This window comes from Achromobacter sp. MYb9 (genome assembly GCF_002975275.1).
Lineage (GTDB): Bacteria > Pseudomonadota > Gammaproteobacteria > Burkholderiales > Burkholderiaceae_B > Achromobacter.
The window spans coordinates 1-55,168 of sequence record NZ_PCOQ01000021.1; the positions used below are offsets into that span (position 1 = coordinate 1).

The window sequence follows — 55,168 nt, forward strand, 5'->3', positions numbered from 1 at the left end:
CTCCTCCTCCCAGGCCCGAACCCGAGGTTCAGCCCAAGACCGAGGAAGTGGATCCCGAGATCGCGATCCAGGAAGCGAAGAAGAAGCGCGAGCAGGAAGAGAAGGCACGTCAGGCCGCTGAAGCGGCCAAGGAAAAGGCGCGCCTGGAAGAAGAACGCAAGCAGGCTGAATTGAAGGAAAAGAAGCGCCTGGAGCAGGAACGCCAGGCTGCCGAGAAGGCGGCCGCCGAAAAAGCCGCGGCTGACAAGGCCGCCGCCGACAAGGCTGCCGAGAAAGCCGCTGCCGACAAGGCCGCTGCCGAGAAGAAGGCCAAGGACGACGCTGCCAAGAAGGCCGCCGCGGAAAAGGCCGCTGCCGACAAGGCGGCCGCCGAGAAAGCGGCCGCTGACAAGGCCGCGGCTGAAAAGGCCGCTGCCGAGAAGGCCGCCGCCGCCAAGAAAGCCGCTGCCGACAAGGCCTTGAAGGATGCGTTCCGTAATGACGCGCTGGGCGCCGCAGGCATCCCCGGCGGCACGGCAGACCGCAACCAGGCTGGCGGTGGACGCGATAACGGCTATGCCGCCAAGGTGCGCGCCTGCATCCTTCCGGGCGTGGCTTACCAGCCTCCGCCACGCAGCGGATCCGGAAATCCGACCGCACAATACCGGGTACAGTTAGGTACTGACGGGAAGGTTAACGGCGTATCGCTGACCCAATCCTCCGGCAATCCGGCGTTCGACCGCGCGGTCGAGACCGGCATCCGCCGCTGCAACCCATTCCCGAAGCCCTCCACGGGCGGCTACGACAAGTTCATTGACGTAGTGCACAAAATGTATGATTGACAGGAGATTGATGAATATGACTCCCGCTTATAGCCGACGAGGTTCCCTCCTCGCTCTCTGGCGATCGTATGGGCTCGGTTTGCTGATGCTTACACTGGCCTGCCTGATGGCGATGAAACCGGTCCACGCCCAATTGCGCGTTGATATTTCCGGCACGGGCGCGACGCAGTATCCGGTCGCCATTGCCGATTTCGCGGTGGACGACACCCACGGCCGCGCCCTGGCTGAAGTGATCCGCGCCGACCTGACCCGCACGGGCCAGTTCCGCCTGATCAATGCCGCCGGTTCCGGCCTGAACGTCGATTCGCCCATCGCCCATGACGACTGGCGCGGCAAAGGCGCCGACTTCCTGGCTTATGGCAGCATCACCCGTGGGGCCGATGGCCGCTACGACGTGCGCTACCGCCTGGCCGACACGGTGAAGAAGGGGCAATTGGACGGCGTGGCTTTCTCGGGCACCGAGCAGGAACTGCGCCGTGTGGCCCACCAGATCGCTGATCGCATCTACGAAAAGATCACCGGCGTTCGCGGCGTGTTCTCGACCCGTATCGCATATGTGCTGAAGAAGGGCGCCACCTACGAACTGCAAGTGGCCGACGCCGACGGGCAGAACCCGCAAGTGGCGCTGCGTTCGCGCGAGCCCATCATTTCGCCGTCCTGGTCGCCCGATGGCGCCAAGCTGGCGTACGTGAGCTTCGAGTCCGGCAAGCCGGTCGTGTACGTGCACACCCTGGCCACCAGCGCCCGCGTGCCCGTCGCCAACTTCAAGGGCAACAACAGCGCCCCCGCCTGGTCGCCCGACGGCTCCAAGCTGGCCGTGGCGTTGACGCGTGACGGTTTGTCGCAAATTTACATCGTTGGCGCGTCCGACGGGTCGAATCCCACCCGAGTTACGCGTTCTCCCGGGATTGACACCGAACCGACCTTTACGCCAGACGGTGCTTCCATTATCTTTACGAGTGACCGCAGCGGCGGGCCGCAAATCTATCAGACCGGCTCGACAGGTGGCGAAGCACGCCGCCTCACGTTTAATGGTGGTTACAACATATCACCCCGAATTTCCCCCGATGGATCGACGCTGCTGTACGTTGCAAGACGCGACGGCGCGTTTCGAATCGCGTCGTTGAACCTGTCCTCAGGCTCCGAATCCTTGATCACTGATGGTCGTGACGATCAGTCGCCAAGTTTCGCGCCGAATGGCATGCAAGTCCTTTACGCCGCCATCCAAAATGGACGTAGCGTACTTGCGGGTGTTTCGAGCGATGGCCGCGTACGGCAGACGCTTTCGGTACTGAACGGGGAAATACGTGAACCGACTTGGGGCCCATTTACCCGATAACACGTGTGACTCTCTTTGCAAAGGAACTATCATGAAGTCGCGCATTGCCAAAAGCCTGACCATTGCCGCTCTGGCTGCCACTCTGGCAGCTTGCAGCTCCGTCCCTCTCGACGATAAAGCGGGTCAGGGCGGAGGCGCTGGCCAAGGATCTTCGGCCTCTGGCCAAATCCTTGATCCCTTTAACCCCCAAAGCATCCTGGCGCAACAGCGCTCGGTGTACTTTGATTTCGACAGCTACACCGTGTCGGACCAGTACCGTGGCTTGGTCGAAACCCATGCCCGCTACCTGGCTTCGCACCAGCAGCAGAAGGTCAAGATCGAAGGCAACACCGACGAACGCGGCGGTGCTGAGTACAACCTGGCCCTGGGCCAGCGTCGTGCAGACGCCGTGCGTCGCATGATGACCCTGCTGGGCGTCAGCGACAACCAGATCGAAACCATCAGCTTCGGCAAAGAAAAGCCGAAGTCGACGGGAACGTCGGAAGCCGACTTTGCTGAAAACCGCCGCGCCGATATCAACTATCTGCGTTAAGCTTTTCGTATAGTCCAAGAGCCCTACCACGCGTCGGGACGGTCAGCCGGCCGTCCCGACGTTTGTTTTTATACCCGGGAATATTCATGCGCGATAACGTTCTGTCCCTGCGTCCTCTGATTGTGGCCACTGGCCTGGTGCTTGCGGCCCTGACGGCGCCCGCTCACGCTTTTTCCGATGATGAAGCCCGTAAGGCCATTCTGGATTTGCGCCAGCAGGTGCAGCAGCAGAACGAGCAGAGCCAACGCGCCAAGCTGCAATTGGCCGACCAGATTCAATCCCTGCAGCAGGAAGTGGCGCAACTGCGCGACCAGCTGGAACTGGTGTCTCGCCAGCAGCCCAGCGCCAAGCCGGGCGCGCCCAACGGCACGAATCCCCCGGGCACCGCGGCTGGCGATCCGCAAGAGCAAGCCGCCTATGACGGCGCGATGGACCTGTTCCGCAAAGGCCAGTACAAGGACGCCGCGGAATCGCTGGCCGCCTTCACCGCGCTCTACCCGAACAGCCAGCTGGCCCCCAGCGCGCAGTTCTACCTGGGCAGCAGCCGCTACGGCATGAAAGACTTCAAGGGCGCTATCGAGCAGCTGACCAGCATGGTCCAGAAGTCGCCCGACAACGCCCGCGCGCCGGACGCCCTGCTGATCATCGCCGGCGGCCAGATCGAACTGAACAACCGCGCCGGCGCCAAAGCCACGCTGCAGCGCATTGTTCGCGATTATCCGAACGCGCCGGCTGCCGGCACGGCCAAGAGCCGCCTGCAACTGCTGCAGTAATGCTGCCCGCCGCAAGCGCGGTCAGCGCCTACCGGCACATCCTGCGCCGCCGCGCAGGGCTTATCGCCCTGCTGCTGGCGGCGATTTTCATTGCGCTGCTGATCGACTTCACGGTGGGGCCGTCCGGCCTGCCGTGGCGCGACCTGTGGCGGACCCTGACCTCGCCCGCCTCGGCCGATGCGACCTACCGCGTGATCGTGTGGGACATCCGGCTGCCCTCCGCGCTGATGGCCGCGCTAGTCGGCATGGCGCTGGGCCTGGCGGGCGCCGAAATGCAGACCATCCTGAACAATCCGCTGGCCAGCCCCTTTACGTTGGGGGTTTCGTCCGCCGCCGCGTTCGGGGCGTCGCTGGCGATCGTGCTGCAACTTGGGCTGCCCGGGGTATCCAGCAGTTGGCTGATCGCCGGCAACGCGTTCCTGTTCGCCGTGCTGGCGGCCTTGATGCTGGACGCCGTGGCCCGCTGGAGCGGCATGAATACGTCGGGCGTCGTGCTGTTTGGCATCGCCATGGTGTTCACCTTCAATTCGCTGGTGTCGCTGGTGCAATTCCTGGCCAGTGCCGAAGCGCTGCAAAACCTGGTGTTCTGGACGATGGGCAGCCTGTCGCGGTCCAGCTGGACCACGGTGAGCGTGCTGGCGCTGGCCGTTGCGCTGGCCTTGCCGCTGGCGATGCGCCAGTCCTGGAAGCTGACGGCGCTGCGCCTGGGCGAAGAACGCGCCGCCAGCTTCGGCGTGGACGTGCGCCGGGTGCGCGTCGCGGCGCTGGCGCGGGTCAGCCTGCTATCGGCGCTGGCCGTTGCGTTTGTCGGCACCATCGGATTCATCGGGCTGGTGGCGCCGCACATCGCGCGCAGGCTGTTCGGCGAGGACCATCGCTTTTACTTGCCTGGCAGCGCGCTGGTGGGCGCGCTGATCCTGTCGCTGGCGTCCGTCGTTTCCAAGAACCTGCTGCCCGGCGTCGTCGTGCCCGTTGGCATCGTGACGGCACTGGTGGGCATCCCCTTCTTCGTATCCGTGCTGTTGCGCCGGCAATTGCCATGACACGCGACGCCGTATTGGACATCCACGGACTCACCGCCGGCTATGGCCGGAGCGACGTGCTGCACGCGCTGTCGATCCCGGCGCTTGCCGCAGGCCAGGTGACCGCCCTGCTGGGCCCCAACGGCAGCGGCAAGTCCACGTTGCTGAAGGCGCTGGCCGGACTGGTCCGCGCGCGCGACGGCAGCGTCTTGCTGGAGGGGCATGACATGACCCGGCTGGGCGTGGGTGAACGCGCCCGACATATGGTCTACCTGCCGCAGAGCCTGCCTGCCGCCGTGCATCTGCGGGTATTCGAATCGGTGCTGGTTGCCGCGAACGCCAGCCGCGACGGGCTGCCGGCCGGTGCGGGAATGGCCGACATCGAACGCCTTCTGGACCGATTGGGCATCGGGCATCTGGCGCTGCATTACCTGGATGCCTTGTCGGGTGGGCAGAAACAGCTGGTGGGCCTGGCGCAGGCGCTGATCCGCCATCCCCGGGTGCTGCTGCTGGACGAACCCTTATCCGCCCTGGACCTGAATTATCAGTTCCATGTGATGCGGTTGCTGAAGCAGGAGACGCGCGAGCACGGCCTGATCAGCGTCATCGTGCTGCACGACCTGAACGTGGCGTTGCAGCACGCGGATCGCGCCGTGATGATCCAGGCTGGCCGGCTGCATGCCGAAGGCGCGCCGGCAGACGTGATCACGCCCGCATCGCTGGCCGCAGTCTATGGGGTGCAGGGGCGTGTGGAAGCGTGCTCGCGCGGGCGGCGGCAGGTGCTGATCGACGGGCTGGACGAACATCCGCGCTGAACGGCGCCGACGCCTCGGATGCCGAGCGCCAGATTCGGAATTCTGAGTCTTGAATGCGACCGATCAGGCGCGCAAGGCCACATCGACCACCGGCGCACCGGTCATGTCCGCCAGCTGCCGGGGCGTCAGGTTGAACACGGCATGCGGGTGGCCGGCGGCCGCCCACAGGCTGTCGTAGTTGAACAAGTCCGCGTCCAGCAACATGACCGGCTTGACGGCGTGACCGATGGGGCAGACGCCGCCGATGGCGTAGCCCGTCATGTCGCGCACGAACCTGGCGTCGGCCTTGGCCAAGGCGCCGACCTGCTCGGCCACCTTGGATTCGTCGACCCGATTCGCGCCGCTGGCGATGACCAGCACGGGCGCATCGTCGGACACCCGGCGAAAGATGATCGACTTGGCAATCTGCGCCACTTCGCACCCCAGACCCGCCGCCGCTTCGGCCGACGTCTTGCCCGATTGCGGCAGGACGACGACGGGCTTGTCATGCCCGATCTCGAGCAGCAGGCGGGCGACGCGTTGGGCGGATTCGGGCAAAGCAGCAAGGGACTCGGGGGACATCGTGGCGGGCTCCGTGAAAGATTGCGAACGAGTTTATCAGCGGTGGCCGGTGATGCCCGGCCTTGGCGGCGGGCTAGAATGCGGACCTGGCTTTCCCCTTCCCGACCTCCATGCGTTCCGAACCCGTACTGCCCCTGCAAACCGCATTGATCAACGGCTACGCCATGTCCTACACCGAGTACGGCAGCGGCACGCCGCTGGTGCTGGTGCACGGATCTTTATCGGACTGCCGTTACTGGAAGTCGCAGATGGCGCCGCTGGGCAAGTCGTTCCGGGTGCTGGCCGTTTGCCTGCGCCGGTACTGGCCCGAGACCTGGGACGGCGAAGGCGATGGGTTTTCCATCGAGCAGCATGCCAGCGACGTGCTGGCGTTCATTGAAACCGTCGCTGGCGGCCCTGCCCATCTGGTCGGTCATTCCCGCGGCGGCCGCGTGGCGCTGGAAGCCGCGCTACGCCAGCCCGACGCGTTGCGCAGCCTGACGCTGGCCGATCCGGGCCTGCCGCTGCCCGGCGGCGACGATTCGCGTGGAGGTTTCCGCCAGCGCGCCTTGGCGCTGATCCGCCAGGGCGACGTCGAGGAAGGCCTAGCGCTGTTCGTGGACACGGTGACGGGCCCGGACACCTGGCAACGCATGGTGCCGTGGTTCAAGGAGATGGTGCGTGACAACGTCGGCACGCTTTTCGGCCAGGCGGACGAAAAGCCCGAAGCCCTGACGCCGCAGCAGATCGGCACGCTGAAGCTGCCGACCCTGTTGATCGGTGGCGCGTTGAGCCCCGCCCCCTACCCCGCCGTGCTGGATGCCCTGTCGCAATGGGTGCCGCACGCGCATCGCGTGACGGTCGTGGGTTCGTCGCACGGCATGAACCTGGGCAATCCGCGCGCCTTCAACGGCGCCATCGACGCCTTCATCGGGGGCTAGGCCGGGCCTGGCTTCTCTTAAGGCTAGGGCTCCACCGAAGGCGTGTGCTTGAGCCGCCGCAGGACGAAGGTGGAACGGCTGTGGCGCACGCCGCGCAGCTTATACAAGCGTTTGCGCAGGAATTCCTCGTAGCCCTCGGTGCCCGCCACGGCGACCTTGATCAGATAGTCGTATTCGCCCGTGACCAGAAAGGCTTCAACTACTTCCGGCAGCCGCGTGATCTCTTCTCCAAAACGCGCCAGGGACTCATCGTCGTGGTGTTCCAGCGTCACCTCGATCATGACGGTATCCGGCAGGCCCAACGCCTTTTGATTCAGCAAGGCCGCGTAACCCTCGATCACCCCCGCCTCTTCCAGCGCCTTGACCCGATTCCAGCAAGGAGTGGGCGACAGGCCGACGTGTTCGGCCAGTTTCAGGTTGGTCAGGCGGCCGTCGGCGCGCAATGCGCGAAGGATCTTGCGGTCGGTTTCGTCGATTTTCGGGGTGGCGGACATGGCTGGCGGACCCATAAAGAGAATATCCCTGCGAATACGAATTCTACAAGGTAGATATTCTTCTTTAAACGCTAAATGGGCGTGAATCAGGAAACCTATTTTGTTTCCCCAGCCGTAGACTTTCCAGCAAGACGAGCCCTATCCCGCCCGTCGGATTTCGACGCCTGCGCCGCGGCACAACCCGGCGTGCGCGTCGGTAGTTCCCACGCAGCAACCCGCGCGCCGATCCGCGCGGCTGGAAATCATGTCACACGCAGCAGCAGTATCCGCAAGAACCGGTCTGGGCCTGTCCGGCACCGCCATGCTCCTGACCGCCCCGGCGTTATTCGCGTCGAACATGGTCGCGGCCCGCTGGGCCCACGATGCCAGCCTTCCCCCCGTTTTCCTGGCCTTTGGCCGCTGGCTGCTGGCCTTGCTGATCTTGCTACCGCTGGCGGCCCCCGCCCTGCGAGCGCATCGCCGCGCGTTGTGGCGCAGCCTGCCCACCCTGCTGCCGCTGGCCGTGCTGGGCATGGGCGTGGCCGTGGCGCCGCAGTACATTGGCGCGCAAACCACCAGCGCCACCAACATCGCCCTGATCTTTTCATGCAGCCCCATCCTGGTGGCGCTGCTGGAAGCGCTGATCTGGCGCAAGCCGCTGTCGGCGCTTCGGGCGGCCGGCCTGGGCCTGGCCCTGGGCGGCGTGCTGGTGGTGCTGTCGCGCGGCGACCTTCAGACGCTGGCCCGGCTGGCGTTCGGCCAGGGCGACCTATGGGTGTTGCTGGCCGCGACGGGCTGGGCGTTCTATACCGTGCTGCAGAAGCGCCTGACCTTGCCCGCCGTGCCGGACCACGCACGGCTGGCAACGATGATGCTGGGCGGCGTGCTGGCGCTGGCGCCCTTTGCCGGCATCGAAGCCGCGGCCGGCGCCACGCCCCCCTGGACCGATCCGCGCCTGGCGGCCGTGCTGCTGTTTCTGGCGATCGTGCCCAGTCTGGGCGCCTATTACGTCTATGGCCGCCTGATCAGCCAGGCCGGTCCCGCCACGGCGGGGCTGTCGATGTTCCTGGTGCCGGTGTATGCCGCGCTGCTGGCCTGGCCCCTGTTGGGCGAAACCCCGCAGCTGTTCCACGCCTATGGCTTCGTGATGATTCTGATGGGCGTGAAGATGGCGTCTATGCGCCTGCGAACCGGGGCCGCCACTGTGGCCGCCCCGGCCTGACCACGCAACGCGAGGTCAGCGGCCCGCGCCTTGGGCCGCGATGACTTCCTGTGCCACCTGGCGCGGCGCTTCGGCGTAGTGCTTGAACTCCATCGTGTAGGTCGCGCGCCCTTGGGTCAGCGACCGCAGCGACGTCGAATAGCCGAACATCTCGGCCAGTGGCACTTCCGCGCGCACCACCTTGCCGCCGCCACCCGCGATGTCTTCCATGCCCTGCACCATGCCTCGCCGCGACGACAGGTCGCCCATCACGTTGCCGGTGAAGTCCTCGGGCGTCTCGACTTCGACTTGCATCATCGGTTCCAGCAAGACCGGATCGGCGCGCCGCATGCCTTCCTTGAACGCCATCGAGCCCGCCATCTTGAACGCGTTCTCGTTCGAGTCCACGTCGTGATATGACCCGAAGAACAAGGTCGCCTTCACGTCCACGACGGGGTAGCCCGCCAGCACGCCGGCGTTCAGCGATTCGCGGATGCCCTTGTCGACCGCCGGGATGAATTCGCGCGGTACCACGCCGCCCTTGATGGCGTCGACGAATTCGTAGCCCTTGCCTGGCTCTTGCGGTTCCAGCTTCAGCACCACATGGCCATACTGGCCGCGCCCGCCCGACTGCTTGACGAACTTGCCTTCGACTTCGTTGCAGGCCTTGCGAATGGTTTCGCGGTAGGCCACTTGCGGCTTGCCAACCGTGGCCTCGACGTTGAACTCGCGCTTCATGCGGTCGACCAGGATCTCCAGATGCAGCTCGCCCATGCCAGAGATGATGGTCTGGCCCGATTCCTCGTCGGTGCGCACGCGGAAGGACGGGTCCTCTTGCGCCAGCCGGTTCAGCGCGATGCCCATCTTTTCCTGGTCGGCCTTGGTCTTCGGTTCCACGGCCTGCGAAATCACGGGCTCGGGGAAGACCATCCGTTCAAGGATGATGACGTGCGCGGGATCCGATAGCGTGTCGCCGGTGGTGACGTCCTTGATGCCGACCGCCGCGGCGATATCGCCCGCATACACCTCGGTGATTTCCCGACGTTCGTTCGCGTGCATCTGCAGGATGCGGCCCAGCCGTTCCTTCTTGCCCTTGATCGGGTTGAAGACGGAATCGCCCGATTTCACCACGCCGGAATACACACGGAAGAACACGAGTTGCCCGACGAACGGATCCGTCATGATCTTGAAGGCCAGCGCCGAGAACGGTTCGTTGTCGGCAGGATGGCGCTCGATTTCGCGGTCGCGCTCGTCGTGTCCCTTGATGGCCGGCACGTCGAGCGGCGACGGCATGTAGTCGATGACGGCGTCCAGCATCGCCTGCACGCCCTTGTTCTTGAAAGCGCTGCCGCACAACATGGGCACGATCTCGTTGGCGACGGTGCGCGCGCGCAAGCCCTGCTTGATTTCGTCTTCCGTCAGGGGTTCGCCCGACAGGTACTTTTCAAGCAGCGTCTCGTTGGCCTCGGCGGCCTTTTCCACCATCTTGTCGTGCCATTCCTGCGCCTGCTCAAGCATGGACGCGGGGATGTCTTCATACTTGAACTTCACGCCCTGGCTGGCGTCGTCCCAGATGATGGCCTTCATTTTGACCAGGTCGATCACGCCTTCGAAATGGTCTTCGGCGCCTACCGGAAGCTGGATCGGCACGGCGTCGCCCTTCAGGCGTTCGGCGATCTGGCGCTGCACGCGTAGGAAGTCCGCGCCCACGCGGTCCATTTTGTTGACGAAGGCCAGGCGCGGCACCTTGTATTTGTTGGCCTGCCGCCAGACGGTCTCGGACTGCGGCTGCACGCCGCCCACCGCGTCATAGACCATGACCGCGCCGTCCAGCACGCGCATGGAGCGTTCGACTTCGATGGTGAAGTCGACGTGCCCCGGGGTGTCAATGATGTTGATGCGGTGTTCAGGGTAATTGCCCGCCATGCCTTTCCAGAAGGCGGTGGTGGCTGCCGACGTGATGGTGATGCCGCGTTCCTGCTCTTGCTCCATCCAGTCCATCACGGCGGCGCCGTCATGGACTTCGCCGATCTTGTGGGTGATGCCGGTGTAGAAGAGGATGCGCTCGGTGGTCGTCGTTTTGCCCGCGTCGATATGGGCGCTGATGCCGATATTGCGGTAAAGCTCGATACGCGTCTTGCGAGTCATGGCCTCTTCCTTGCAGTGAACCACTATGCATATACGGCAAGCCCGACCGGGCGCTGCCGCGGCGGGCGCCATGCCGCGTGTGGTACCTGAGGAATGCGGAACCGCGCCCGCGCTGATGCGTAAATATTACGCGCCGCGCGGCAAGATACAAGGACCAATCGGCCGCGTGCGGTGAAAAATATCTTCATGGCCGCGATAGGGAAAACAAGCCCCCACGCCGCGCACGTGGCACGTGCTTGCTGGCCCGGGCGGCGTTTTTGTCTTGATAGGGCCCAAGACAAAAAAAGCCCCTCGCGATGGAGGGGCTTTGCGGCGCATGCGCCGGCCTGGCGCGGGGCCGGGTGCTTACTTCTTTTCTTCCTTGACGCGGTAGACCAGCACGGCGGTGCTGGCCAGCGACAGCACCTTGGCCGTGACGCTGCCCAGCAGCAGGCGCGACAGGCCGCTGCGGCCGTGGCTGCCGATGAAGATGAGGTCGCAGCCGGCATCGGTGGCGGCCTGCACGATGCCGTCGGCCACGTTGAAGTTGGACACGGCGCGCGACTCGGACTTGACGCCAGCGGTGTCGGCGCGGTCGGTGATCTGCTTCAGGTATTTGTCGGCTTGTTCGGCCGAGGCCTTTTCGTAGTCCTCGTCGGTGATGGCGTAGGCGGCGGCCATGCCGTCAAAGCCGATCGTGGCCGCAAAGGGTTGCGTCACGTACAGGGCGACAACTTCGGCGCCAACCGAACGCGCGAAGGAAATGCCCGCGTTGGCGGCTTGGGCCGACAGCGGCGAACCGTCGGTGGGAATCAGGATCTTCTTGAACATCTTGCCTGCTCCTGTTTGAGAGGAATCTTTATGCTACCGGAAAGCCGCCAGGTTCACATCAAGGGAACCGGGCGGTATTGACCTGCGTCAAGCGCCGTGTCAGCCCAGTTGCTGAGCGGCGGCGAAGAGATTGGTGCAGCGGGTGCCGGTGCGGCAATAAGCCAGCACGGGGCCCGGCAGGGTCTTGAGCAGTTCGGCGAAGCGCACCACGTCGGACACGGTCATGGCGCTGCCCACCACGGGCTGGTATTCCACCGCCAGGCCGGCGGCGGCGGCGGCCTTGGACACGTCGGCGGCGGTGGGCTGGTCGGGGCCGCCTTCAAAGTCGGGGCGGTTGATGATGACGCTCTTGTAGCCGGCGGCGGCAACATCGGCCATGTCGTCGGGACCCAATTGAGGCGCGACGGCAAAGCTTTCGGTCAGGGGCTTGATGGGTGCGGACATGGCGGTTCCTTCAGATAGATAGCTGCATATTATTGATTGTAGGAGCCGTTTTGCGCGAAGAGTTTTTCCAATTCTGTCCAGACGCCGCGATCATCCGCGATGGAAACCGAGAACCGCAGCATGGTCGAAGGCGCCTGCGACGGTGAAAACAGCGTGCCTGGCGCCAGCAGCATGCCCCGGTCGGCGGCTTCGCGCGCCAGCACTTCGGTGTCGCGCCCGCAGTCAGCCCACACGAACATCCCTGCGTTGGGCTCGTGGGGCACCGTCAGCCCCAGCTTCAGCAGCCCCCGCATGCACCGCTGGCGGGCGTCGTCCACCCGCGCGCGCACGCGCTCGATGTGCCGCCGGTATTGCCCTTCCATCAGTACGCGATGCACCACGCGTTCGCCCAGCTCGGGCGAGGTCAGCCCGGCCAGCATTTTCAGGTCGGCCAGCTTTTGGAGAATGTCGGGGTTGGCCGCCACATAGCCCACGCGCAGGCTCGCGGCCAGCATCTTGGAATAACCGCCGACGAGAATCACACGGTTCAAGCGGTCCAGCACCGCCAGCTTCATGGCGCCGCCGGGGTGCAGCTCGCCGTAGGTGTCGTCTTCGACCACCATGAAATCGTGGCGCTCGGCGATCCGCAGGATGTCGTAGGCCACGCCGGCCGACAAGGTGTGGCCGGTCGGGTTATGCACGGCGCTGTTGATGATGAAGAGTTTCGGTTTGTGCTCGGCCGCCAACTGCTCCAGCATGGCGATGTCCGGGCCGTCCGGCCCGCGCGGCACGCCGATCAGCCGCGCGCCAAACGCCACCAGCCGGCCGAAGATGACGAACCATGCCGGGTCTTCGACCAGTACGGTGTCGCCCGGCTTGACCAGGTGGCGCGCGATCAGGTCCAGCCCATGGGTGACGCCATTGGTGGTCAGGAGGTTCAGCTCCGGGTGCGCCGGCACCCCGTCGTTCTGTAGAGACGCGGCAATTTGCTGGCGCAAGGGCGCAAAACCCTGTGGATGGCCATAGCTGACCAGATTGGCGCGCACCGACCGCCCCACCGCGCGCACCGCCCCTGCCACCATATCCGGGTCCAGCCACTCGGCCGGCAACAGGCCGGCCCCGCCGGGCATGCCCGGGGCATTGGTTTCGCGAAACATGCTGCGCAGCAGCCAGGCGATGTCCACCCGTGCCGGCGGCGCCAGCGTCGTGGCGGGCGCCGTGGCCACCGCCGCCAGCGGGCCGCTGCGCGCACGGACGAAAAAACCCGCGCCGCGACGCGATTGGACCAGGCCACGGGCCACCAGCCGGTCGTAGGCTTCGACGACGGTAAAGCGGCTGACGCCGGACTGTTCGGCCATTTTGCGGATGGATGGAAGGCGAGTACCGGGCCGCAGCCCCTGTTCGTCGATGCGGCGGGCCAGGCCATCGGCCAATTGCGTCACCAGGGAAGCATCGGCCTGGCGCACGGGCAGCCACGGCATGGAGGGTGCGGAAGCAGGAGCAACTGTCATGGGGATTCGACCAGGCCAGTGATTAAAGTGATATGCCTAAGTGTACCGGTACTGTACCGATAACTATGCGTAGAGTGACAGCAATACGGAAAGCTCGCAACTGCGGGCACCCCGATTCCCCGGCCCACCCATCGCCCCCTCGCGTTCCCTGGCAACTGTCATGACCCGATCCACGCTCTATCCGTCCCCCCAGACGGCACCCATCGCGCCTCCTTCCGTCTGGGAAGGTTATGGCTACGGTTTCCTGGGCGTGCTGGTCTTTTCGTTGACGCTGCCGATGACGCGGCTGGCGGTATCCGAACTGACGCCGTTGCTGGTGGGGCTGGGGCGCGCCCTGGTCGCCGCGGTGCCGGCGATCGCCCTGCTATGGCTGACGCGCAGCCGGCGGCCGAACCGCCACGAGTGGCCTGGCGTCATCCTGGCCGCGCTGGGCATCGTCGTGGGCTGGCCGCTGGCCTCGACCCTGGCGATGCAAAGCGTGTCGTCTTCGCACGGCGCGGTGTTCAACGGCTTGTTGCCGCTGTCGACGGCCGCTTTTGCGGCGTTGCGCAGCGGTGAACGCCCGTCGGCTTCGTTCTGGGGCTGGGCGGTGGTGGGCGCCGCGCTGGTCACGACTTTTGCCTTGCGCCAAGGCCACGGCACGCTGTCCACCGGCGACCTGTGGCTGCTGGTGGCCGTGGTGCTGGGCGGCATGGGTTATGCCGAAGGCGCCCGCGCGGCACGCACGCTGGGCGGTTGGCGCACAATATGCTGGGCGCTGGCAATCAGTGCGCCCGTCGTGCTGGCGCCGGTTGGCTGGATGGCCACGCAAGCCCAGTGGCCCAGCGCCACGGTAGTTTCCGCCTGCGCCTACCTGGCGTTCGGCTCGATGTTCCTGGGATTCTTCGCCTGGTACCGCGGCCTGGCCGTGGGCGGAATCGCCAGGGTGGGTCAAGTGCAGTTGTTGCAACCGTTCCTAACGGTCGTGGCGGCGGCATGGTTGTTTGGCGAATCCGTGGAGCCGTCGACATTTTTGTTCGCCGCCGCCGTGATCGCCGTTATCGCCGGCGGACGCCGTGCCATTGTCAGGACCAAAAAATGAATCTGCTTCCCACCAACTGGGCCGACGTGCCCTTGGCTTCCGCATCCTTGCTGGGTCCGCTGGCGCTATTTGCGCTGGTCAGCTCGATTACGCCGGGGCCCAACAACGTCATGCTGGCGTCGTCCGGCCTGAACTTCGGCTTCCGCCGCAGCATGCCGCATCTGCTGGGCGTGAACCTGGGCTTCACGCTGATGATCTTCCTGGTGGGCATCGGCCTGGGTTCGGTGTTCCAGCAAGTGCCCGCGCTATACACCATCCTGAAGTACGCCGGCGCCGCGTACCTGCTCTACCTGGCCTGGAAGATCGCCAATTCCGGCGGCATGGAGGACGGTGAAGCGCGCGGCAAGCCGTTCACCTTCCTGCAAGCCGCGGCGTTCCAGTGGGTCAATCCGAAAGCGTGGGTCATGGCGGTGGGCGTGGTGGCGACCTACACGCCGCAAAACGGCTTCTTCGCCAATCTCGTCATCGCCACGCTGGTGTGCGGCATCGTCAACCTGCCCAGCATCGGCGTCTGGGTGACGTTCGGCACCGCGCTGCGCCGGGTGCTGCACAAACCCTGGGCCGTCCGCGCATTCAATGTGGGCATGGCGCTGCTGCTGGTGGCATCGCTGTACCCGGTGGCGCTGGAGCTGATGCACTGACGCATCGCGTCAGGCCAGCAGGCCGACGACGACGGCGGGGGTGATCAACACGTTGAACAGTCCCGCCATCACCATCACCAGGCCCGCGACGGCGCCCTCTTCGGCCGCCAGTTCGCGGGCCTTCGCCGTTCCGGCGCCGTGCGCGCCCATGCCGAACAGCGCGCCCCGCGCCAACGCGGAGCGCAGCGGCAGCCAGCGACGCATCAGTTGGCCGATGGCCGCGCCGAACACGCCGGTCACGATCACGAACACCGCGGTCAGGTCCGGCACGCCGCCCACATGGGACGAGACCGCCACTGCGAAGGGCGTGGCGACCGAGCGCGGCAGCAGGCTCAGTCGCAGATCCGGCGGCAGGTCGAGCAGGCTGCCCAGCATCCAGGCGCTGACGCCGGCGATCAGGCTGCCCACCGCCACGCCGGCCACCAGCACGGGCCAGTAGCGCCGGATCAGCACGCGCTGCTCGTACAACGGCAAGGCGAAGGCCACGATGACCGGCCCCAGCATCGCCATCAACCAATGCGAGCCGGACATGTAGTCCCGATACCCGGTGTGCAGGACGATCGCCAAGGCCAGCAGCAGCGCGGGCGCCACGACCAGGGTCGATGTCCACCAGTACGCATGGCGGCGGTAGAACAGGCGCGCACAGACGTAGGCCGCGACCGTGGCCGCCGGCCAGAAGAGCTGGTTGAATTCAAGCGGCATGGCGGTTCATCCAGCGATAGCAAAGGTCGATGGTCAGGGCAGTGCCGGCCATGACCAGCGCGGTGCCCAGCAGGATGACAACCAGCAGCTTCACGCCCAGCATCCCCAGGAACTCGCGGTGGTCCAGCAGCGACATCACGGCGGGCACGAAGAACAGCAGCATTTCACCCAGCAGCCAGCTCGCCCCGCGATGGACGTTGCGCACATGCAGCCGTCGCGTTGCCAGCAACGCCAGCACCAGCGCCATGCCGATGACGCCGCCCGGCACGGGCAGGCCGAAGGCATTGGCCAGGACTTGGCCCAGCAAGGAGAACAGGACGATCAGGGCGATTTGCAACAAGCGGCTGCGGCGCAGTGCAAGGCGCAATACGAGGGCGGTACGAGGGCGAGACATCAGACGGTTCCAGCAACAAGCTGGTGTTTTACGCCTGCTCACCCCATAGATAAAATGAATTCGAAGAATCCAACTTATTCCATATAGGCATACCCATGGACCTGCGCCCCTTGCGCGCCTTGGTGGAAGTCGTCCGCCAAGGCGGCTTTTCCCAGGCAGCCAAGACCATCTACGCCACGCAGCCCACGGTCAGCAAGGCCGTGCGCCAGTTGGAAGACGAGCTTGGCCTGCCGTTGCTGGACCGCCAGGCGCAGCCCGTCCGCCTGACGGAGGCGGGCGAAATCGTCTACCGGCGCGCCGTGGCGATGTTGGCCGAACGCGACGACCTGTACGCCGAACTGGACGACCTGAAGGGGCTCAAGCGCGGCGTACTGCGCCTGGGATTGCCGCCGCTGGGCAGCAGTTCGCTGTTCGCGCCGATGTTCGCGCGCTTTCGCAGCCGCTATCCGCAGATCGAGATCAGCCTGGTCGAGCATGGCAGCCGCCGGCTGGAGGAAATGGTGATGACGGGCGAGATCGAACTGGCGGCATCGCTGCAGCCCGTGCCCGACAACGTGGAATGGCAGCCGGTGGCGCGCGAACCCTTGATCGCGTTGCTGCCGGCCGACCACCCGAGCGCGCGCGCCGCCTCGGTCGGCCTGCATGACCTGCGCGCGTCTCCGTTCATCCTGTTCGAGACGGGCTTTGCCCTGAACCGCATCATCCACGACGCCTGCCAACGCGCGGGCTTCACGCCCGCCATCGCGGCGCGTAGCGGCCAGATCGATTTCATCGTGGCGCTGGTAGCGGCCGGGCTGGGCGTGGCCTTTCTGCCGCGGCTGAAGGCCGACGATGCCTTGCCTGCCGGCGTCTGCCGCGTGCCCTTGCGCGACCCGGGCACCGATTGGGAAATGGTGCTGGTGTGGCGGCGCGGCGGTTACCTGTCGCATGCCGCGCAAGCGTGGCTGGCACTGACGCGAGAGGCGCATCCCGGAGTATCCTGATGCCGGAACCCAACCGGCCCGACAGGGTCATAGCTTTCATGCCCGCCCTGCCCCGATTCTCCATCCGCCGGCTTTTCGTCGCCGCCCTGCTTGCCGCTGCCGGCGTGGTGGGGTGCTCGCACCTGGACTCCTGGCAGCGCCAGACGATCTTTTCCCCTCAGTCCGAACCGCAGACGTGGTGGCGCGAACCCGCCGCCGGCACCGAGGTCTACGACCTGGCGCTGGCCAATGGCGACAAGGTGCGCGCCTGGTATTGGCAAAGCCCCAAGACGGGTGCGCCCACGGTGCTGTACCTGCATGGCGCGCGCTGGAATCTCAACGGCAGCGCCTTCCGCATCGACGGCTGGACCCGCATGGGATATTCCGTCCTGGCCATCGACTACCGCGGCTTCGGCGCCTCCACGCCGCGCCTGCCCTCCGAGGAAAGCGCGTTGGAAGACGCGATGGCCGGGCTGAAAGAACTGGCACGGCTTCAGCCTGACGCCGCCCGCCGCTTCGTGTATGGGCACAGCCTGGGCGGCGCCATCGCCATCGATCTGGCCGCCCGCCCCGAACAGCCTGATTTCGCCGGCCTGATCGTGGAATCCAGCTTCACCAGCATCGGGGCCATGCTGGGCACCCTGCGCTGGGGCAAGGTGCCGGGCGCGGGCCTCTTGGTGACGCAGCCTTTCGATTCGGTGGACAAGCTGGCCCGCATGCACACGCCCATGCTGTTCATGCACGGCACTGCCGACCGCGTGGTGCCCCACACGATGAGCGATGAGCTCTTCGCCGCCGCGCGCAACGTGGCGCCAGACCTCAAGCGGCTGGTGAAGATTGAAGGCGCGTCGCACTCGGGCGCCTTCCGCAGCGGTCCGCAGTACGACGCCGCGGTCAAGACGTTCATGCAGGACGCGACCCGGGCCTACAAGCGCAAAGCCGGCTGACGGTCCAGCGCCGCCTTGCCGCCCCGCCGCCGCGCGGGGCTTTTTCTTGCCTTCCGTTCATCGTGCCTGCCGGGAAAACCCGATCTCGGGAAACTCCCATATAAAAATATCTATTAAATATATTTAACGAATATTAGACTTTACTTCAGCTCGCCGCTCCGCCATTGAAGCGTCGGCATCCTGAGGAGAAGCCAGTTGAGTAACGTGCGTTGGCAGGGCGTATTTCCTGCCGTAACCAGTAAGTTCCATGCCGACGAATCCCTCGACTTCGACGCAATGCGCAAGCATTTCGGCTTTCTGATCGACAACGGGGTCCACGGCCTGGTCACCTGCGGCTCGCTGGGTGAAGCCAGCACTTTGACGCTGGAAGAAAAGCTCGACGTCACGCGGTGCGCCGTGGAAGTCAGCGCCGGCCGCATCCCCGTGCTGGCCAATGTGTCGGAAACCAGCACCCGCGAAGCCCTGCGCTTCATCAAGGCCGCCGTCGAACTTGGCGTGGACGGCTTCATGCTGATGCCGTCGCTGATCTACGTGGCGGATGCGCGCGAAGCGATGCAAAGCGTCCGCACCATGGCGGAAGCGGCGCAAAAGCCCTGCATGATCTACAACAATCCGGTCGCCTACCGTGTCGACCTGAAGACCGAGCACATGGCCGAACTGGCCGATTGCCCCTGGCTGGTCGCCATCAAGGAAAGCAGCGACGACATCCGCCGCCTGACCGACCTGCGCAACGCGTTGGGCACGCGCTACCAGCTGTTCATCGGCGTGGACGACCTGTCGTTCGAAGCGCTGGCGCTGGGCGCGGACGGGCTGCTGGCCGGGCTGGTCACCGCCTTCCCGCGTGAAACCGTGGCGCTGTACGACCTGATGAAGGCCGGCCAGTGGCAAGACGCGCTGGCGCTGTATCAATGGTTCACGCCGCTGCTGCATCTGGACGTGTCCACCAAGCTGGTGCAGAACATCAAGCTGGCCGAGACCCTGGCCGGCGTCGGCAACGAACATGTGCGCCGGCCCCGCCTGCCGCTGGTCGGCGCGGAACGCGAACGCTGCACCGCCATCATCCAGGCCGCGATGGCCAAACGCCCCAAGCAATACCAGTCGACGTAAGCGCCCGTTCCCGGACGCGACTCGCCGCAGCACGAACCCTCCGCCGGGCGCGGGGGGCCTGTCCCCCTGCACGCCTAACGGACACCATGCACAGCGACATCATCCTTCAGACCCGGGGCTTGACCAAGGAATTCCGCGGATTCGTGGCGGTCAACAACGTCGACCTGAACGTGCGGCGTGGCGCCATCCACGCGCTGATCGGCCCGAATGGCGCAGGCAAGACGACGTTCTTCAATCTGCTGACCAAGTTCCACATTCCGACGCGCGGTCAGATCGTGTACGACGGCGTGGACATCACGCAGGAACGGCCCGCGCAGACCGCGCGGCGCGGCATCGTGCGTTCGTTCCAGATATCGGCCGTGTTCCCGCAGTTGTCGGTGCGCGAGAACGTGCGCGTGGCCCTGCAACGCAAACTGGGCGTGGACTATTGCTTCTGGCGGTCGGAAAGCACGCTGGAAAGCCTGCACCACCGCGTCGAGGAACTCCTGGACCAGGTTGGCTTGCGCACGCATCTGGACGTGGCAGCGGGCGACCTGCCCTATGGCCGCAAGCGCACGCTGGAAATCGCGACCACGCTGGCCCTGGAGCCCGAGTTGCTGCTGCTGGACGAACCCACGCAGGGCATGGGCCACGAGGACGTGGACCGGGTCAAGCACCTGATCAAGCAGGTGTCCGCCGGACGCACGATCCTGATGGTCGAACACAACATGAAAGTGGTGGCGGACATCTCCGACACCATCACCGTTCTGCAACGGGGCGAGATCCTGGCCGAAGGCCCCTACGCGACGGTGTCGGAAGACCCCGCCGTGCGCGAAGCCTACATGGGAGCCGAAGATGAATGAAGCCGTGGCCGGCGCCGCCGCGAACATGCTGGAAATCCGCGACCTGCACGCCTGGTACGGCGAATCGCACATCCTGCACGGCATCGACCTGGACGTGAAACCCGGCGAATGCGTGACGCTGCTGGGCCGCAACGGCGCAGGCCGCAGTTCGACGCTGAAAGCCATCCTGGGCCTGGTGGGCCGTCGCAGTGGTTCGATCAAAGTCCAAGGGCAGGAAACGGTGGCGATGCCCACCCACAATATCGCGCGCCGGGGCATCGGCTATTGCCCCGAAGAACGGGGCATCTACGCGTCGTTGACCGCCGAGGAAAACCTCATGCTGCTGCCCTCGGTCGGGCCGGGCGGGATGTCGGTGGAAGAGATCTACGCGATGTTCCCCAACCTGAAAGAACGCGCGCACAGCCCCGGCACCCGGCTGTCGGGCGGCGAACAGCAGATGCTGGCGATGGCGCGCATTCTGCGCACCGGGGCCCGCTTGCTGCTGCTGGACGAAATCACCGAAGGCCTGGCTCCCGTCATCGTGCAATCGCTGGGCCGCGTGATCCGGCAATTGAAAGCGCGCGGCTACACCACCGTGCTGGTCGAACAGAATTTTCGCTTCGCCCAGCATCTGGCCGATCGCCATTACGTCATCGAGCACGGCCAGGTGGTTGCCGTGATCGACCGCGCCGAAGTCCAGCAATCGCAAGACAAGCTGAACGCCTTGCTTGGCATTTGATGTCCCGCTGTATTCCTTCCGACCGCAGTCCCCCATTCCTACACGGAGCGTAGTCAGATGAAATTGAATCGAATCGCAGCAGCGCTGCTTACCCTCGGCGCGGCCGGCGCGGTCCACGCGCAAGCCAAGATCAGCGACGACGTCGTCAAGGTTGGCGTGCTGACCGACCTGTCGGGCGTCTATTCCGATCTGGCGGGCAATGGCTCGGTGATCGCCGCCCGGCTGGCTGCCGAAGAGATGGGCAACAAGGTGCTGGGCAAACCCGTGGAGGTGGTTGCCGCCGATCACCAGAACAAGCCCGACGTGGCCGCCAACCTGGCCCGCGAATGGTTCGACCAGGGCAAGGTCGACATGATCACGGACTTTCCCACCGCGTCCACCGCGCTGGCCGTGATGGAAATCGCCAAGCAGAAGAACCGCGTGACGATGCCGTCGGCAGGCCTGTCCACGGCGATCCTGGGCGAAAAGTGTTCGCCGCTGAATGCGCAATGGACCACCAACACCTACGCGCTGGCGGCCGGCACGGCGCGCGCGCTGGTCCAGGAAGGCAAGAAAACCTGGTACTTCATCACCGCCGACTACACCTTCGGCCACTCGCTGGAAAAGGACGCCACCGAAGTCATCAAGGAAAACGGCGGCACCGTCGTCGGCGTGTCGCGCCACCCGTTCCCGGGCAACGACTTCTCGTCGTTCCTGCTGAAGGCGCAAGCCTCGAAGGCCGATGTGATTGCGCTGGCCAACGCCGGCAACGACACGGTCAACGCCGTCAAGCAGGCCAACGAATTCGGCATCAACAAGAAGCAGATCGTGGCGCCGCTGCTGACGTATATCTCGGACGTGCACAGCATGGGCCTGGCCAAGGCGCAGGGCATGTATCTGACCGAAGCGTTCTACTGGGACTACGACGACGCCTCGCGGGCCTGGGCCAAGAAGTTCTTCGAGAAGGCCAAGAAGATGCCGACGGCGTCGCAGGCCGGCGTGTATTCCGCCACGCTGTCGTACCTGAAGGCGATCGAAGCCGCGGGCACGGACGACGCGCCGGCCGTGATGGCCAAGCTGCGTGAAATGACCATCAATGACGCCGTGATCCGAAACGGCAAGCTGCGCGCGGACGGCGCCCTGGTGCATGACATGCTGCTGTTGCAGGTGAAGACGCCGGCGCAGTCCAAGGCCCCGTGGGACTACTACAACGTGAAGTCGGTGCTGAAGGGCGAGGACGTGTTCCCCAAGCCGCAGGCCGCCTGCCCGTTGAACAAGTCGTAACGCCACCCACGCCGCCCGCTACCCGCCATGTTCGACATCTCCCTTCCCGCCCTGCTCGCCCAACTGCTGGTGGGGCTGATCAACGGCTGCTTCTACGCCATCCTGAGCATGGGGCTGGCCATCATCTTCGGCCTGCTCAATATCGTCAATTTCACGCACGGCGCCCAGTTCATGATGGCGGCGTTCCTGGCGTGGATCGGTTTCACGCAGCTGCCGCAGTTGCTGGGGCCCGGGGTGCAGATCAATTTCTGGGCCGCATTGATCCTGGCGCCGCTATTGGTGGGCGCGGTCGGCGTCGTCATCGAAAAGACGCTGCTTAAACGGCTGTATCACCTGGACCACCTGTACGGGCTGCTGCTGACCTTTGGCATCGCGCTGATGATGGAGGGCGGGTTCCGCTACTTCTACGGCATCTCGGGCGTGGGCTACGAGCCGCCCGAGATCCTGCAGGGTGGCTTCGACCTGGGCTTCATGTTCCTGCCTGCGTACCGGGGATTCGTGGTGGTGGCGTCGCTGACGCTATGCATCGCAACCTGGTACCTGTTCGAACGCACCCGGCTGGGGGCCATGCTGCGCGCCGGCACCGAGAACCCGAAGCTGCTGCAGGCCTTCGGCGTGAACGTGCCGGTGATGATCACGCTGACCTACGGTTTCGGCGTGGCGCTGGCCGGCGTGGCGGGCGTGCTGGCGGCGCCCGTCATGCAGATCAACCCGCTGATGGGCTCCAACTTGCTGAACATCGTGTTTGCCGTGGTGGTGATCGGCGGCCTGGGCTCCATCATGGGCGCCATCGTCACCGGCCTGGCGCTGGGCCTGCTGGAAGGCCTGACCAAAGTGTTCTATCCCGAAGCGTCCACCGTGGTCGTGTTCATCGTGATGGCCGTCGTGCTGCTGATGCGCCCCGCCGGCCTGTTCGGCAAGGAGAAATAAGGTGCCGCGCATTCCCCTTTCGATCCGCATCCTGGCGCTGCTGCTGGTGCCCGCGATGCTGGTGCCCTTCTTTCCCCAGATCGTCTACCCCGTGTTCGTCATGAAAGTGCTGTGCTTTGCGCTGTTCGCGCTGGCCTTCAACCTGCTGACGGGGTTTACCGGCCTGGTGTCGTTCGGACATGCGGCGTTCTTCGGCTGGGCCGGCTACGCCGCCGGTGAAATGATGATTCTCTTCGGCGCGCGCGGCTTGCCGCCCGAAATCGCCATGCTGTGCGGCGTGGCGATGGCCGCGGCCATCGGCTATGCGATCGGGTGGCTGGCCATCCGGCGCACCGGCATCTATTTCGCGATGATCACGCTGGCGCTGTCGCAGGTCGCCTATTTCATGGCGGTGCAGGTGGGCTGGACGCGCGGCGAGGACGGCATGCAGGGCATCCCCCGCGGCAAGTTCCTGGGCCTGGTGGACCTGAGCGTCGATACGAACATGTATTACTTCGCGCTGGCGGTGTTCGTGCTGGGCTTCCTGTTCGTCTACCGGGTGATCCATTCACCGTTCGGCCAGGTGCTAAAGACCATCCGGGACAACGCGCCGCGCGCCATTTCGCTAGGTTACGATACGGATCGGTGCAAGCTGCTGGCCTTCGTGCTGTCCGCGGCGGTGGCCGGCCTGGCCGGGTCGCTCAAGGCGCTGGTGCTTCAATTGGTGGCGTTGAACGACGTGTCGCTGTCCACCTCCACCGAGGTCCTGCTGATGACGCTGCTGGGCGGTATCGGCACGGTATGGGGCCCGGTGGTCGGCGCAACGCTGGTCGTCAGCTTGCAGAACTACCTTGCCACCCTGGGCGATGTCGTCACGATCGTCATCGGGCTGATTTTCGTGTTGTGCGTGTCGTTCTTCCGACGCGGGTTCGTCGGCGAATGGCTGGCCTACACGCAGTGGCGCAAAACGAAGGAAAACAATAATTGATGGCAGGAGCAGAACCCAAACGGCGCGCCGCGGATGTCGCCTACGACCAGATCGAGAGCATGATCGCCACGCTGCAGTTGCAGCCTGGCCGCGCGGTCGTGGAAGCGGATCTGGTGGAAAAGACCGGCCTGGGGCGCACGCCGCTCCGCGAGGCGCTGCTGCGCATGGTGGCGGCCGGGCTGATTCGCCAGGAGCCCCGGCGCGGCCTGCGCGTGTCGATGATCCAGCTGGCGGAACACATGGACCTGATCCAGACCCGCCGCGCCCTGGAACAGTTGATCGCCGCCAGCGCGGCGCGGCGCGCCACGCCCGCGCAACGCACCCAGATCGTGGACTGCGCGGCGCAGATGATCCGCGCCTCGGAAGGCGGCAACCTGGACGACTACATGCACGCCGACCAGTTGCTGGACTACGTTTGCCACGAAGCCTGCCGCAACCTGTCCGCCGTGAACGCCGTGGAACCGCTGATCATCCAGTGCCGGCGCTTCTGGTACGCCTATCAGCACGAGGGCGATATCGCCGAGGGCGCCCGCCGCCACATGCTGATGGCCCAGGGCATTGCCACGGGCAACGAAGCCGCGGCCATCAAGGGCGCGGATTCCTTGATGGACTACCTGGAGATGTTCACGCGCAAGGTCATTGACGCGTAGCGGCCGGCACCGCAACCGGGGACACGGCGCCCGCCTTGCCCCGGTTCAGCCATTGCATGACGCGCGGACGCGACCGGTCGTAGGCCAGGTTGTACAGAAACGCATAGGGCAAATAGAACAGCACCAGCGCGATATCCAGCACGAAGGCTTCCCAGAGGCTGATGCTAAGCCACCAGGCCGCCAGAGGGATCACGATCAGGATCAGGCCCAGTTCGAATCCGAAGGCGTGCAAGATGCGCACGCGCAGGTTGCGGGTCCAGCCGAAACGGTTCTCGACGCGGTCGAAGCCGGCGTTGTAGATCATGTTCCAGACCAGCGCGATCCAGGCGATGACCGCGGTCAGCACGCCCATTTCAAACAGGGACTTGCCCATGGCCCAGGCGGCGGCCGGCGCGCACAGGCCGATGGCCAGGATTTCAAACAGAAAAGCGTGGAAGAAACGTTCTTTTAGGGTTTTCGTGGCTTGCGTCATGACCCACCTGAGGTCGGTTGCTACAGAGTGGGAGCGATTTTCGACGATATTTCCGGTACGATAAAGATTGAATCCATCGGAAAAACCGATAGCCCGCCTGCCCATGCGCCACTCCCTTGATTCCCTGGCCGCGTTTGCCCAAGTCGCGTCGGAAGGCTCGTTTTCCGCCGCTGCGCGAAAAATGGGTAAAAGCCAATCCACCATCAGCGAAACCATCGCCAACCTGGAAGTGGACCTGAACGTCACGCTGTTCGACCGCAGCCAACGCCAGCCCGCACTGACCGAAGCCGGCCAGGTGCTGCTGGGCCAGGCCCTGCAAGTGCTGGCCGCGAACGACCGGTTCAACCGCAGCGCCAGTCAATTGGCCGACGGGCTGGAGCCCCGCCTGACCGTGGTGCTGTCCGACACGTTCCAGTCCGAGACGTTCGAGACTATGCTCAGCCAAATCGACCGGCGCTACCCCACGCTGCGCTTCGAATGCCTGATCGCGGAATACGAAGACGTGGTGGCGCTGGTGCAGCAAGGCCGCGCGCACGTCGGCCTGATGGCGGCGCAAGACAGCTACCCGCCCGACGTCGCGCACGCCACGTTGACGGAACTGTCTGAAATCGTCCTGTGCGTGGGGCGCAATCATCCGCTGGCGGGCCGGGCACGCATCACGCGCGGCGACCTCGATGCCGAACGCGAACTTCGCCTTAGCACCTACGAACTGGATGACAAGGACGCCGCGCCGCCTAACTCGACCTGGTCGGCGCCGGGTTATCTGATGCTGCTGGAAATGGCCAGCCTGGGCTTCGGCTGGGCGGAGTTGCCGCGCTGGATGATCCAGCGCTTCGGGCGCAATCAACTGGTGGAACTGACCGTGCCGGGCTGGCCGCGCCATATTCGCGTGGATGTCGTGTGGTCCACGCGCCGCCCCCTGGGGCCCGCGGGCGCCTGGCTGCTGGACAGCCTGACGCGCGGGTAGCCGGCGTCAGGCTGCGGGGTCAGCGCGCGGCAGCCGGCAGGCGCGCGATGCGCACGCCGTTTTCGCTCAACCAGTCGCCCAGCTTGGGGCAGGCCAGCACATCGAATTCGGCGCGGCGCTGGCGCGACATGGGGCTGCCATCCCGGCAATCCATCGCGGGATGGCACATCAGCAAATCGCCGTCATGCGCATTGAACAGCCAGTTCTGCAACAAGTCCGCATAGCGGCGCTTGCCGCCGTCGAAGCCATATACGCCCAGCAGCCGGCGATTGGTACGCAAGCCGTCCTGCCGGGCCCGACGGGCCAGCGCCGCCGCGCCCAAGGCGCCGATGATCCGCGCCTTGATCGATTCCTTGAGCGGAATGCCGCATAGCGCGCCGGGCGCCGTCTGCCGCAGCCAGGGCTGCCTATCGCCGTAGCGGCGCTTCAGTTGCGATAGCACCTGGTCGCGAATGCCGGGCAGCTGATGCACGTGCTGATGGCCATCCACATAGTCGGGCGCGCGTCCCAACGCGGCTTCGAACGCGTCGAATTGGCGGTTCAGGCACGCGTCGATCCATGCGCGGTCCAGCCGGCCGGCATACGCGCGCAGGATCAGCCTGCTCAAGGAGGGCATGGGCTCGGCATCGTCCAGCGATTCCGAGAAATTCACATGCAGGCCGATATCGACGTCATGCGCCGACAGGCGGGCTGCATTGCGGGCAAACGTGGGCCCCTGCGACAGACAACTGACCGCACTGATGCGGCCCATGCCCGCCAACGCGATCATGCCTTCATCGATGTCGGTATTCATGCCAAAATCGTCACCGCAGACGACGATTCGTTTGCTCATTGCATCACCTCGAATTTCCATTTCACCACGGCTTCCATGCGCGCCTTGCTTCAGCAGATCAGCCTTTTCGTCGTCGTCGGCTGCGCTGCCGCTGCCACGCACTGGGCCATTGCCGTCGGCTGCGTCGAAGTCTTCCACTTGCCACCATTGGCCGCCAACCTGGTGGGCTGGCTGGTCGCCTTCGTGGTTTCGTTCTCGGGACACTACCGACTTACCTTCCGACATACCCGCACATCCTGGACCGTAGCAGCCCGTCGTTTCTTCTTGATTTCAGCCATCGGTTTCGTCATCAACGAATCGGCCTATGCCTTGCTGCTGCACACCACGGCCATTCCCTATGACGTGCTGCTGGCGCTGATCCTGGTGGGATTGGCGTTCGCCACGTTCGCCGCTAGCCGGCTCTGGGCATTCCGCCACAAACCCGCCGCCTGAAGGCGTGGCGCGCCGCGCACCGCCACGGCGCCGCGTGCGATCCGCTGGGCAGCCTGTACCGGGCGAGGCCTGCGTAGAGTTCTGCGTAGAGGCCTGCGTAGAGGTCCTTCACCGGCCATCGGCCATGCTCAACCCGTGCCCGTGGCCTTGTCCGCGCGCGAGGCCACGCCCTGGCGCCGGCGCACGACGTATAGCGGCCGGCCCTTCACCTCGTCGAAGATGCGGGCGACGTATTCGCCCACCACGCCCAGGGAAATCAGGTTGACGCCGGCAAAGAACAGTACGGCGGTGACGATCGTGGTCCAGCCAGACACCGGGTTGCCCGACAGCAGGTATTCGCCGACGAGGTACGCGGCATACGACATCCCCAGCATGGCGAAGACGACACCGACCAGGCTGACCAGTCGCAAGGGCCAGGTGGTGAACGCGGTCAGGCCATCCAGCGCCAGGCGGAACAGGCGCATGCCGCTGAACCGGCTATCGCCATGCAGGCGTTCGTCGGGGGTATACGGCAGCGCTTCGCCCTTGAAACCGACCCAGGCATACAAGCCCTTCATGAAGCGCGTGCGTTCGGGCAAGGCGATCAGCGCGTCGACCACGCCGCGGTCCATCAAGCGGAAATCGCCCGCGTGCGCCGGCACGTCCACGCCGCGCGCGCTGCTCAGCAGTTTGTAGAACCAGCGTGCGCCAGAGCGCTTCACCCAGGATTCATCGGCGCGGGTTTCGCGCACCGCATAGACCATTTCGGCGCCGGCGGCCCAGCGCGCCAGCATCTGCTCGATCAACGCGGGCGGATGCTGAAGGTCCGCATCCAGGCAGATCACGGCATTGCCCGTGGCGGCTTCCAGGCCCGCGCTCAGCGCAGCTTCCTTGCCGAAATTGCGCGACAGCTGCACGTAGCGAAAGCCGCGATGCTGCGTCCATTCAGCCATCAGCGCTTCGGTGCCATCCGTGCTGCCGTCATCGGCCACGATGATTTCCCAGCTGGTGCACAAGGCCGACAGGCGGCTGCGCAACAGCGGCAACAGGATGCGCAGGTTCTCGGCCTCGTTCAGGCACGGGATGACGCAGGTTACGCAAGTGTCATAGGGCACGGCCGCCGCCTTGGAAGACCAGAGCGAATCCAAGGGATACGTTTTGGCCAACACTTGCTGCGGGATCGGATCGGACCGGAATTGGATGTGCATAAGACGCTTGACTCGGAATACAGGACGATATGGCGAGCAGTATGCGTAGGGCGTCGTCGAATTTTCATGAAATGCGGCACAACCGCCGCTTGCTGGAACTTGAGCGAATTCTAGGGACACGCACCGCGAAAACTATGAAGTCGCGTGCAAGCCTCGTTAACCTATGTCCCTGATTTGTGAAACCTCGTAAAGCAGCACCCAACCGGACGCCGGTAAAATGCGCCGGCTTTTCTTGTTTTCACAGGTTGTCATGCAATACCGAGTCCGCCCTATGCTGGCCAGCGACGTGGACGGCATTCTGGATGCCCAGACCCTGGCCTACCCCGGCTTTCTGCTTGAAAGCGCGGAGTTCTTCCTCAATCGCCTGACGCTTGCGCCCGCCTATTGCTGGGTGGCGCGCGCAGCCGCCGACGACTCCCTGCTGGGTTACCTGGTTTCGTACCCCTGGGATGACGGCCTGCCTCCCGCGCTGGACGTGGCGTTGGCTGCGCTGCCGCCGCAGGCCGACCACTGGTTCCTGCATGACTGCGCCGTGGTGCCGTCCGCGCAAGGGCTGCGCGTGGGCCAGACGCTGCTTCGGACCGCTGCCAGCCAGGCCATGGAAAGCGGCATGCGCCGCGCCAGCCTCGTGTCGCTGGAGTCTGCCGTGGGCTATTGGCGGCGTCACGGCTATCAGGCGGTGTACGGCGAAGGCCGCTCGCTGCCCGCCGGACTGGCGGACAAGCTGGCCGGATACGGTCCGCAAGCCAGTTACATGTCGCGCGTGTTTCCGCTTTAGGCGGCGCTTGCACCCGGCCTCCTGACGGGGCCACGCGCGTTGCCGCGCCCATATACATCGCTGCGATCACGGCCGTAATATAGGGCCACAGTCTGAACGATGTGGCGGCAACGGTTCCCCCCTGCTTTGCATTGCTGCGCCCGTCGGGGCGCGAAGGCCCATATGATTTCGCTTTCGCCCGTTCAATCCCTGCTTGCATGCTGCCTGGTGCTGGTCATCGGCCGGGTGCTGACCTCGCGCATCGGCATCCTGTCGCGCTACAGCATCCCCGATCCGATCGTGGGCGGCCTGCTGTTCGCCGTGCTGGCCTACTTGCTGTCGACATGGGGCGGCGTGTCGATTTCGATGGAAACCAGCATCAAGCCCACCTTGCTGCTGCTGTTCTTCGGCTGCATCGGGCTGACCGCGAACCTGAAGCTGCTGGCCAAGGGCGGCCCGCGGTTGATCGCCTTCCTGCTGGCGCTGATTCCCTTCCTGGTCCTGCAGAACGCCGTGGGCCTGGGCATGGCCTGGCTGCTGGACATGCATCCGCTGATGGGTCTGCTGGGCGGCACCATCACCCTGGTGGGCGGCCACGGCACCGGCGCGGCCTATGCCACGCGCTTTGCCGACTTCAACAACATCCAGGACGTCATGGCGCTGGCGATGACCTCGGCCACGCTGGGCCTGGTGCTGGGCGGCGTGGTGGGTGGCCCGGTGGCGGAATGGATCATGCGGCGGCACAAGCTGGCCGGCAGCCTGGACCACCCGGCGCAGACCGGGCATGCCGCGCCGGATCTGGCCGAAGAGGCCGCCCCCGCCACGGCTGGCTCGTTCATCGTGTCGCTGACCGCCGCCTTCGTGTGCCTGGTCGTCGGCGGCTACCTTGCGATGCTGGTGGAAGGCGCACCGGTCAGCCTGCCCAACTTCCTGTGGTGCCTGGCAACCGGCGTGCTGATCCGCAACGTCGGCGTGCGCGTGGGCCTGAAGCTGGACGACCGCGCCACCGAAATCATCGGCACGATCTCGCTGTCGCTATTCCTGGGCATGACCATGATGACGCTGGACCTGTCCAGCGTGGCGCGATTGGCGGGCCCGCTGGCCCTGATGCTGATCGTGCAGACGCTGTTCTGCGCGTTGTATGCCACCTGGGTGGTGTTCCGGATGCTCAAGAGCGATTACGAAGCCGCCATCATGTCGGCCGCTTTCTGCGGATTCGGGCTGGGCGCCACGGCCACCGCCATCGCCAACATGCAGGCCCTGACGCGCCGCCACGGGCCCGCGCCGGAAGCCTTCATCGTGGTGCCGGTGACGGGCGCGTTCCTGGTCGACATCCTGAACGTGATCGTGCTGACGTCCTTGATTTCGCTGCCGTTCGTCGGAGGGATGTAAGCATGAACCTGTCCATCCTAAAGCGTATTGCCCTGATCGGGCTGTGCCTGGTCCTGGCGGCCTGCGGCCGCGCGCCCGATACCGACGCCCTGCGCGCCGACGTCGAACGCGGCCTGAACGCCACTTATGGTCAAGGCGTGTTCCGCATCGCCGAACTCACGCGCATGGGATCGGCCGCGGACAGCAACGCGCCCCCCGGCGAAACCCGCCGCGTGGTCTATTACGACGTCGAACTGGATTTGGGCCGCGACATCGCGCTAGGCGCCTGGGACCAGCCGGGCGCGGCGTCGCTGGTGACACTGCTGGGCGCGGGCCCGCGCAGCATCAGCGGCGTGAAGTCGGGCGGCAACCAGACGGGCGACCGCATCGTCGCCCACGCCAGCGCCATCTATCGTCAGGAAGGCGACGCCTGGAAACTCGTTACGCCGGCGGGTTTCAAAGCCGCCGAAGCGCCATCGCTGGATACGGGCGCCCCGCCTCCCGTCACGCAGCAGCTGCTGGACACGCTGGATCAGATCACCCACTCCGTCGCCTACAGCGCGTCCAGCACGGCGCAGCATGTCGTGCAGCAGGAGTTGGAGCGCTCGGTGTCCCGCATCAACGGCCGGCTGGCGCGAATGCAGCGGGGCTACCCGCTGGCTGGCGGCCCCGACCGCGGCGAGTACGTGGCCTTTGCCCGTGCGCTGGCCGCCGTGGGGCGCGCCCGGCAGATCCGCGTGACGCCGCTGATCACCGGTGGCGGCGCCGAGAACATCGCACTGCTGCGCAACGGCGACGCCGTCGTCGGCCTGGCGCAAGCCGACACCGCCCGCCTGGCCTATGAGGGCCGCGGCCCCTTTGCGGCGCAAGGCCCCTTCGTGGGGCTGCGTGCGCTGGGCAGCCTGTATCCCGAACTGGTCCACATCGTGGTCCGCGACGACCCGGCGCTACGCGGGGTGCGCGACCTGAAGGGCAAGACGATCGCGTTGGGGCCTGAAGGCTCCGCGGTGCGCGCCACGCTGGAGGCCGTGCTGGCAGCCCATGGCTTGCAGGCCGGCCGCGACTACAAGGTGGCGGACACGCCCTTTGCCGCGTCGCTGCCCGCCCTGAACGCGGGCACGGTGGATGCCGCCGCGCAGGTGATCGGCGTGCCCGCCACACCGCTGCGCGATGCCCTCACCCAGGCCCAACTGAAGCTGCTGCCGCTGGACCCGGCCGCCATCAAGACGCTGGCGGCCCCGGAGAGCGGGTTGATACCGCTGGAAATCGCGGCGGGCACCTACCCCAACCAGTCGGCGCCGATCCCGACAATCGGTACGGCCGCCCTGCTGCTCACCACCGCCGACCTGACCCGCGACGAAGCGCTGGTAGTCGTGCGCGCCGTCTACCAGACGGGCCAGGACCTGCTGGCCGCGGGCTCGCCCCAGGGCGCGCAGGTATCGGTGGCCAATGCCCGGCGCGGCCTGACCGTGCCGCTGCACGACGGCGCCGAAGAAGGATTGGCGCTGCTGGAGCACGCCAAACCGCGTTGACGCCGGTTGCGCTTATGATTGCGCTCCTAATCAGGAATTTCCATGAATAAATTCGATCTTCAAAAGAACCAGGCCCTGAAGTTGGCCGGCCAACTCAAGCAGTCCGCCACCCCCGACCGCTTCGGCGTGGCCTCGCAGGCGCCCGACCGCCGCGAACAGCGCAAGCTGGATCAGGCCGCCGGCCTGGTGCCGTTTCCGCTGAAGCTGTCGCAAGCGCACGCCGACAAGCTGCGTGCCCTGGCGGCCGAACGCGGCGTGTCCACCAACGACATCGTGGCCGACGTGCTGCAGAAAGCACTGGGCGAATAAGCGCTCATGCATATCTGGGTCGATGCGGACGCGTGTCCCGTGGTCATCAAAGACATTCTGTTCCGCGCCGCGCAGCGTTGGCAGGTGCCGCTGACCCTGGTGGCCAACCAGCCCCTTGCCACCCCGCCCTCGCCGCTGATCCGAGCCGTGCAGGTACCCCGCGGCTTCGACGTGGCGGATGCGCATATCGTCGAACGCGCGGAACCGGGCGATCTCGTCATCACCGCGGATATCCCGCTGGCCGCCGAAGTCCTGGAAAAAGGCGCCATGGCGCTGAACCCGCGCGGCGAACGCTATTCGCCGGAGACCATCCGGGAACGGCTGACGGTGCGGGACATGATGGAAGAATTGCGCGCAAGCGGCGTGGACACGGGCGGCCCGCCTTCGTTCAGCCAGGCCGACCGCAAAGCCTTCGCGAACCAGCTGGACACCCTGCTGGCCCGCATCGCCCGCCAGCAGGCGCCGAAAAGCTAAGGCCGCCTTGCCGGGCGGATCACGGCCACGTCAATAGAACGTGATGTAGGCCTTGTACAGGATCGAGCCAATCGCCGTGATCAGGCCCAGGCCCATCAACCCCATCCCGACGTTGCGGTCGCGCAGCCCGAAACCGACCAGCATCAACGCCACGCCCGTGACGATGATAATCAACATGGTATTTGTGCTGGCATGCATGGACGTCTCCTGTTCGCGTAGGCGAGCCCCGAGATTTCCTCTTGGCGTTCGCCGCTCAACAATCATAGACATGCAAAGACCCGACGGGACGCAAGCGCCAAAGGCACAATTGCGTTTGATCAAGCACCCGATCAATAGCGTAGTGCGTTTCCCGCCCCAGAAGTTTCCCGCCCCGAAGTTTCCTGCCCAGAAGTTTCCTGCCGCGGAAAACAAAAAAGCCAACCGGTAAAGGTTGGCTTGTTTGCTTTGCACCTGGCATCGCATCTTGCGATACGGTGTGCTGTGCGACTTGCTGTACAGCTTGCTGCTGTACCACTTGCTGTACCGCTTGTAGACAGTTCCGGCTTGTTGGATATTGGGCCTGCGCTGCCTTTCAAGGGTCTTTGGTGGGTGGTACAAGTTTCGAACTTGTGACCCCTGCCGTGTGAAGGCAGTGCTCTACCACTGAGCTAACCACCCTGAAAGAGGCGAAATAATAGCATGTTTTTTAAAACGTGCGCAAGTCGCCTTGGGAAATTAATTACGCTGCCGTCACCGGCGCGTCCAGCTTGCGCCACACGCACTCGCCGCCCACGGACTTGTCCAGCGCGGCCAGGTAGGTTTCGTGCTCGGCCAGTTCGTCATCGCTGGCCTTCACGACCACCAGGCCCGACGCGTCGAACTTGGCCAGCACGATGCCGTCGCTGCCGGCGCCGTCATTGTCGTCCACGTCGATCAGCAGCGCATCCTGGCCGCGCGTCATGGCCAGCCAGACTTCCGCCAGCAACTGCGAGTCAAGCAACGCGCCGTGCAACGTACGGTGCGCGTTGGAAATGCCGAAGCGGTCGCACAGGGCGTCCAGCGAATTGCGCTTGCCGGGGAACAGAGACCGGGCATGCAGCAGCGAATCGGTGACCGTGTCGCAGTAGTCGGTGATGGGGCCACGGCCCGTCTTGGCCAGTTCGGCGTTGAAGAACTTCACGTCGAACGCCGCGTTGTGCGCGATCAGTTCCGCGCCCTGGATGAATTTGACGAATTCGTCCGCGACGTCCGCGAAGCGCGGCTTGTCGGACAGGAATTCCGTCGTCAATCCGTGCACCGCCAAGGCCTCGGGATCGCTGTCGCGATCCGGGTTCAGGTAGAGGTGCAGGTTGTTGCCGGTGGACATCCGGTTGACCATTTCCACGCAACCGATTTCAACGATGCGGTGGCCCTGGGCAGGGTCCAGTCCGGTGGTTTCCGTGTCAAAGATGATCTGGCGCATGACTTATTCCGACGCTGCATTGGCCGAGGCCGGCGGCGTCTGGGCGCCCGGCGGGTGGGCCGGGGGATGCTCTGCGCTGCCGGCATGGCCGGGTTTCTGGCGCGCGGTGGCAATCAGCGTGTACGCCACCGGCACGACGAACAAGGTCAGTAGTGTACCCAGCATCAGCCCGCCCACCAGCACCCAGCCGATCTGCTGGCGCGATTCCGCCCCCGCGCCCGTGGACAGAGCCAGCGGCACCGTGCCCAGCACCATGGCGCCGGTCGTCATCAAAATGGGGCGCAGCCGCAGCACGCTGGCCTCGGTGACGGCGGCGAACAGCTCGCGGCCTTCGTCGCGCAGCTGGTTGGTGAACTCTACGATCAGGATGCCGTGCTTGGTGATCAGCCCCACCAACGTGATGAGTCCGATCTGGCTGTAGATGGACAGCGTGCCGCCCGTCAGCCACAAGGCCAGCAGCGCGCCCGTCATGGACAGCGGTACCGACAGCATGATGATGAAGGGGTTGCGCCAGCTTTCGAATTGCGCGGCCAGCACCAGGTAGATGAAGGCAAGCGCCATGGCGAAGACCAGGTAGATGCTGCCCGATGAATCGCGGAATTCGCGCGACTGGCCGTCCAGGTCGGTCACGATGGTGTTGGGCAGCACGTCGCGCGCGACCTGGTGCATGTGGGTCAGGACCTCGCCCAGGGCATAGCCCGGCGCGACGGCCGCGTCGATCTTCACGGCGCGCAGGCGGTTGAAGTGGTTCAGCGACTGCGGCGACACGCCTTCGTGCACGCCCAGCAGGTTATCCAGCTGCACCATGCTGCCGTCGCGCGCCCGCACGTAGATGCCAGAGATGTCGGTGGGGTTGGCGCGGTCGCGCGGCGTCACCTGCACGATCACGTCGTATTGCTCGCCTTCATCCTTGTAGCGGGTGACCTGGCGGCCGCCCAGCATCGATTCCAGCGTGCGGCCCACGGTGTCCACGTTGGCGCCCACGTCGGCCATCTTGTCGCGGTCCACGCGTACCCGCAGTTCGGGGGTGTTCAGGCGCAGGTCGGTGTCCAGATTGAGCAGGCCGGGGTACTTGCGCAGCTCGGTCAGGAACACGTCCGTCAAGCGGGCCAGCTCCTCGTAGGAGGCCTGGCTCATGATGATGAATTCCACCGGCTTGGAGCGCGCCGACTGGCCCAGCGATGGCGGGTTGGTCGGGAAGGCGCGCACGCCGGGCAGCGACGCGAACTGCGGCTGCAACTGCTGGGTGATGGCCTGCTGCTTGCGGTCACGCGCTTCCCATGGCTTCAAGCGCAGGATGGCGGTGCCGTCGGTCACGGTCGGAAAGCCCACGGTGACCTGGCTGCCGCTGGCTTCGGGGATCGCGGAATAGAACTTCTCGATGCCCAGCATGCTGTCTAGCGTGTAGTTCAGCGTGGCGCCTTCCGGCGAACTGACGATGCCGAACACCACGCCGCGGTCTTCGATGGGCGCCAGTTCGCTTTTGACCACCTTGAACAGGACGCCGCTGCCGGCGGCCACGGCCACCCCGATCACGACGACCAGCCAGCGGTGGCGCAACGACGCCCCCAGCAGACGGCGGTAGCCGTTGCTCATGCCGTTCAGCCAGCCTTCGATCAGGTTGTACCAGCGGCTGTGGCTGCTTTGGTGGCGCAGCAGCACCGAGCACATCATGGGCGTCAGCGTCAGGGCGACAAAGCCCGACACCAGCACGGCGCCGGCCAGGGCCAGCGCGAATTCGATGAACAGCCGGCCCGTCCGTCCGGTGGCGAACGCCAACGGTGCGTACACGGTGACCAGCGTCATGGTCATGGCGACCACCGCGAACCCGATTTCCTTCGAGCCGCGCAGCGCGGCTTCCTTGCGCGGCATGCCCTCTTCGATATGGCGGTAGATGTTCTCGAGCACCACGATGGCGTCATCCACCACCAGGCCGATGGCCAGCACCATCGCCAGCAAGGTCAGCGTGTTGATCGAAAAGCCAAAGAAGTACATCAGCGCGCAGGCGCCCACCAGCGACACCGGGATGGTGACGATGGGAATGATGCTGGCGCGCAGATTGCGCAGGAAAAAGAAGATCACCAGCACCACCAGGACGATGGCTTCGCCGATGGTGTGGAAGACGGAATCGATGGAACGTTCGATGAACACCGACGAGTCGTAGGCGATGTTCAGCTTCATGCCCGCCGGCAGCGTCTCGTTCAGGCGCTCGACTTCCAGGCGCGCCGCCTTGGACAATTCAAGCGGGTTGGCGGTGGATTGCCGCGTCACGCCGATGTTGATCGCCGGCTTGCCGTTGAAGCGCGACAGCACGCGGTCGCTGGCCGCCGCGATCTCGACCTTGGACACATCGCGCAGGCGGACGGGATAGCCCTTCACGTTAGCCACAATCACGTCTTCGAACTGCGCGGGCGTCTGCAGGTCGGTGGACGAGACCACCGAAAACTCGCGCGCGCGCGACTCAATCCGGCCGGCCGGAATCTCCACGTTCTGGCTGCGCAAGGCGGCTTCGACGTCCTGCACGGTCAGGCCGTAGGCGGCCAGCTTGTCGCGGTCGACGTAGATGCGCATGGACGGCAGGCGCTCGCCGAAGACGCGGACTTCGGCCGCGCCCGGCAGCACGGACAGCCGGGTCTTGATGTATCGGTTGATGTAGTCGGAAGTCTGGATCGCCGAGTACGTGCCGGACTCCACCGCGATGTAGATGATGGGCTGGGAGTCGGCCTCGACCTTGCCGATGATGGGCTCGTCGATCTCGTCGGGCAGGAAGCGCCGGGCGCGCGACACCTTGTCGCGCACTTCGGCCGCCGCGGCGTCCGGGTTGCGGGACAGGTTGAATTTGATGTTGATCAGACTGCGTTCGGAGCGGCTGCGCGAGGTCATCACGTCCACGCCTTCGATGCCGGCCAACTGGTCTTCCAGCGGCTTGGTCACCTGCGATTCGATCACCTCGGGCGAGGCGCCCTTGTAGGTGGTGTCCACCGACACGATGGGCTCGTCGATCTTGGGATATTCGCGCACGGTCAGGCGCGAATAGGAAATCAAGCCGATCAGCACGATGATCAGCGACAGGACCGACGCGAACACCGGCCGCTTGATGCAGGTTTCCGAGATACGCATTGCGCTATCGCCAAGAAAGAAGAAGAGCCGGCGTCACGAGCCGCCGCCGACGACGTCCACGGTGGCGCCGTCCGTCACGCGCTGCATGCCCGCCACCACCAGCTTATCGCCGACCGCCACGCCTGTGAGGATCTCGACGCGGCCTTCGCGGCGCTCACCGATCGTGACCTCGCGCCGCTCGGCGCGGCCGTCCTTGATGCGGTAAACGTACTGCGTTTCGCCCGAGGGAGACAACGCGGCCTCTGGCGCGACCAGCGCCTTGTCCTGATTGAACAGCAGTTGCACGCGGGCGAACATGCCCGGACGCAGCACCGCATCCTTGTTGGCAACGGTGGCGCGCAGCAGAATGGACCGGCCGCCCGCGTCGATCAGCGGGCTGACGGCGTAGACCATCCCCTGGCGCTCCTGGCCGGGCAGCGCGTCCAGGCGCAACGTCAGCTGCTGGCCAACGCCGACCTTGCTGAGATACATCTCCGGCACGCGGAAATCCACTTTCAACGGGTCGATGGCCTCAAGCGGCGCCAGGTCTTGCCCCTGGTTGACGTAATCGCCCACGGACACGCTGCGCAACCCCACGATGCCGCCAAACGGCGCCGAAATCGTCATCTTGTCCAGCCGGGCCTGCGCCAGCGCCACCGCCGCCTCCTGGACCTTCAACGTACTGGCGGATTCGTCACGGGCCTGCTGGCTGACGAAGCCCTTGCCCTGCAATTCCACCGCGCGGCGGTAGTGGCTCTGGGCCAGGGTCAGGTTGGCGCGAGCCTGCGCCAGTTCGGCCCGCGGCACGGAGTCATCCAGCCGGATCAGCGTCTGGCCGCGCGCGACCGGCTGCCCTTCCTTGAATTCGATGGTCTGGATGCGCCCGGTTACTTCGGGCCGCAGCACCACGGACTCGTCGGAACGCAGGCTGCCCACGGCGGACAAGCCGCGCGCGAACGGAATTTCCTGGACGGCCGCCACCTCGACGCGCACGGGACTGGCCGGCGCCACTTTCGGCGGGGTAACGGTCTGGCTGGTGGTGACCCCGGGCGCGAGCCAGCGCGGCACAAAAACGCCAAGTGCGGCCCCCGCGGCCAACCCGGCCGCGACGGCGGCCAGCAGTACAGCTTTTTTCATGCGCGAATGTGGCGGTGGTGCGGCGCGGGCCGTTTTCCCCACATGGCCGATGCCGCAGGAACTGGAATGGGGATGGCACTGTAGCACCCGAATTTACATACTGGAACAATCCAGAAGCCGGATGAAAGAACTAAATCCGCCCCAAAAGGCGGAATTCAGGGTATATCCCGATGCCGTCAGCCCCGCTTGGCCGCTTCCACGCCCATATTGGCCAGTTGGTCGGCGCGTTCGTTGCCGGGGTCGCCGGCGTGCCCGCGGACCCAGCGCCACGACACCTGATGGCGCTGGACCTGCTCGTCAAGCGCCTGCCATAGCTCGACGTTCTTGACGGGCTTCTTATCGGCGGTCATCCAGCCCCGGCGCTTCCAGTTCGCCAGCCATTCGGTCATGCCCTTCATCACGTACTGCGAGTCCGTGTGAATGGTGACGACGCAGGCGCGCTTGAGCGCGCGCAGGCCTTCGATGACCGCCAGCAGTTCCATGCGGTTGTTGGTGGTCTGGAGTTCGCCACCGTGCAGGGTTTTTTCATGGCCGCCCGCGCGCATCAGCACGCCCCAGCCGCCCGGACCCGGATTGCCCTTGCAGGCGCCGTCGGTCCACATTTCCACTTTCTGATCGTTCGGTTTGTTGTCCTGCATGGTGCTGCTTGGTCATCCTTATTCGTGCAAAGTGAGTCCCTGGCCCGGCCCGGTCAGGACCGGTCGAAACCGTCGTCGGCCTGGCGGTTGACCACCACCGACGCGGCGCGCGCCCGTTTGGGCTTGGTTTTCCAGGCGGGCCCGATGATACGCATGCCGGCCACGCGCTTGACGGCCGACACCATGTAGACCGCCCCGCCCAGGCTCCACCACCGGGCGCCGGCCGATTCCAGGAACCCCCAGCGCTGCAGCCATTTTTCGCTGCGGCAGGCGGGTGCGTAGCAGCCAAACTGGCTGCTCTGGAGTTCCAGCGACAGCAGCTTGAACCAGTCTTTCAGCCGCGGCACCGACACCTGGGACGACGGCGGCTGCGGCAGCCAGGGCTCCATGCCGGGCATGCGCGTGCGCGCCCCCCACATGCTCCAGGGGTTGAAGCCCGAAATCACGACACGCCCTTCCGGCACCAGCACGCGTTCGACCTCGCGCAAAACGTTGTGCGGGTCCGACGTGCATTCGAAGGCATGCGGCAGGATGAGCAGGTCGACGCTCTGGGTTTCGAACGGCAGCGCTTCAGGTTCGGCCAGCACCACGCGGGACTGCCAGCCGGCGATGCTCTCCGCCGACGGGGTCTCGGTGCCCACGTAGCCCTTGAAGGGCATGCGGTTGGCCCGCAGCAGGTTGATGTCGGCCAACCCGACCTGCCAGGCGTAATATCCAAACACGTCCGCGACAGCCGCGTCGAACTGGGCCCGTTCCCAGGCCAGCGCGTACTGCCCCGGCGGCGTCTGGAACCATTCGGCCAGTTCTACAATCGGCGGAGTATCTTCTGCCACGTTTCTTTTCCTTCGAATCTCATGCAAGCCTTGACCGCCCCCGCAGGCGGCCGCGAACGCAGTGCCGCGGTCTTGCCTCTACCCGCCTTTACCGACAACTACATCTGGGCCATCGTCCATGGTGAAAACGCCGCCGTGGTGGACCCCGGCGAAGCCGGTCCAGTGTTGCGATGGCTTGAGCAGGAAGGCCTGAAGCTGCGCGCCATTCTACTCACGCACCATCACGCCGACCATGTAGGCGGCGTTCTCGAATTGTCACGCATCGCGGACATTACCGTATACGGTCCGGCGCGGGAACAACTGCCCCGCTGCGACGTCCCCCTGACGGAAGGCGACCGCGTGGCCCTGCCCGAACTGGACCTGGACCTGCGCGTGCTGGACGTGCCCGGACACACCGCCGGGCACATCGCCTACACGGGCCGGGCGGCGGGAATAGAACCCGTGCTGTTCTGTGGAGACACCCTGTTTGCGGGGGGCTGCGGCCGGCTTTTCGAGGGCACGCCTTCGCAAATGCATGATTCCTTAGGAAAATTTTCTGTTTTACCGGCAGATACACAGGTTTTTTGCGCGCACGAGTACACTCTAGCGAACTTGCGCTGGGCATTGGCTGTGGAACCCGCCAATCGCACCCTGCAACAGTGGTATCAGCGAGCCCAGCAATTACGAGCAGAAGGTCTTCCCACGCTTCCGTCGACGATCGGTCAGGAACGCGCGACGAACCCGTTTTTGCGTACGCAGCAAGTCGACGTCGTCCGTGCCGCAGCCAGCTGGGCCGGACGCAATCAACCTACGCCGGTAGAGGTCTTTGCCTCCCTGCGTGAATGGAAGAACGATTTCAAGTGACCGCCTGATGAATCTATCCCGACTCCTTCTGCCACTCATGTTGGCAGTCCTCGCCGGTTGCGCAGGAACCAAAGCCCCCGATAGCAAGAACCTCACCACCAATTCCCAAGGGCGCTACATCGCCCGGGACACGTCGCGAACGGTTGACCTGACCAACCCGCCTTCCGACGCCTGGGACCGCATCCGCCGCGGTTTCGCCATCCCCAACCTGAATACCGACCTCTCGCAGCAGTGGACCGACTATTACGCGTCCCACCCCGAGGCGGTGCAGCGCATGGCGGAACGCGCGGGCAAGTATCTGTATTTCATCGTCGACGAAATCAACCGCCGCGGCTTGCCGACCGAACTGGCGCTGCTGCCGTTCGTGGAAAGCGCCTACAACCCGACCGCGCTGTCGCGCTCGCAGGCATCCGGCCTGTGGCAGTTCGTGCCCGCCACCGGGCAGCACTTCAACCTGAAGCAGGATTGGTGGCGCGATGAACGCCGCGACCCCATCGCCTCGACCAATGCGGCCCTGGACTACCTGGAAAAGCTGTTCGAGATGCAGGGCGACTGGTATCTGGCGCTGGCGTCCTACAACTGGGGCGAAGGCTCGGTGCAGCGCGCCATGGCCAAGAATGAAGCGGCTGGCCAGAACACCGACTACCTGTCCCTGAACATGCCGGACGAGACCCGCAACTACGTGCCCAAGTTGCAGGCCATCAAGAACATCATCGCGGACCCGCAGCGCTATGCGGTGGCGTTGCCCCCGGTGGGCAACACGCCCTACTTCGTGACGGTCCAGAAGAACAGCGACATCGACCTGGAAATCGCCGCCAAGCTGGCCGAAATGCCGCTGGACGAATTCAAGGCCCTGAACCCCTCGTTCAACCGCCCGGTCATCCGTGGCGACCACGGCCCGACCCTGCTGCTGCCGGCCGACCGCGTCGAGATCTTCAACGCGAATCTGACCAACTACAAGGGCGACCTGAGCGCCTGGAAGGTCTACCATTCGCGCCGTGGCGAATCCTATGCCTCGATTGCCAAGCGTTTCGGCGTCACGGAAGCCAAGCTGCGCGCCACCAACGACATCGGCTCACGCCAGAAGTCGGCATCGGGCCAGGCCCTGTTGGTGCCCGGAGATGCCGGCACCGGCGGCGTGCAACTGGCATCGCTGGCTGCGCCCGTGGGCGCGCTGGATTCGGTCCCGTCCGACAACAAGGCCTCGGCCCCGCGCGCCCGCGCCGCACAGGCGCCGGCCGCCCGCGTGGCCAGCGCCCGCCCGAACGTGCGCACCCACAAGGTCCGCCAGGGCGACACCCTGTTCTCGCTGGCCAAGCAGTACGGCACCTCGATCGAGACGCTGCGCGCGCTGAACAACCTGAAGGGCAGCGCCCTGAAGGTGGGCGCGCCGCTGCGCGTGCCGGGCACCAACGCCCGCGGCTGACCCGCCGCCAGACCCGACAGCACGGCGCCCCTCTCGGGCGCCGTTTTTTTTCAAGTACGCGAAACCGCCAAAATCCTTAAAATAGACGGTCTTCAGCAGGTAAGAATCAAAGGAAAAAAACATGGGCTTTCTCGCCGGCAAGCGCATTCTCGTCACCGGGGTGCTTTCGAACCGATCCATCGCCTACGGCATTGCGCGCGCCTGTCACCAACAAGGCGCCGAACTGGCGTTCACCTATGTCGGCGACCGCTTCAAAGACCGCGTAAGCGAGTTTGCCGCCGAATTCGGCAGCAAGATCGTGCTGCCTTGCGACGTGGCCGAAGACAGCCAGATCGAAGGCGCCTTCACCGAATTGGCCCAGCACTGGGACGGCCTGGACGGCCTGGTCCACTCCATCGGCTTTGCCCCCCGCGAAGCGATCGCCGGCAACTTCCTGGACGGCCTGTCGCGTGAAGGCTTCCGCATCGCCCACGACATCTCGGCCTACAGCTTCGCCGCCATGGCCAAAGCCGCGCTGCCGCTGATGGAAGGCCGCAACGCGTCGGTGCTGACCCTCACGTACCTGGGCGCCGAACGCGTCGTGCCCAACTACAACACGATGGGCCTGGCCAAGGCCTCGCTGGAAGCCAGCGTGCGCTACCTGGCCACGGCGCTGGGCCCGCGCGGCATCCGCGCCAACGGCATTTCGGCGGGCCCCATCAAAACCCTTGCCGCCAGCGGCATCAAGGACTTCTCGGCCATCCTGAAGTTCGTGGAAGCCCAGGCGCCCCTGCGCCGCAACGTCACCATCGACGATGTGGGCAACGTGGCCGCATTCATGCTGTCGGAACTGGCTGCCGGCGTCACCGGTGAAATCACGCACGTGGACGCCGGCTTCTCGACCGTCGTTCCGGGCATGGAAGACTGACCTGCCGTGCAAGGCGGGGCAACGCGCCCCGCCCGGCCGGCCACGATCAGGCCGGCCGCACCACCAGCGTGGACACCTGCACGTCCACCGCCGTCATCAGCTTGTGGATCGGGCACTTCTCGGCCACCGCCAGCAGCTCATCGATCTGGGCGTCGGACAGTTCTCCGTGCAAGGTCAGCTTGGCCGTCAGCCGATAGATGCCTTTGCGTTCCTCGCTGGCGTCGCGCACCACTTCCACCCCTACCGATTCCAGCGGCAGTTCCTTGCGCTGCGCGTAGACCATCAGCGTCATCGCCTTGCAGCCGCCCAGCGCGGTATCGAAATAGTCGTGCGGATCAGGGCCTTCACCTTGCGGCTGCGGCATCGCCAGCGGCAAATCATGGCTTTCGGCCGTGGCGGTGAACTGCAACGTCTTGGGCGCATTCTGTCGGACGCGGATACTCATGGGTGGGATCTCCAGGGGAACGAGCGCCCGTCGCGGACGCCCATGCCACCTTGTAGCATCTGCCGAGACTTGCGCTTACTGACGGAAACCTGAACTTATTGGCACGCGGCTGGTCGGATATCCCTATCCGCGATTCACGCACAGACAAAAGGGGGCCGCATGAGCGCCAGACAACTTCTTGATCAATTGCTGCAATCGGGCCAAGGCCTGCTTTCCGACGCCACCAACCGCGTGCAAGGCGCGACGGGCGGTTCGGGCGGGGGCAAGGGTTCGTTCCTGACCGGATTGGGCGGCGGCGCGCTGGGCGCAGGCGCGCTGGGGCTGCTGATGGGCAGCAAGAAAGCCCGCAAGATCGGCGGCAAAGTCGCCATGTACGGCGGCATGGCGGCGTTGGGTGCGCTGGCCTATCGCGCCTATGGCGATTGGCAGCGCAACCAGGCGGGCGGCGCGCCGGCCACGCCGCCGCAGACGCTGGACCGCCTGCCCGCCCCAGAGGCCGAGCAGCACAGCACTGCCGTCCTGACCGCCATGATCGGCGCAGCCAAGTCCGACGGGCACATCGGCCCCGAAGAGCGCACCCTGCTGGAAACCGAATTGGCCAAGCTGTCCTCCGACGCCCAGGACCGCCGCTGGCTGGAAACCGAGCTGTCCCGCCCGCTGGACCCGGCCGCCGTGGCCCAGTCGGCCAAGACGCCGGAAATGGCAGCCGAGATGTATCTGGCCAGCCTGCTCGTCGTGGACGAGGAAAGCTATATGGAGCGCGCGTACCTGGACGAACTCGCGCGCCAGCTCAAGCTGGCTCCCGATCTGAAGGAACAGCTGGAGCAGCACGCCAAGACGGCTGTCGCCTGACCGGCCCGTTGCGATGCGGCAGTCCGGCGGACAAGCGGACGGGGTTCAGGATCCGCCCCGCCGCCCAGCCGGATCAGTCCGCCCGCAGCCCGATTGATTCCGTCAACGCCGTGTAGCGGTCGATGTCGGCATTGATCATCTTCTGAAATTCGCGCGGCGTGCTGCTGGCCGGCGTGAAGCCCTGCTCGCGCAGCGACGCCTGTACCTCCGGATTCCGCACGATCTTCGCCACGGCGGCATTCAACCTGTCGACCACCGCGGGCGGCGTGGCGGCTGGGGTCAGCAAGCCGTGCCACTGGTCCAGCGCATAGCCCGCGACGCCCTGCTCGGCCACTGTCGGCACGGTGGGCATCAGCGGAGAGCGCGCCGGTGACGTCACGGCCAACGCGCGCAGCTTGCCTGCGGCGATGAGCGGCGCGGCACTGGACGCCGTCACGATGCCCATTGCCACCTGTCCCGCCGTCACGTCGGTCAAGGCGGGACCACACCCTTTGTACGGCACATGTTGCAACACCGCGCCCGTCGCGCGCGCCAGCATCTCGCCCGCCAGATGCTGCGGCGTGCCATTGCCGCAAGACGCGAACGGCAGCGGCTTGGACGCCTGCGCCGCGGCCAGCGCCTCATCCATTGTCCGCAGCGGCGAGGTTGCCGGCACCACGAAGACCGACGGCACGAACGCCACATTGATCACCGCGGAAAAATCCCGCTTGGGCGCAAAGCCCAGATTCCGATAGACCCCGGGGTTGATCGCGAACGAGCTGTTCACCATCAACAGCGTGTAGCCGTCGGGCGGCGCTTCCGCGACGATGCGCGCGCCGATGTTGCCGCTGGCGCCGGGGCGATTTTCCACCACCACCGGCTGGCCCAGTTGCTCTTGCAGGCTGGCGCCGATGCGGCGCGCCAGCAGGTCGGTGCCACCGCCTGGCGGAAACGTCACGACGATGGTGATGGGGTGCACGGGATAGGACGCGTCACCGGTGGCTTCGCCCGAAGGCGAATTGCCGCAGGCTGCCAGCGACAGCGCGAACAGCGGAAGAAAGGATCGAAGCAGACGTTTCATGTTGCGGGCCTGTAAGCGCCGCGGCCGCGCCTGTCGGCGCGCCGTGTCGTAAGAAAGCCGGCCAAGCCGGCGGAAGGACTCAGGCGTCCAGGCCGATGTCCAGGACCTTGGCGCTATGGGTCAACCAGCCGACGGCGATCTGGTCGACGCCGGTCGCCGCCACCTCGGCGGCCGTTTCGGGCGTGATGCGGCCCGACGCTTCCGTGATGGCGCGGCCTCGTGCCATCGCGACAGCGCGCCGCAGGTCTTCCAGGCTCATGTTGTCCAGCAACACCACGTCCACGCCCAGCGACAACGCCACTTCCAGCTGCGCCAGGGTGTCCACTTCCAATTCGATCTTGACCATGTGCCCGACACCGGCACGCGCGCGCTGCACGGCCGTGGCCACATCCCCCGCCAGCGCGATGTGGTTGTCCTTGATCAGGACGGCGTCATCCAGGCCGAACCGGTGATTGCTGCCCCCACCCACGCGCACTGCGTACTTCTGCACCGCGCGTAGGCCCGGCATGGTCTTGCGCGTGCAGGTCACGCGGGCGCCGTAGGCCGAGATCGCGCGGGCGATGGAGGCGGTGGCGGTGGCCACGCCGCTCAAGTGGCACAGGAAGTTCAGCGCCACGCGCTCCGCGGTGAGCATGGCGCGGGCGTTGCCGCGTATCCGGGCGATCTCCATGCCCGGCCGCAAATCGCTGCCATCGCGCTGGGTCACGGCGAATTCGATGGCCGGGTCCATGGCCCGAAACGCCAGGCGAGCCAGGTCCAGGCCGGCCAGCACGCCTTCCTGGCGGGACACGAGACGGGTTTCGGCGATGGCGTCCGCGGGCACGATGGCATCGGTGGTGAGGTCGCCCGCGCGGCCCAGGTCTTCCAGCAACGCCGCCCGCACCAGCGGGTCCAGCATGACGTCCGGCAAGGGGGGGACAGCCAGGCGAGAGGCAGTCACAGGCGCTTCGGGATTAATGCTCATTTTGAGTATTTATGAGTTAAAAAAAGGCGCGCAGAGATTGCGCACCACTTATGCTAAAGACGAGCATAAGCCTTGTCAAGCGTCAAAGCGTGCGTGACAAGGGCAATTTGCTACCGGCGATCGCGCGCTCGAGCAGCACATCGCGGCGGAAACGGAACAGCTTGGCCGGGCGCCCCGCCGTGCCCGTCGCCATCTCGCCCGTTTCCTCCACCAGCGCCTGCTGCTCGATCAGGCGGCGGAAATTCTGCTTATGCAGGCCCCGGCCAGCCAGTGCTTCGACGGCCAGTTGCAACTGCAGCAAGGTGAACTGCGCAGGCATCAGTTCGAACACCACGGGGCGGTACTTGATCTTGGCTCGCAGCCTGGCGATACCGGTGGCCAGGATACGGCGATGGTCATGCCGCATCGGTTCACCCGGCAGCACCGCGCGGCCACCGCCGCGCCGCGCGGCCTCGGGCACCAGCCCCGCCTCGAACAAGAGTTCGTAGCGCTGCAGCACCATGTCTTCGTTCCAGGCGGCGCCCTCCAGCCCGAAGGTGATGGCTGCGCGTTGATGGCGGCGCGCGCGCACGGCGGCATCGGCGCTGTCTTCGCACCAGGCGGCCAACTGCGGCACGATCTGTTCTTCGACCAGCGCCGGCGTGCCCGCGCGGCGGTCTTCCCAGGGGAAATAGCGGTACCAGTCCTGCCAACCCACCTGCGCCACGCCGGTCTCGCCGGCCTCGCGGGTCAGGCCCAGATAGCTGACCGACATGACGCGAGCGCCGGACTCGTCGGAACGGTCGCCGTCGGCGAAGGTATAGAGCTGCTCGACATAGCCCAGCGGATGATGCGTCTGCGTTTCCACCCACGCGCGCAAGCCCGCCTGCAACGACCGGTGAGACAGTTCAAACGGCCCGGCCGGCAAGGCCCGCGCGTCGTCCGTCGTCAGCACGCGCGGCTCGCCATGGGTCACCGCGACAAGCACGGCAACGAGTTCGGCATGGACGGAGCGTTCGACGGATTCGGTCAAGTTGGGCGTGGAGGCAGGAAGAGGAGAGGAAAAGGAGCAAGCCGCGCGCCATCGCCGAACGCGAGGCGCGAACCGAAGGCGCGAACCGAATTATAAGGTTCCGTCCCTGCAACAGCCCCTTGCAAACGTGACAGCGCAATCCACCGCAATGCCCGCGCGGCGGCCTAAGATAAAAAGCACATCCAGGCGCGTCGCCATCCTGGGACGCGCCGCTTACGCGGAGTCACCGACATGTTGAAGACCGCCCCTGATACCGTCACTGAAAAGCCCGCGGCCAGTGAAGAAAAGCCGCAGGCGGCCGATCCCCGCAAGGGCACGGGCATCATGCCCATGCCGGACCAGAGCAAGATGGTCGCCGGCATGCCCCGGCGCGGACGCGCCATCGAAGAGCCCGGCGAACCCGGCATCATCACGCCGGAAGACGACGTGCTGGACACCTCTTACGAGAATCGCCAAGGCTGACCGCATGATGGCCGTGGCCGGGCTGACGCGATCGTCCATGCCTGACGGACACGTCGCGGGCAGCGTTCGGTTGGCTAGCCTGCCACCGGTTTGCTTTCCGAGGCGACCTGGCGCAACGCCTGCTCGAACGTGTCCGGCGGCTGGCCGCCGGACACCAGGTATTCGCCGTTGATGATCACCGACGGCACCGACGTGATACCGAGCTTGCGCCATTCGTCCTCTTCCGCCCGGACCTCGTCCGTGTAGCGGCCGGTGGCCAGCACGTCGCGCGCGGCGGCCTCGTCCAGGCCGGCGTCGCGCACGGCTTCGGCCAGCACGCCCGCATCGCTGGTGTCGCGGTTCTGATAGTGATAAGTCTGCAACAGGCTTTTCTTCAGCGCGATCTGTTGCGCCTGGCCTTGCAGGCCGGCCCAGTGGATCAGGCGATGCGCATCGAAGGTGTTGAAGGAACGGTTGTCGTCGTCCATGCGCATGGGCATGCCGACGGCGGCGGCCCGCTCGCTGATGACCTTGCGATTGGCCTGCACGCGCTCGCGGTCGTAGCCATACTTCGCCATCAGCCGTTCGATGGTGTTCTGCCCGCCGGCAGGCATGTCGGGGTTTAGTTCAAACGGCCGGAAATGCAGCTCGACATCCGCCGTGCCTTCCAGCCGGCGCATCGCTTCCAACAGCCCTCCCAGGCCTACCGCGCACCACGGGCAGGCGACGTCGGACACGAAATCGATCGTGATCTTTGCCATGGTTTACTCCGGAATTGATTGTCGATACCCCAGAGAGTAAATCATCTTCTTGTGCCCCAGCTAGCGCACGCCGCCCATCACCGCCACACGGAATTCCTTCATCAGCGGCGACCAGATCGTTGCGCCGGAATGGCAAAGGGCTGTACGACGGCGCGGTCAAACTCGAAAACTGAAACGCAGGCGGCCTGGAAAGACGGAGGAATCCTCCGCCTATTCCAGGCCGCCGTGCGCCAGACGCGTTAAGCGCCTACCGGCTTCCCATCCTGACGGCGCACCACCACGGTCGCCGAACGCGCGTCGCCGCCGCCAGCCCGCACGGTGTTCCAGGCAGCATTGGGATGCTGGATGTTGATGAAGAACGTCGTCAGGTCCGGCGTGTAGGCGATGCCGGTGATCTCGCAACCCAGCGGTCCCACCAGGAAGCGCTTGGACTCGCCCGTCTTCTGGTCGATGTAGTACATCGAGTTATTGCCGAAGATGCTGGTGACGCTGGTACCCGTGCCGGCGTCGGTCTGCACCCACAGGCGTCCCTTCGGATCCACGCGAATGCCGTCAGGGCTGGAGAACTCGTCGCCCTTGATGTTGCCGGTGATGTTCGACGCCGCGCCATCGGCGGCATCCTGACCCGCCAAAAGCAGCAGTTGCCATTCGAACGTGGTGGCCAACGGCGAATTGCCGCGCTCGTTCCAGCGCACGATGTGGCCGTGGCGGTTGGTCTCGCGCGGGTTGGCCGCGTTGGTGCGGCGGCGGCTGCTGTTGTTGGTCAGCGTGCAATAAACCGTCTTGTCCACGCCCACCGTGATCCACTCGGGACGGTCCATCAACGTCGCGCCGGCCACCCGGGCAGCGGCCTTGGTGTTGATCAGCACGTCGGCCTGGCTGTTGAAATCGATCAGCGTGTTGGTGGGCACGTCGGTCGGAGCGACCTGCGTGTAGTTGCCCGGATCGATGGCGCCCACGATCAGGTTGTTCTTGCCAACCGTCAGTTCCACCCAGTTGCCGCTGCCATCATCGTTAAAGCGCGCCGCGTACAGCGTGCCCTCGTCCAGCAGCTTGCTGTTGTTGGCGCGGTTGGCCGGGTCATACGGCTTGCTGGGTACGAACTTGTAGATGCAGCCCGGCGTACCGTCGTCGCCCATGTAGAACGCCACGCGGTTGTTCTCGTCGACCATGAAGGCCGTGTTCTCGTGGTCGAACCGGCCCATCGCCGTGCGCTTGACGGCGGTCGAACCCGGGGTGCTGGGGTCGATCTCGACCACCCAGCCATAGCCGGTTTCAGCTTGCGTGGGGTCCAGGTAGTTGTCGGTCGTCTCTTCGCAGGTCAGGTACGTGCCCCACGGCGTATTGCCGCTAGCGCAGTTGTTCAGCGTGCCCACGACGGTCGCGCCCACCACCGAGGCGGCCGGGCCGCCCACGTTGTAGACGGTGTTGCCCGTATAGCGCTTGTTGTAGCGGGAATCCGTCTTGACCGCCCACTTGCCATCCTTGTCGCGCGCGATCTCGACGACCGACACGCCCACGTTGGACAGGCGGGTTTTCACCCCTTCGACGGTAACGTCCAGCGTGCTGTTGTCGAGGCTCTCGTGGTTCAGCACCAGCAGGCCGCCCTGGTTGGGGTCCACCCCTTCCAGCGGATAAAAATGCATGCCGTCATGCTGGCCGCCGGACTGCGTCTCGGTAGCGGGGTACGACTGCGGCACGCCCATGTAGCCGGCAGAACCGATCACGCACTTGTCGCCGGCCGAATACAGCACTTCGGCCACGTAGCCTTCCGGAACCGTCACCGTGTCCGCAACGATCTTGTCGCCCAGCGGCTTGAACGTGACGGAGTAGTCGGGGCCCGGTTCGGGCGTCGGGGCGGGCGTCTCGGGGGTGGGTTGCTCAGGCGTCGGCGCCGGATCGTCATTGTCGTCATCGCTGCTACAGCCGGCCAATGCCGACACGCCGAACACCGACAGCACCGACAGCCCGAAGCTGTTCTTCAGCAACGTGCGGCGGGTGGGATTGGCGGCGACGATCTCGTCGAACATCTGACCGGGAACAGTGACTTCCCCCCGGGCTTCACGGTAGGGCGCACGCAATTTGTCTGTAAGGTAGGACATCTGAGTCTCTTGGTTTGACGAAGGATAGGACAAGCCATTTGTCAGCAAATTGAAAGTTGGCTGACGAACGGCTGAGAGATTACGAGACCGATGTGACAGACTTGAGACGTTCTGATGAATCCTTCATCACGGGCGCCACGGCCGACCATCGCGAGCGGCCCGGATTTCGTCTAACGTATCGACGACCTATCCGCTGCCGGACGCTTCATGCCTATCTTGCGCACCTACTTCATGAACAGGCTGAGCGACGACGAACTACAGTCGTTGCTCGGCAAGCGCGATAACTTCTTCCTTGAGAATGTCCTGAATATGGACCGCACCCTGCAGTACGCGCAAGCAACGATCGCCCAGGCAGGGCTGACCAGCCGTGTCGTGGATGAGCCCGCCAATCCGTTCGCGCACCTGCGTCACGACATCCTCGGCGCGATTCCGCTCATCGGGCCGTTGTGGGTGTTGGGCTTGAGCGCACTCCGGCTCGGCCAGCCGGCAGCAGACGTGACGCTCAAGCGAACGGCCGCGCAATCCATCAGCGTGATTTTCTCGCGCAACGCGCGGCGCCGAAATACAGAGGCAGCATGAACCGGGCACGAGCGCTGCTCGCCCACGCGCATGATCGACGGAAAACAAAAAGCCCCTGACTTCTTTCGAAGTCAGGGGCTTTTAAACATTCTTGGCGGACAGAGGGGGATTCGAACCCCCGATACGCTTTTGACGTATACACGCTTTCCAGGCGTGCGCCTTCAACCGCTCGGCCACCTGTCCTAATTGCTAATGTCGGGGTGGGTCAGAAACACCACTACGAAATTTGCGAATCCGCGATTCTAGCAGAATCCGGGCAGGCACCACAAGTCGGCAAAGAAAAAGGGACGCACTAGGTGTCCCTTCCCGCTGCGCGGAGCGCCTACGTCGCGGTCGGCGCTTCCTGTTCGCGGTACGAGCTGACCGTGCCGTCCGGCTCGGTCTCTTCCAACCGGACCTTGAAGCCCCACAGACGCGCCAGGTGCTTCATCACCTGCTCGGCATCGTCGCCCGCCAACGGCCGGCCGCGACTCTTCAGATGGCGCAACACCAGCGAGCGGTCGGAATCACGGTTGAAGCGCACGACCTGGATGTCCGGCACCTGATTATCGCGGTTGTGCTGCGCGGCCAGCAGACGGCGGATGTCGCGGTAACCCTCGTCGTTGTGGATGGCGGCCACTTCCAGCTTCGGATTCGACTGATGGTCCGAAATCGCGAAAAAGCGGAATTCGCGGATCAGGCGCGGCGACAGGTATTGCGAGATGAAGGACTCGTCCTTGAAGTTGCGCATCGCGAAGTCCAGCGTCTTGCCCCAATCGCCGCCGGCGATGTCCGGGAACCACTTGCGGTCCTCGGGCGTGGGCGCCTCGCAGATGCGGCGGATGTCCGACATCATGGCGAAGCCCAGCGCATACGGATTGATGCCGCCGTAGCCGCGCTCATCGAAACCGCGCTGGCTGACCACGTTGGTATGGCTTTGCAGGAACTCCATCATGAAGCCGTCGTCCACCAGGCCTTTCTCGTGCAGGCGGTTCAGGATGGTGTAGTGCCAGAACGTGGCCCAGCCTTCGTTCATGACCTTGGTCTGCGACTGCGGGTAGAAGTACTGGGCGACCTTGCGCACGATGCGCACCAGCTCCTTCTGCCATGGCGCAAGCTTGGGCGAATACTTCTCGATGAAGTACAGCAGGTTCTCTTCGGGTTCAGGCGGGAACACCGAGGCCTCGGCGCGCGTGTCCTTGTCGGCTTCCAGACGCGGCAGCGTGCGCCACAAATCGTTGTATTGCAGCCGGGCATGTTCCTCGCGTTCTGCCTGGCGCGCGGCCTCGCCCTTGAACGACATGGGCGTCGGGCGCTTGTAGCGGTCCACGCCATGATGCGACAGCGCATGGCAGGAATCCAGCAGCGCTTCCACCGCATCGATGCCGTAGCGGTCTTCGCACGACATCACGTACTTGCGCGCGAATACCAGGTAGTCCAACACGCCATCCGCGTCCGTCCACTGGCGGAACAGGTAGTTGCCCTTGAAGAACGAATTGTGCCCGTAGCAGGCATGCGCAATCACCAGCGCCTGCATCGTCATGGAATTTTCTTCCATGAGGTACGAGATGCAAGGGTTGGAATTGATGACGATCTCGTACGCCAGCCCCTGCATGCCGCGGCGGTAGTATTGCTCGTTGCGGATGAACTCCTTGCCGTACGACCAGTGCGGATAGCCGATAGGCAGGCCCGCCGACGCATAGGCGTCCAGCATTTGTTCCGAGGTGATGACCTCGATCTGGTTCGGGTAGGTGTCCAGCCCGAATTCCGCCGCGACCTTGGAGATCGCTTCGTCATAGGACTGGATCAGCTCGAACGTCCATTCGGAACCTTGGGAGATCGGCCGCGCGCCGCTGGCCGATTCCGGCTCCACGAGAGCACCCACGATGGCATTCATGCGGTCTCCTTCTTGAACAGGTCATGGAACACGGGGAAGATCTCGCCCCGGTCGCAAATGCGCCGCATGACGAAATGCGGCTCCAGCTTCTGTTCATACTCGGCCCACAGGCTGCTCTTGCGAGCCTCTTGCGAGTCAGGAATTTCAATGTAGGCGAAATAACGCGTCGATGGCAGCAGGTGCTCGGCCAGGAAACGCGCGCTCTTGCCCGCGTCGGCTCCGAACGAGTCGCCGTCGCTGGCTTGCGCCGCGTAGACGTTCCACCCCGCGGGCGGATAGCGCTTTTCAAGGATCTCGCGCATCAACTCCAGCGCGGACAGCACGATCGTGCCGCCGCTCTTGGGGTCGTAGAAGAACGTCTGCTCGTCGACTTCCTCGGCGTTGTCCGTGTGGCGAATGAATACCAGGTCCACGTGCTCGTATTTGCGCGACAGGAACAGGTACAGCAGCGTGAAGAAGCGCTTGGCCAGGTCCTTCTTGCCCTCGTCCATGGAACCGGACACGTCCATGAGGCAAAACATGACCGCGCGCGCCATCGGGATGGCAACCGACACGCGGTTGCGGTAGCGCAGATCCAGGTCATCCAGGAACGGCACGCGCGCAAGGCGCTCGCGGCAGTCCTCGACGTCCTGCTCCAGCGTGCGGATCTCGGCGGCGGGCGCACCCGCCGCGCGCGCCTTTTCCAGCGCGGCCTCGGCGTCTTCCAGATCGGCCCGTGCCTTCACGTTCAGCGCCACCCGCCGCGCCAACGACGACTTGAGCGTGCGGCTGATGCTCAACATGCTGGGCGAGCCGGTCGTGGTGTAGCCGGCGCGTTGCCATTTCTTCTGGCTGACTTCGCCCAGCTGGTTGCGCGCCAGGTGCGGCAGTTCCAGATCCTCGAAGAACAGGTTCAGGAATTCGGCCCGCGACAGGCTGAAGGTGAACTGGTCTACCGATTCGCCTTCGCCGGGTTCGGAACCGCCCTCGCCTTGCCCGCCCTGCGGCCGGTCGATGGTGTCGCCCTTGGCGAATTCACGATTGCCAGGGTGCACCATCTCGCGGTCGCCGCCCGATCCGTGCCGGAATGTCGGCTCGGAAATATCCCGGGCGGGCAGGTTGATCTCTCCGCCTTGATCCATATCCTGAATCGAGCGGTCGCGGATCATCCCGTGAACCGCCTTGCGGATCTGGTCCTTGTAGCGCCGCAAGAAGCGCTCGCGATTGACGGCGCTTTTATTGCGCCCATTAAGACGGCGATCGATCAGTGAATTCATGATTCACCTCGCTCAGGAAGACTTCCTCACACGGAGATACCACTCGCACAGCAGGCGGACTTGCTTTTCCGTGTACCCCTTTTCCACCATGCGATCCACGAAACTCTGGTGCTTCGACTTGTCCTCGGCCGACGCCTTGGCATTGAACGAAATCACCGGCAGCAGATCTTCCGTGTTCGAGAACATCTTCTTCTCGATCACTTCGCGCAGCTTTTCATAGCTGGTCCAGGTCGGGTTGCGGCCGTTGTTGTTGGCGCGCGCCCGCAGCACGAAGTTCACGATCTCGTTGCGGAAGTCCTTCGGGTTGGCGATGCCTGCCGGCTTTTCGATTTTCTCCAGTTCGTCATTCAAGGCGCTGCGATCGAAGCTTTCACCGGTTTCAGGATCGCGGAATTCCTCGTCCTGGATCCAGCAGTCGGCAAACGTCACGTAGCGATCGAAGATGTTCTGGCCATACTCGGAGTACGACTCCAGGTACGCCGTCTGGATTTCCTTGCCGATGAATTCCGCGTAGCGCGGCGCCAGGAAGCCCTTGATGAACTCCAGGTAGCGCCGGCGGATTTCCTCGGGGTAGTCCTCGCGGCCGATCCGCTGCTCAAGCACATACATC

At 65.1% G+C, this 55,168-nt stretch carries 58 protein-coding genes and 2 tRNA genes (1 of these 60 cut by a window edge); 32 read left to right on the plus strand and 28 right to left on the minus strand.

Annotated elements, in window-relative coordinates; all coding sequences use genetic code 11:
• The 6 genes from tolA to CQ050_RS23605 all read left to right on the plus strand — a co-directional run.
• Nucleotides 1-821: cell envelope integrity protein TolA (gene tolA, locus CQ050_RS23580; protein WP_105559248.1), on the plus strand; the 821-nt coding region annotated here is incomplete at its 5' end.
• 16 nt (nt 822-837) lie between these two features.
• Complete coding sequence (tolB, locus tag CQ050_RS23585) at nt 838-2,160, plus strand: Tol-Pal system beta propeller repeat protein TolB (RefSeq protein WP_105559343.1); 1,323 nt, start codon at nt 838-840, stop codon at nt 2,158-2,160.
• A gap of 31 nt (nt 2,161-2,191) precedes the next feature.
• Nucleotides 2,192-2,692 carry a peptidoglycan-associated lipoprotein Pal gene (gene pal, locus CQ050_RS23590; protein ID WP_006217420.1) on the plus strand — a complete coding sequence of 167 codons (501 nt, stop codon included), beginning with the start codon at nt 2,192-2,194 and terminating at the stop codon, nt 2,690-2,692.
• Nucleotides 2,693-2,778: 86 nt separating this feature from the next.
• Nucleotides 2,779-3,465, plus strand: a complete 687-nt coding sequence (gene ybgF, locus CQ050_RS23595; RefSeq protein WP_105559249.1) for a tol-pal system protein YbgF — start codon at nt 2,779-2,781, stop codon at nt 3,463-3,465.
• Complete coding sequence (locus tag CQ050_RS23600; RefSeq protein ID WP_105559250.1) at nt 3,465-4,508, plus strand: iron ABC transporter permease; 1,044 nt, start codon at nt 3,465-3,467, stop codon at nt 4,506-4,508. The genes ybgF and CQ050_RS23600 overlap by 1 nt, the downstream gene beginning before the upstream one ends.
• Nucleotides 4,505-5,302, plus strand: coding sequence for an ABC transporter ATP-binding protein (locus CQ050_RS23605; protein WP_105559251.1), 798 nt, complete (start codon nt 4,505-4,507; stop codon nt 5,300-5,302). Before CQ050_RS23600 ends, CQ050_RS23605 begins: the two co-directional genes overlap by 4 nt.
• Nucleotides 5,303-5,365: 63 nt before the next feature.
• Here CQ050_RS23605 and CQ050_RS23610 read toward each other — a convergent pair whose 3' ends face one another.
• A complete protein-coding gene (locus CQ050_RS23610) occupies nt 5,366-5,863 on the minus strand; it encodes a YbaK/EbsC family protein (protein ID WP_105559252.1) in 498 nt (165 codons plus the stop codon).
• Between the two features lie 110 nt (nt 5,864-5,973).
• Between CQ050_RS23610 and CQ050_RS23615 the strand changes: the two genes are divergently transcribed.
• Complete coding sequence (locus CQ050_RS23615) at nt 5,974-6,783, plus strand: alpha/beta fold hydrolase (protein ID WP_105559253.1); 810 nt, start codon at nt 5,974-5,976, stop codon at nt 6,781-6,783.
• A gap of 23 nt (nt 6,784-6,806) precedes the next feature.
• Here the strand turns inward: CQ050_RS23615 and CQ050_RS23620 are convergent, their stop codons facing one another.
• A complete protein-coding gene (locus CQ050_RS23620) occupies nt 6,807-7,277 on the minus strand; it encodes an Lrp/AsnC family transcriptional regulator (protein ID WP_105559254.1) in 471 nt (156 codons plus the stop codon).
• A 244-nt stretch (nt 7,278-7,521) separates the two neighbouring features.
• On the opposite strand from CQ050_RS23620, the gene CQ050_RS23625 reads away from it, so the two are divergent.
• On the plus strand, nt 7,522-8,478 hold the full coding sequence (locus CQ050_RS23625) for a DMT family transporter (RefSeq protein ID WP_233214266.1): 957 nt from the start codon (nt 7,522-7,524) through the stop codon (nt 8,476-8,478).
• A 15-nt stretch (nt 8,479-8,493) separates the two neighbouring features.
• Here CQ050_RS23625 and fusA read toward each other — a convergent pair whose 3' ends face one another.
• The 4 genes from fusA to CQ050_RS23645 all read right to left on the minus strand — a co-directional run bounded on the left by fusA (nt 8,494) and on the right by CQ050_RS23645 (nt 13,349).
• Nucleotides 8,494-10,605 carry an elongation factor G gene (gene fusA, locus CQ050_RS23630; RefSeq protein WP_105559256.1) on the minus strand — a complete coding sequence of 704 codons (2,112 nt, stop codon included), beginning with the start codon at nt 10,603-10,605 and terminating at the stop codon, nt 8,494-8,496.
• Nucleotides 10,606-10,950: 345 nt separating this feature from the next.
• Nucleotides 10,951-11,415, minus strand: coding sequence for a universal stress protein (locus CQ050_RS23635; protein ID WP_006225971.1), 465 nt, complete (start codon nt 11,413-11,415; stop codon nt 10,951-10,953).
• A 99-nt stretch (nt 11,416-11,514) separates the two neighbouring features.
• Nucleotides 11,515-11,859, minus strand: coding sequence for a TIGR01244 family sulfur transferase (locus CQ050_RS23640; RefSeq protein WP_105559257.1), 345 nt, complete (start codon nt 11,857-11,859; stop codon nt 11,515-11,517).
• Between the two features lie 29 nt (nt 11,860-11,888).
• On the minus strand, nt 11,889-13,349 hold the full coding sequence (locus tag CQ050_RS23645) for a PLP-dependent aminotransferase family protein (RefSeq protein WP_233214267.1): 1,461 nt from the start codon (nt 13,347-13,349) through the stop codon (nt 11,889-11,891).
• A gap of 160 nt (nt 13,350-13,509) precedes the next feature.
• Here CQ050_RS23645 and CQ050_RS23650 point away from each other — a divergent pair, with 160 nt between their 5' ends.
• Both CQ050_RS23650 and CQ050_RS23655 read left to right on the plus strand, forming a co-directional pair.
• Nucleotides 13,510-14,430 carry a DMT family transporter gene (locus tag CQ050_RS23650; RefSeq protein ID WP_105559258.1) on the plus strand — a complete coding sequence of 307 codons (921 nt, stop codon included), beginning with the start codon at nt 13,510-13,512 and terminating at the stop codon, nt 14,428-14,430.
• Nucleotides 14,427-15,071 (plus strand): LysE family translocator, encoded by a 645-nt coding sequence (locus CQ050_RS23655; protein ID WP_105559259.1) that lies wholly within the window; start codon nt 14,427-14,429, stop codon nt 15,069-15,071. Before CQ050_RS23650 ends, CQ050_RS23655 begins: the two co-directional genes overlap by 4 nt.
• A 9-nt stretch (nt 15,072-15,080) precedes the next feature.
• On the opposite strand, the gene CQ050_RS23660 is transcribed toward CQ050_RS23655, so the two are convergent.
• Both CQ050_RS23660 and CQ050_RS23665 read right to left on the minus strand, forming a co-directional pair.
• The gene (locus tag CQ050_RS23660; RefSeq protein WP_105559260.1) at nt 15,081-15,773 is read right to left on the minus strand and encodes an LrgB family protein; all 693 of its coding nucleotides are present in this window, start codon (nt 15,771-15,773) and stop codon (nt 15,081-15,083) included.
• Nucleotides 15,763-16,167, minus strand: coding sequence for a CidA/LrgA family protein (locus tag CQ050_RS23665; RefSeq protein WP_105559261.1), 405 nt, complete (start codon nt 16,165-16,167; stop codon nt 15,763-15,765). The genes CQ050_RS23660 and CQ050_RS23665 overlap by 11 nt, the downstream gene beginning before the upstream one ends.
• A gap of 95 nt (nt 16,168-16,262) precedes the next feature.
• On the opposite strand from CQ050_RS23665, the gene CQ050_RS23670 reads away from it, so the two are divergent.
• The 9 genes from CQ050_RS23670 (at nt 16,263) to CQ050_RS23710 (ending at nt 24,553) form a co-directional block, all read left to right on the plus strand.
• Nucleotides 16,263-17,150, plus strand: a complete 888-nt coding sequence (locus CQ050_RS23670) for a LysR family transcriptional regulator (RefSeq protein WP_105559262.1) — start codon at nt 16,263-16,265, stop codon at nt 17,148-17,150.
• A 38-nt stretch (nt 17,151-17,188) separates the two neighbouring features.
• A complete protein-coding gene (locus CQ050_RS23675) occupies nt 17,189-18,076 on the plus strand; it encodes an alpha/beta hydrolase (protein ID WP_105559345.1) in 888 nt (295 codons plus the stop codon).
• A gap of 195 nt (nt 18,077-18,271) precedes the next feature.
• Nucleotides 18,272-19,183: a dihydrodipicolinate synthase family protein gene (locus CQ050_RS23680; protein WP_105559263.1), complete on the plus strand. Its 912-nt coding sequence runs from the start codon at nt 18,272-18,274 to the stop codon at nt 19,181-19,183.
• 86 nt (nt 19,184-19,269) lie between these two features.
• Entirely contained in the window at nt 19,270-20,025 is a 756-nt protein-coding gene (locus CQ050_RS23685; protein ID WP_105559264.1) for an ABC transporter ATP-binding protein, read from the plus strand.
• Nucleotides 20,018-20,743, plus strand: coding sequence for an ABC transporter ATP-binding protein (locus tag CQ050_RS23690; protein ID WP_105559265.1), 726 nt, complete (start codon nt 20,018-20,020; stop codon nt 20,741-20,743). The genes CQ050_RS23685 and CQ050_RS23690 overlap by 8 nt, the downstream gene beginning before the upstream one ends.
• Before the next feature lie 57 nt (nt 20,744-20,800).
• Complete coding sequence (locus CQ050_RS23695; protein WP_105559266.1) at nt 20,801-22,006, plus strand: ABC transporter substrate-binding protein; 1,206 nt, start codon at nt 20,801-20,803, stop codon at nt 22,004-22,006.
• Nucleotides 22,007-22,033: 27 nt separating this feature from the next.
• On the plus strand, nt 22,034-22,936 hold the full coding sequence (locus tag CQ050_RS23700; protein WP_006217401.1) for a branched-chain amino acid ABC transporter permease: 903 nt from the start codon (nt 22,034-22,036) through the stop codon (nt 22,934-22,936).
• A 1-nt stretch (nt 22,937) separates the two neighbouring features.
• Nucleotides 22,938-23,903, plus strand: coding sequence for a branched-chain amino acid ABC transporter permease (locus CQ050_RS23705; protein ID WP_105559267.1), 966 nt, complete (start codon nt 22,938-22,940; stop codon nt 23,901-23,903).
• Nucleotides 23,903-24,553, plus strand: coding sequence for a GntR family transcriptional regulator (locus tag CQ050_RS23710; RefSeq protein WP_105559268.1), 651 nt, complete (start codon nt 23,903-23,905; stop codon nt 24,551-24,553). Before CQ050_RS23705 ends, CQ050_RS23710 begins: the two co-directional genes overlap by 1 nt.
• Here the strand turns inward: CQ050_RS23710 and CQ050_RS23715 are convergent.
• Nucleotides 24,540-25,025, minus strand: a complete 486-nt coding sequence (locus CQ050_RS23715) for a multidrug/biocide efflux PACE transporter (protein WP_105559269.1) — start codon at nt 25,023-25,025, stop codon at nt 24,540-24,542. The two genes, CQ050_RS23710 and CQ050_RS23715, sit on opposite strands and share 14 nt — an antisense overlap.
• A 103-nt stretch (nt 25,026-25,128) precedes the next feature.
• On the opposite strand from CQ050_RS23715, the gene CQ050_RS23720 reads away from it, so the two are divergent.
• Entirely contained in the window at nt 25,129-25,992 is an 864-nt protein-coding gene (locus CQ050_RS23720) for a LysR family transcriptional regulator (protein WP_105559270.1), read from the plus strand.
• A gap of 19 nt (nt 25,993-26,011) precedes the next feature.
• Here CQ050_RS23720 and CQ050_RS23725 read toward each other — a convergent pair whose 3' ends face one another.
• Nucleotides 26,012-26,824: a ChbG/HpnK family deacetylase gene (locus tag CQ050_RS23725; RefSeq protein WP_105559347.1), complete on the minus strand. Its 813-nt coding sequence runs from the start codon at nt 26,822-26,824 to the stop codon at nt 26,012-26,014.
• Between the two features lie 36 nt (nt 26,825-26,860).
• Between CQ050_RS23725 and CQ050_RS23730 the strand changes: the two genes are divergently transcribed.
• The gene (locus tag CQ050_RS23730) at nt 26,861-27,256 is read left to right on the plus strand and encodes a GtrA family protein (RefSeq protein WP_199196912.1); all 396 of its coding nucleotides are present in this window, start codon (nt 26,861-26,863) and stop codon (nt 27,254-27,256) included.
• Between the two features lie 128 nt (nt 27,257-27,384).
• On the opposite strand, the gene CQ050_RS23735 is transcribed toward CQ050_RS23730, so the two are convergent.
• Nucleotides 27,385-28,443 (minus strand): glycosyltransferase family 2 protein, encoded by a 1,059-nt coding sequence (locus CQ050_RS23735; RefSeq protein ID WP_105559271.1) that lies wholly within the window; start codon nt 28,441-28,443, stop codon nt 27,385-27,387.
• 271 nt (nt 28,444-28,714) lie between these two features.
• On the opposite strand from CQ050_RS23735, the gene CQ050_RS23740 reads away from it, so the two are divergent.
• The 5 genes from CQ050_RS23740 to CQ050_RS23760 all read left to right on the plus strand — a co-directional run bounded on the left by CQ050_RS23740 (nt 28,715) and on the right by CQ050_RS23760 (nt 32,886).
• Nucleotides 28,715-29,221 (plus strand): GNAT family N-acetyltransferase, encoded by a 507-nt coding sequence (locus CQ050_RS23740; RefSeq protein ID WP_105559272.1) that lies wholly within the window; start codon nt 28,715-28,717, stop codon nt 29,219-29,221.
• A gap of 162 nt (nt 29,222-29,383) precedes the next feature.
• Nucleotides 29,384-30,592: a sodium/glutamate symporter gene (gene gltS, locus CQ050_RS23745; RefSeq protein ID WP_105559273.1), complete on the plus strand. Its 1,209-nt coding sequence runs from the start codon at nt 29,384-29,386 to the stop codon at nt 30,590-30,592.
• 2 nt (nt 30,593-30,594) lie between these two features.
• Complete coding sequence (locus CQ050_RS23750; RefSeq protein ID WP_105559274.1) at nt 30,595-32,103, plus strand: TAXI family TRAP transporter solute-binding subunit; 1,509 nt, start codon at nt 30,595-30,597, stop codon at nt 32,101-32,103.
• A gap of 42 nt (nt 32,104-32,145) precedes the next feature.
• Nucleotides 32,146-32,412 carry a hypothetical protein gene (locus CQ050_RS23755; RefSeq protein WP_088590330.1) on the plus strand — a complete coding sequence of 89 codons (267 nt, stop codon included), beginning with the start codon at nt 32,146-32,148 and terminating at the stop codon, nt 32,410-32,412.
• A 6-nt stretch (nt 32,413-32,418) separates the two neighbouring features.
• Entirely contained in the window at nt 32,419-32,886 is a 468-nt protein-coding gene (locus tag CQ050_RS23760; RefSeq protein WP_105559275.1) for a YaiI/YqxD family protein, read from the plus strand.
• A 30-nt stretch (nt 32,887-32,916) separates the two neighbouring features.
• Here CQ050_RS23760 and CQ050_RS31030 read toward each other — a convergent pair whose 3' ends face one another.
• The 7 genes from CQ050_RS31030 to CQ050_RS23790 form a co-directional block, all read right to left on the minus strand.
• The gene (locus CQ050_RS31030) at nt 32,917-33,063 is read right to left on the minus strand and encodes a hypothetical protein (RefSeq protein WP_199196916.1); all 147 of its coding nucleotides are present in this window, start codon (nt 33,061-33,063) and stop codon (nt 32,917-32,919) included.
• A 405-nt stretch (nt 33,064-33,468) separates the two neighbouring features.
• A tRNA-Val gene (locus CQ050_RS23765) sits at nt 33,469-33,543 on the minus strand.
• A gap of 61 nt (nt 33,544-33,604) precedes the next feature.
• Nucleotides 33,605-34,327, minus strand: a complete 723-nt coding sequence (gene dnaQ, locus CQ050_RS23770) for a DNA polymerase III subunit epsilon (RefSeq protein WP_105559276.1) — start codon at nt 34,325-34,327, stop codon at nt 33,605-33,607.
• 3 nt (nt 34,328-34,330) lie between these two features.
• Complete coding sequence (locus CQ050_RS23775) at nt 34,331-37,447, minus strand: efflux RND transporter permease subunit (RefSeq protein WP_105559277.1); 3,117 nt, start codon at nt 37,445-37,447, stop codon at nt 34,331-34,333.
• Nucleotides 37,448-37,480: 33 nt separating this feature from the next.
• A complete protein-coding gene (locus CQ050_RS23780; RefSeq protein WP_105559278.1) occupies nt 37,481-38,563 on the minus strand; it encodes an efflux RND transporter periplasmic adaptor subunit in 1,083 nt (360 codons plus the stop codon).
• A 176-nt stretch (nt 38,564-38,739) separates the two neighbouring features.
• Complete coding sequence (gene rnhA, locus CQ050_RS23785; RefSeq protein WP_105559279.1) at nt 38,740-39,201, minus strand: ribonuclease HI; 462 nt, start codon at nt 39,199-39,201, stop codon at nt 38,740-38,742.
• A 53-nt stretch (nt 39,202-39,254) separates the two neighbouring features.
• On the minus strand, nt 39,255-40,034 hold the full coding sequence (locus tag CQ050_RS23790) for a class I SAM-dependent methyltransferase (protein WP_105559280.1): 780 nt from the start codon (nt 40,032-40,034) through the stop codon (nt 39,255-39,257).
• 21 nt (nt 40,035-40,055) lie between these two features.
• Between CQ050_RS23790 and gloB the strand changes: the two genes are divergently transcribed.
• The 3 genes from gloB (at nt 40,056) to fabI (ending at nt 43,210) form a co-directional block, all read left to right on the plus strand.
• Nucleotides 40,056-40,877, plus strand: a complete 822-nt coding sequence (gene gloB / locus CQ050_RS23795) for a hydroxyacylglutathione hydrolase (protein WP_105559281.1) — start codon at nt 40,056-40,058, stop codon at nt 40,875-40,877.
• A gap of 7 nt (nt 40,878-40,884) precedes the next feature.
• Entirely contained in the window at nt 40,885-42,303 is a 1,419-nt protein-coding gene (locus CQ050_RS23800) for a transglycosylase SLT domain-containing protein (protein WP_105559282.1), read from the plus strand.
• 121 nt (nt 42,304-42,424) lie between these two features.
• Entirely contained in the window at nt 42,425-43,210 is a 786-nt protein-coding gene (gene fabI, locus CQ050_RS23805; protein WP_105559283.1) for an enoyl-ACP reductase FabI, read from the plus strand.
• Between the two features lie 46 nt (nt 43,211-43,256).
• On the opposite strand, the gene CQ050_RS23810 is transcribed toward fabI, so the two are convergent.
• On the minus strand, nt 43,257-43,655 hold the full coding sequence (locus CQ050_RS23810; RefSeq protein WP_105559284.1) for an OsmC family protein: 399 nt from the start codon (nt 43,653-43,655) through the stop codon (nt 43,257-43,259).
• Between the two features lie 159 nt (nt 43,656-43,814).
• Here CQ050_RS23810 and CQ050_RS23815 point away from each other — a divergent pair, with 159 nt between their 5' ends.
• Nucleotides 43,815-44,507: a tellurite resistance TerB family protein gene (locus tag CQ050_RS23815; protein ID WP_105559285.1), complete on the plus strand. Its 693-nt coding sequence runs from the start codon at nt 43,815-43,817 to the stop codon at nt 44,505-44,507.
• A gap of 73 nt (nt 44,508-44,580) precedes the next feature.
• Here CQ050_RS23815 and CQ050_RS23820 read toward each other — a convergent pair whose 3' ends face one another.
• The 3 genes from CQ050_RS23820 to CQ050_RS23830 all read right to left on the minus strand — a co-directional run bounded on the left by CQ050_RS23820 (nt 44,581) and on the right by CQ050_RS23830 (nt 47,543).
• On the minus strand, nt 44,581-45,567 hold the full coding sequence (locus CQ050_RS23820; protein WP_105559286.1) for a tripartite tricarboxylate transporter substrate binding protein: 987 nt from the start codon (nt 45,565-45,567) through the stop codon (nt 44,581-44,583).
• 79 nt (nt 45,568-45,646) lie between these two features.
• Nucleotides 45,647-46,531: a carboxylating nicotinate-nucleotide diphosphorylase gene (gene nadC / locus CQ050_RS23825; protein WP_105559287.1), complete on the minus strand. Its 885-nt coding sequence runs from the start codon at nt 46,529-46,531 to the stop codon at nt 45,647-45,649.
• Nucleotides 46,532-46,613: 82 nt separating this feature from the next.
• Entirely contained in the window at nt 46,614-47,543 is a 930-nt protein-coding gene (locus tag CQ050_RS23830) for a hypothetical protein (protein WP_105559288.1), read from the minus strand.
• Nucleotides 47,544-47,774: 231 nt separating this feature from the next.
• Here CQ050_RS23830 and CQ050_RS23835 point away from each other — a divergent pair, with 231 nt between their 5' ends.
• On the plus strand, nt 47,775-48,005 hold the full coding sequence (locus CQ050_RS23835) for a hypothetical protein (protein ID WP_105559289.1): 231 nt from the start codon (nt 47,775-47,777) through the stop codon (nt 48,003-48,005).
• 74 nt (nt 48,006-48,079) lie between these two features.
• Here the strand turns inward: CQ050_RS23835 and CQ050_RS23840 are convergent, their stop codons facing one another.
• Both CQ050_RS23840 and CQ050_RS23845 read right to left on the minus strand, forming a co-directional pair.
• On the minus strand, nt 48,080-48,745 hold the full coding sequence (locus tag CQ050_RS23840) for a DsbA family protein (protein WP_105559290.1): 666 nt from the start codon (nt 48,743-48,745) through the stop codon (nt 48,080-48,082).
• A gap of 239 nt (nt 48,746-48,984) precedes the next feature.
• Nucleotides 48,985-50,847 (minus strand): PhoX family phosphatase, encoded by a 1,863-nt coding sequence (locus tag CQ050_RS23845; RefSeq protein ID WP_105559291.1) that lies wholly within the window; start codon nt 50,845-50,847, stop codon nt 48,985-48,987.
• Between the two features lie 207 nt (nt 50,848-51,054).
• On the opposite strand from CQ050_RS23845, the gene CQ050_RS23850 reads away from it, so the two are divergent.
• The gene (locus tag CQ050_RS23850; protein ID WP_105559292.1) at nt 51,055-51,426 is read left to right on the plus strand and encodes a hypothetical protein; all 372 of its coding nucleotides are present in this window, start codon (nt 51,055-51,057) and stop codon (nt 51,424-51,426) included.
• Nucleotides 51,427-51,518: 92 nt separating this feature from the next.
• Here the strand turns inward: CQ050_RS23850 and CQ050_RS23855 are convergent.
• From CQ050_RS23855 to CQ050_RS23870, 4 genes are all read right to left on the minus strand, one after another.
• Nucleotides 51,519-51,609, minus strand: a tRNA-Ser gene (locus tag CQ050_RS23855).
• A gap of 139 nt (nt 51,610-51,748) precedes the next feature.
• Nucleotides 51,749-53,302, minus strand: a complete 1,554-nt coding sequence (locus CQ050_RS23860; protein WP_105559293.1) for a SpoVR family protein — start codon at nt 53,300-53,302, stop codon at nt 51,749-51,751.
• Nucleotides 53,299-54,558, minus strand: coding sequence for a YeaH/YhbH family protein (locus CQ050_RS23865; RefSeq protein WP_105559294.1), 1,260 nt, complete (start codon nt 54,556-54,558; stop codon nt 53,299-53,301). The genes CQ050_RS23860 and CQ050_RS23865 overlap by 4 nt, the downstream gene beginning before the upstream one ends.
• A 12-nt stretch (nt 54,559-54,570) precedes the next feature.
• On the minus strand, nt 54,571-55,168 hold the end of the coding sequence (locus CQ050_RS23870) for a PrkA family serine protein kinase (RefSeq protein ID WP_369868742.1). 1,319 nt of this gene lie beyond the right edge of the window; 598 of the gene's 1,917 nt are visible here — the last part of the coding sequence; its start codon lies beyond the right edge, outside the window — the gene reads right to left on this strand; the stop codon is at nt 54,571-54,573.

Coding starts and splice junctions, on each gene's coding strand:
- tolB (WP_105559343.1), top strand. CDS start 838: ATGACTCCCGCTTATAGCCGACGAGGTTCCCTCCTCGCTCTCTGGCGA.
- pal (WP_006217420.1), top strand. CDS start 2,192: ATGAAGTCGCGCATTGCCAAAAGCCTGACCATTGCCGCTCTGGCTGCC.
- ybgF (WP_105559249.1), top strand. CDS start 2,779: ATGCGCGATAACGTTCTGTCCCTGCGTCCTCTGATTGTGGCCACTGGC.
- CQ050_RS23600 (WP_105559250.1), top strand. CDS start 3,465: ATGCTGCCCGCCGCAAGCGCGGTCAGCGCCTACCGGCACATCCTGCGC.
- CQ050_RS23605 (WP_105559251.1), top strand. CDS start 4,505: ATGACACGCGACGCCGTATTGGACATCCACGGACTCACCGCCGGCTAT.
- CQ050_RS23610 (WP_105559252.1), bottom strand. CDS start 5,863: ATGTCCCCCGAGTCCCTTGCTGCTTTGCCCGAATCCGCCCAACGCGTC.
- CQ050_RS23615 (WP_105559253.1), top strand. CDS start 5,974: ATGCGTTCCGAACCCGTACTGCCCCTGCAAACCGCATTGATCAACGGC.
- CQ050_RS23620 (WP_105559254.1), bottom strand. CDS start 7,277: ATGTCCGCCACCCCGAAAATCGACGAAACCGACCGCAAGATCCTTCGC.
- CQ050_RS23625 (WP_233214266.1), top strand. CDS start 7,522: ATGTCACACGCAGCAGCAGTATCCGCAAGAACCGGTCTGGGCCTGTCC.
- fusA (WP_105559256.1), bottom strand. CDS start 10,605: ATGACTCGCAAGACGCGTATCGAGCTTTACCGCAATATCGGCATCAGC.
- CQ050_RS23635 (WP_006225971.1), bottom strand. CDS start 11,415: ATGTTCAAGAAGATCCTGATTCCCACCGACGGTTCGCCGCTGTCGGCC.
- CQ050_RS23640 (WP_105559257.1), bottom strand. CDS start 11,859: ATGTCCGCACCCATCAAGCCCCTGACCGAAAGCTTTGCCGTCGCGCCT.
- CQ050_RS23645 (WP_233214267.1), bottom strand. CDS start 13,349: ATGACAGTTGCTCCTGCTTCCGCACCCTCCATGCCGTGGCTGCCCGTG.
- CQ050_RS23650 (WP_105559258.1), top strand. CDS start 13,510: ATGACCCGATCCACGCTCTATCCGTCCCCCCAGACGGCACCCATCGCG.
- CQ050_RS23655 (WP_105559259.1), top strand. CDS start 14,427: ATGAATCTGCTTCCCACCAACTGGGCCGACGTGCCCTTGGCTTCCGCA.
- CQ050_RS23660 (WP_105559260.1), bottom strand. CDS start 15,773: ATGCCGCTTGAATTCAACCAGCTCTTCTGGCCGGCGGCCACGGTCGCG.
- CQ050_RS23665 (WP_105559261.1), bottom strand. CDS start 16,167: ATGTCTCGCCCTCGTACCGCCCTCGTATTGCGCCTTGCACTGCGCCGC.
- CQ050_RS23670 (WP_105559262.1), top strand. CDS start 16,263: ATGGACCTGCGCCCCTTGCGCGCCTTGGTGGAAGTCGTCCGCCAAGGC.
- CQ050_RS23675 (WP_105559345.1), top strand. CDS start 17,189: ATGCCCGCCCTGCCCCGATTCTCCATCCGCCGGCTTTTCGTCGCCGCC.
- CQ050_RS23685 (WP_105559264.1), top strand. CDS start 19,270: ATGCACAGCGACATCATCCTTCAGACCCGGGGCTTGACCAAGGAATTC.
- CQ050_RS23690 (WP_105559265.1), top strand. CDS start 20,018: ATGAATGAAGCCGTGGCCGGCGCCGCCGCGAACATGCTGGAAATCCGC.
- CQ050_RS23695 (WP_105559266.1), top strand. CDS start 20,801: ATGAAATTGAATCGAATCGCAGCAGCGCTGCTTACCCTCGGCGCGGCC.
- CQ050_RS23700 (WP_006217401.1), top strand. CDS start 22,034: ATGTTCGACATCTCCCTTCCCGCCCTGCTCGCCCAACTGCTGGTGGGG.
- CQ050_RS23710 (WP_105559268.1), top strand. CDS start 23,903: ATGGCAGGAGCAGAACCCAAACGGCGCGCCGCGGATGTCGCCTACGAC.
- CQ050_RS23715 (WP_105559269.1), bottom strand. CDS start 25,025: ATGACGCAAGCCACGAAAACCCTAAAAGAACGTTTCTTCCACGCTTTT.
- CQ050_RS23720 (WP_105559270.1), top strand. CDS start 25,129: ATGCGCCACTCCCTTGATTCCCTGGCCGCGTTTGCCCAAGTCGCGTCG.
- CQ050_RS23725 (WP_105559347.1), bottom strand. CDS start 26,824: ATGAGCAAACGAATCGTCGTCTGCGGTGACGATTTTGGCATGAATACC.
- CQ050_RS23730 (WP_199196912.1), top strand. CDS start 26,861: ATGCGCGCCTTGCTTCAGCAGATCAGCCTTTTCGTCGTCGTCGGCTGC.
- CQ050_RS23735 (WP_105559271.1), bottom strand. CDS start 28,443: ATGCACATCCAATTCCGGTCCGATCCGATCCCGCAGCAAGTGTTGGCC.
- CQ050_RS23740 (WP_105559272.1), top strand. CDS start 28,715: ATGCTGGCCAGCGACGTGGACGGCATTCTGGATGCCCAGACCCTGGCC.
- gltS (WP_105559273.1), top strand. CDS start 29,384: ATGATTTCGCTTTCGCCCGTTCAATCCCTGCTTGCATGCTGCCTGGTG.
- CQ050_RS23750 (WP_105559274.1), top strand. CDS start 30,595: ATGAACCTGTCCATCCTAAAGCGTATTGCCCTGATCGGGCTGTGCCTG.
- CQ050_RS23755 (WP_088590330.1), top strand. CDS start 32,146: ATGAATAAATTCGATCTTCAAAAGAACCAGGCCCTGAAGTTGGCCGGC.
- CQ050_RS23760 (WP_105559275.1), top strand. CDS start 32,419: ATGCATATCTGGGTCGATGCGGACGCGTGTCCCGTGGTCATCAAAGAC.
- CQ050_RS31030 (WP_199196916.1), bottom strand. CDS start 33,063: ATGTTGATTATCATCGTCACGGGCGTGGCGTTGATGCTGGTCGGTTTC.
- dnaQ (WP_105559276.1), bottom strand. CDS start 34,327: ATGCGCCAGATCATCTTTGACACGGAAACCACCGGACTGGACCCTGCC.
- CQ050_RS23775 (WP_105559277.1), bottom strand. CDS start 37,447: ATGCGTATCTCGGAAACCTGCATCAAGCGGCCGGTGTTCGCGTCGGTC.
- CQ050_RS23780 (WP_105559278.1), bottom strand. CDS start 38,563: ATGAAAAAAGCTGTACTGCTGGCCGCCGTCGCGGCCGGGTTGGCCGCG.
- rnhA (WP_105559279.1), bottom strand. CDS start 39,201: ATGCAGGACAACAAACCGAACGATCAGAAAGTGGAAATGTGGACCGAC.
- gloB (WP_105559281.1), top strand. CDS start 40,056: ATGCAAGCCTTGACCGCCCCCGCAGGCGGCCGCGAACGCAGTGCCGCG.
- CQ050_RS23800 (WP_105559282.1), top strand. CDS start 40,885: ATGAATCTATCCCGACTCCTTCTGCCACTCATGTTGGCAGTCCTCGCC.
- fabI (WP_105559283.1), top strand. CDS start 42,425: ATGGGCTTTCTCGCCGGCAAGCGCATTCTCGTCACCGGGGTGCTTTCG.
- CQ050_RS23810 (WP_105559284.1), bottom strand. CDS start 43,655: ATGAGTATCCGCGTCCGACAGAATGCGCCCAAGACGTTGCAGTTCACC.
- CQ050_RS23815 (WP_105559285.1), top strand. CDS start 43,815: ATGAGCGCCAGACAACTTCTTGATCAATTGCTGCAATCGGGCCAAGGC.
- CQ050_RS23820 (WP_105559286.1), bottom strand. CDS start 45,567: ATGAAACGTCTGCTTCGATCCTTTCTTCCGCTGTTCGCGCTGTCGCTG.
- nadC (WP_105559287.1), bottom strand. CDS start 46,531: ATGAGCATTAATCCCGAAGCGCCTGTGACTGCCTCTCGCCTGGCTGTC.
- CQ050_RS23835 (WP_105559289.1), top strand. CDS start 47,775: ATGTTGAAGACCGCCCCTGATACCGTCACTGAAAAGCCCGCGGCCAGT.
- CQ050_RS23840 (WP_105559290.1), bottom strand. CDS start 48,745: ATGGCAAAGATCACGATCGATTTCGTGTCCGACGTCGCCTGCCCGTGG.
- CQ050_RS23845 (WP_105559291.1), bottom strand. CDS start 50,847: ATGTCCTACCTTACAGACAAATTGCGTGCGCCCTACCGTGAAGCCCGG.
- CQ050_RS23850 (WP_105559292.1), top strand. CDS start 51,055: ATGCCTATCTTGCGCACCTACTTCATGAACAGGCTGAGCGACGACGAA.
- CQ050_RS23860 (WP_105559293.1), bottom strand. CDS start 53,302: ATGAATGCCATCGTGGGTGCTCTCGTGGAGCCGGAATCGGCCAGCGGC.
- CQ050_RS23865 (WP_105559294.1), bottom strand. CDS start 54,558: ATGAATTCACTGATCGATCGCCGTCTTAATGGGCGCAATAAAAGCGCC.